Origin of the sequence: Variovorax sp. CCNWLW235, from assembly GCF_037204085.1 — a bacterium.
Lineage (GTDB): Bacteria > Pseudomonadota > Gammaproteobacteria > Burkholderiales > Burkholderiaceae_C > Variovorax.
This window is the reverse complement of record NZ_JBBCBW010000029.1, coordinates 1-57,039: the sequence shown is the minus strand read 5'-3', so window position 1 is coordinate 57,039 and position 57,039 is coordinate 1. Positions and strand designations below refer to the sequence as shown.

Genomic DNA, 57,039 nt, shown 5'->3' with positions numbered 1-57,039 from the left:
AGGGCGGCAGGAGCTGGTGGCGCAGTTCATCTACGTGAAGGTGCTGCGGCTCGATGCCGACCCCGACGAGGCCGATGAGCGCGCGAGCCACAGCGCGCCCTCCAGCGCGTTTGCGCTGTGCGCGTATTTCAGGCGCTACCTCATCGACTGCACGCGCGCGAGCTCGTTCCGCCGCAAGCTCTCCATTGGCGACCAGGTCACCGAGGCGCAGCTCGAAGACGCCATCGGCAGCAGCGATGACCACGAGGGCTGCCTTGCGGAGCACGGGCTGAGCGCCGGCGCGGTGCAGCAGGCCGCGCGCGCGTTCATTGCCGAGCTACCCGAGCCTGAGCGCATCCTGCTGTGCGAAGGTTTCGGCAAGGAGGCCGAGGGCGGCTTGTCGGGCATTGCCTCGCGCCATGCCATTGCCTCTTATCACTACCGTGCGGGCCGGCTGGGCCTGGTGCACAAGCGCGAGGGGCTCACGGCGGACTACGCCAAGACCCGCCTCGGCGGCTGGATCCAGCAGACGCTGGGTATTGCCATCGAGCCCGACAACATGGCCGCGATCCTGCAGGTTTTCAAAATCCTCGGTGCTGAAGCGTCTTATGCCTGAAGACATAGCCATTCAGGAACAGACCGCCATGAACACCGAACTCTGGCCCCCTCTCAGCGTGATCCGAAGTGCGTTCCAGGTCGGGGGCGCCGCGCCCGCGGCGTCCGATGCCGGGGGCCCCCAGGCCGGCATGGCCGTCGTGGCCATGCCGGGAACGGCACCACCCCGCGCCGCGCAAGGCACCGCGGCTGCGCCCCCGCGTGCCGTGCTCGACCTTCTGCTTCCGCTGACCGAATTGGCCCGGCGCCGCGAGGCTGTTGCCCAGCGTGCCTTCTCGGCACGCTGGGCGCCGGGCCGCCTTCTGAGCGTGGTGCACGAAGGGCGTCTGCTCGGCGTGCTGCTCGACCGCTGCATCCACGGCAATCTCTGGCAGGGCTGGATGGCCGCGGGAGAGGCGGACTGGGCCGGCGCGTACGACGTGCTGCTCGAGCCCGACGACGAGCCTTTCGAGCCCGCCTTCGGACTGGTGCAGGCCTGGAATGTGCTCACGCTCGAACCCAGCCCGCAGCTCTGCGCGCGCGTTCTCGGCGAAGTCTCGGCCACGCGGCTGGCTGCGATTCGCGCGGTGCACGACGAGTGGGCCGCGCAAGCGCCGCTGGCCATTGCGCCCGAGCCCGGGCACATCGCATTGCGCACCGTGGGAGGCGTTTTCTCGGTGCTCTCGGGAACGCCGCTGGGCATGGAAGACCCGCGTGCCGACTACCAGGCGCTTTATCGCGATGCTGCGTTGCAGCTGAGCACGGCGCTGCAGCCGGCTTCGCACAGCGGGAGCGCATCGGACGCGGCACCGGGCACATCGCGCGCCAAGCCGCAGCCAAGGCCCGAAGGCGGCTGGTGGGGCAGCATCCGCCGCTGGTTCGGTGCCGAGGGCTGGGTGCGCCCAGCCTTCGCAGTGCTCGCGCTGGTTGTGGTGGTGCAGAACGTGGGCCTGCCCGGCGGGCGCGACGCCGCGGACGACGACGTGCGCTTCCGCAGCGTGCCCACCGTGCCGGAGGCCGCGCCAGCAGCGAACCTGGTCGTGCGCTGGAAGGACGGCGTGCGCATCGACGAGGCCGACCGGCTCTTGCAGGCGGCACGGGCCGAGGTGGTCGGCGGGCCGGGCGCGAACGGCGTTTGGCGGCTGCGCGCGGCCGATCCGGTCGGGGGCCTCGCGGTGCTCGCGGCATCGCCGCTGGTTGAGTCGGCCGGGCCGGTTTCGGAGCGGCCATGACATCGGCCGGCATGCTGTCTTGTTCCCTCTCCCGCTTGCGGGAGAGGGGCAGGGTGAGGGCAGGTGCCTTCGCCAAAGCATCGTCCTCTGTATCGCCGTCGGCCCTCACCCCAACCCTCTCCCCAAGGGGAGAGGGAGCAACACAGCGGCGCTTCCTGCAAACGTTGCTGATGGCGTGGCTGCTTGCCTGCAGCAGCTTTTCGTTCGCCACCCAGCGCGCCCTGCTCGTCGGCGTCTCCGAACTCGTCAACCAGCCGCAGGCGCTGTGGCTCCAGGCGCCGCGCAACGACGTGATGCTCATGCGGCAGACCCTGATGAAGCAGGGCTTTGCGCCCGCCGATGTCACGGTGCTGGCCGACGGTGTTGCGGGCGCCTCGCTGCCCGAAGCAGAGCGCATCAACGAGGCGTTGGCCCGGCTGCTCGAGCAGTCCCGTTCGGGTGATTTCGTGATGCTCTATTTTTCAGGGCACGGCACGCGGGTGCGCGACAGCACCAAGCGCTACCAGGAGCCCGATGGCCTGGCGGAAAACTTTCTGGCGCGCGACGCCCGCGGCACGGACGCGTCAGGCGGCAGCTTGCCGGGCGGCCTGCGCGATGTCGACTTCGACCGCTGGATCCGCGCCTTCCTTGGCAAGAACGTGTTCGTGTGGTCGGTGTTCGATACCTGCTCCGCGGCCTCGATGACGCGCAGCAGCGCGGCACAGCCGCTGGAAGACGCCGGCCCCGCGGACGATGAAGTGCGCTTTCGCGGCGTGCGTGCCGGCCAGCTTGCCGCGAGCGGGCCCTCTGCGGCACCGCAGCCGATGCAGGCGCTGCCCGAGGCTGCGGCCGGCGTGCCCCGCGCGCGCTATGTGGCCTTCTTCGCGTCGGAGAGCCACCAGGTCACGCCCGAACTGCGCTTGCCGCGCAAGGCCCGCAACGCGCGGCCCCAGGGCTTGCTGACGTGGGCCGTGGCCGAGGCGTTGCAGCAGAAGCCCGCGACCTGGCGCGACCTGTTCAACGGCGTGCTGGACCTGTACCCGCCGGTGATCGAAGAGCTCGAATCGCGCTTTCCCGCGCGCGAGTTGCCGTCGCCTGTGGCGGAGGGCAACATCGACCTGCCGATCTTCGCCAATGCCTCGGCCCCTCTTTCGACACGGCCCGTGTGGCGTGCCGAACGCGCGGGCGGCAGCCTCACGCTCAAGGCCGGCCTGCTCGACGGATTGGAGCCGGGGCAGGAGCTGCGCATCGTCGCCACCCTGGCCGACGGCCTCCAGCGCACGGCACAGGGCAGGCTGGCGCAGGCCGATCTCGGCAGCGCGCGGCTGGCGGTCCCCCCGGCCTTGGCCGAACTCGCGCAGGCCACTTCATGGAGCGTGACACCGATGGGCGAGCCGGCCTTGGCGACGCTGCGGGTGCGCAGCGATTCCGCGCTGCCCGGCGGGATCAGCCTCGACTACCCCGCCTCCATTCGCACGGCGGGCGAGGCGCAAGCCGATGTGCGCTGGGTCGACCTTGGCGCGGCGGGCGGCCGGCTGGAGTTGCTGTCTCCCGCATTTGCTGCGGCTGCGGAGGCGGGTTCTGCGCCGTCCGGCATCGTGGTGCGAGACATGGCCGAAGCCCGCGCGCGGCTCCAGGCACTGGCGCAGCTCAAGTGGATGTCGCGTCTTGCCGATCTGGCAAAGGACGGGCGGCTCGACGGTTTCGACGCCGTGCTCGAGGTGCGCGACGACAGCCGCGTGCTGCGCAGCGCGAACGTGCGCGACACCGCCGGCGGCGCCTTGCAGCTGCGGCCGGGAGAGCGTGCCGAGCTCATGGTTCGCAACGGCAGCGGCCAATCGATCGATCTGGTGGTGGTCGGTGTCGATGCGCAGGGCGTCCTGCGGCCCGTCTATCCCGAAGACCTGGGCGAAGCCAATCGCTTCGAACGCGGCACGCGCGAGTCGCCTGCCTCCAAAAGATTTGCGCTGCCGTGGCTCAAGCCCGGGCGGCCGGCCAGGCTGCTGGTGCTGGCAGCGCCGGCCCAGGCCCGCAGTGCACCGCGCCTGTTCGGCGCCGGCACCGCCGAAGCCACGACCCACACCGCGGAACTGCGGGTGCGCGGCCAGCTCACGCCCGAGCGCGAGCGGCAGGTGTACGGCGCCATGCTGCGCTGGACGAACCTCGCCGCGCCCTGAACGGGCCCCTCCGCACACGTCCATCCGCCCACATCCACCGAATCACACATCACCGAGAAGGAGAAGCCCATGTCCATGACTTCCAACGGAGTCCCCGATCCCGACGACGCACTGCGCATGCTCGATCTTGCGCTGGGAGGAGCGAGCGGCTGCGATCTTGTGATGCTGATCGAACACTCGGGCACTCCCATCGAAGGCGAGCTGGCGCGCCAGTTCGAAGACGGCAAGCCGCGACTGGAAATTGCCGGCTATTTCTGGGGCGGGCATCAGCACTCCCAATCCGGCCGCGCTGCCGCGGCACGCGCGTTGTCGAACTTCATCGTCGTTCGCCGCACCGATGCGGCCACGGCCTCCATCGCGAGCCTGCTGCGAGTCAATGCCGAAGCCGGCAAGGTGATCGTGAGCGTCTACAAGTCGGGCGGCGACGTCAAGTCGACCGAGGCCCAGGCGATGCTGGAGTTCACCATGGAGAAGGTGCGGGTGACCAGCCACATGCTGCTCACCAACAGCGTGCTGGGCGTGCCGACGGAAATCATCAGCTTCGCATTCAGGCGCTTCAGCATCCGCTCGGCACCGCAAAAAGAGGCGGGCGCGCGCGGCGCGGTGCGCGAGTGCGTCTTCGAATCCGCCGAGTGATCGAAACCAACCGGGGCCCCACACCATGACCGCATCCGAACTGCTGAAGGCCGCCGATCCGGTGGCCGCGCTCAAGGCACTGAGCGACGAAGTGCGTGCCAAGCCGTCCGACAGCAAGCACCGCGTCTTCATGGCGCAGCTGCTCTGCGTGCTGGGCCAGTGGGAGCGCGCCCTCAACCAGCTCACCGTGGCAGCCGAGCTCGACGCGCTGGCCGTGCCGATGAAGCAGGTGTATGGCGAGGCCGTGCGCTGCGAGGGCCTGCGCGCCGAAGTGTTCGCGGGCAAGCGCACGCCCATGGTGTTCGGCCAGCCGGACGAATGGCTGGCGCTGCTGATCGAATCGCTGCTGCGCCAGGGCCGCGGCGAAGACGGCATGGCAGAAGACCTGCGACAGCGCGCCTTCGACGCCGCGCCGGCCATCGGCGGCACCATCGACGGGGCACCGTTCGAGTGGCTGGCCGATGCCGACATGCGCCTCGGCCCGGTGCTCGAAGCTTTCGTCAATGGCAAGTACTACTGGATTCCCTATGTGCGGCTTGCGCACATCAAGATCGAGCCGCCCGAAGACCTGCGCGATTGCGTCTGGATGCCCGCCCACCTGCAGTTCGAAAACGGCGGCGAGACGCTTGCGCTGATTCCCACGCGCTACGAGGGCAGCGAGAACAGCGCGGACGGCGAACTGCAGCTCGCCCGCAAGACCGAGTGGCGCGAACTGCGTCCCGAGGTGTGGATCGGCAGCGGCCAGCGCGTGCTGGGCAGCGACGCCGGCGAGTACGCGCTGATGGACGTGCGCGAGATCCTGTTCACGCCGGCCACCACCGCCGCCGCGGAGGCCGGCACGCCTGCCGAGGACGGCGCCGATGGCTGAACTCACCGCGCAGGAGCGGCTGCAGCCGTCGCTGCTCGACCGGCTAGTCGACCATGCGCCCGACGAGAAGCGCGAGAGCGACGACAAGCGCACGCTCACCAAGCAGGCGCTGCGCCAGGCAGTGCTGCGCGACCTCGGCTGGCTTTTCAATGCCACCAGCTACGGCCTTGCCATGGACGACAAGCGCTTTCCCAATGCGGCGCGCTCCGTCATCAATTACGGATTGCCTATGCTGTCTGGCCAGTACACCTCGTCGGTGCAGCGTGTCAGCATGGAGCAGGCTTTGAAGAACGCAATCCTGCAGTTCGAGCCACGCATCCTGTCCCGCACTCTCGAAGTTGAACTCGTCATGGAAGGCTCGGCATTGGACTCTCACAACAGCATTGGCCTGCAGATCCGCGGCATGCTGTGGGCGCAGCCCGTGCCGCTCGAGTTCCTGATGCGCAGCCGCGTCGACCTGGAAGAAGGCCGCATAGAGATCGTGGACATGGCGCAATCCCAGAGGTAAGTCCGCCATGGACCCCAGGTTGCTGAGCCTGTATGAACAGGAACTGCGCTACTTCCGCGAAAGCTCTTCGGAGTTTGCGCGCGCCTTTCCGAAGATTGCGCACCGCCTGGGCATCGAAGGCCAGGAGGTCGCCGATCCGTACGTCGAGCGGCTGATCGAGGCCACCGCATTCCTCTCGGCACGCGTGGGGCTGAAGCTCGATGCCGAATACCCGCGCTTCACGGGCCATCTGCTCGACATCGTCTATCCGCACTTCCTGGCGCCCACGCCGGCCATGGCCATTGTGTCGGTGGTGCCGGACGCCGACGACGCCAAGCTTGCCACCGGTCCGACGCTGCCGCGCGGCAGCGGGCTGCGCGCACGGCAGGCGGTGGGGCAGAACACGCATTGCGAATTCCGCACGGCCAGCGCGCTGCGCGTCTGGCCCATCGAGATCCTGCGGGCTCAGTACTTCACCTATGCACCGGACCTGCCGCTGAATGCGCACCCGCAGTCGCGCGCGATTCGCGGCGGGTTGCGCATTGCGCTGCGCGCGACGGCAGGGCTGAACTTCAGCCAGATTGCCATGGACGAGCTGCTGCTGCACTTCGGCGGCGCCGAAGACGTGGCGTGGCAACTGCACGAATGCGCGCTGGGCCAGCCCGTGGGCGTGCTGGTGCGGCCGATGGCGCCCGGCGGCGCAATGCAGGGCGCGATGAAGACGCTGCCCGGCAGCGCCATCCAGCCGGTGGGCTTCGAGGAAGACGAGGCGCTGCTGCCGGTCACGGCCACCGGCTTCTCGGGCTTCAGGCTGCTGCAGGAGTACTTCGCGTTTCCGCAGCGATTCCAGTTCGCCCGCATCGGCGGCCTGCAGCCGCTGCTGGCGGACATGGCCGTGGCGGAGCTCGAGATCGTGCTGCTCTTCTCGCGCGGCGATGCGGCGCTCGAAAAACTGGTGAGTGCGGACAACGTGCAGCTGCATTGCGTGCCGGTGGCCAACCTCTTCAGCAAGCGGCTCGACCGCGTACCCGTGTCGGAAGGCGTGAGCCAGTTCCACCTGGTGCCCGACCGCACGCGCCCGCAGGATTTTGAAGTGCACACGGTGACAGAGGTCACCGGACACGGCGCACCCGGCACGGCGGAAGTGGCCGCCGAGCAGTCGTTTCGCCCGTTCTATTCGGCCTTTCATGGCAGCCGCCATGCGCACCCGGCCTACTACACCACCACGCGCGAGCCGCGCATGCTCTCGGTGCGCCAGCGCACCGAGGGGCACCGCAGCAGCCATATCGGCTCCGAGGTGTACATGCAGATCGTCGATCCGCAGCAGGCGCCGTATTCGACCGCGCTGCGCCAGCTGGCGGTGACGGCGCTGTGCACCAACCGCGACTTGCCGCTCCTGATGCCGCTGGGCCGTGACAACGATTTCGATTGCATCGACTCTTTTCCGGCGCAGCGCGTGCGCATGGTGCGCGGGCCTTCGCGGCCGGTGTCGCCGGTGGTCAGCCAGGGCCTCGGTTGGCGCGTGGTCGACCACCTGGCGCTCAACTACCTGTCGCTCTCGGACAGCACGCCCGAGCAGGGCGCCGCCGCATTGCGCGAAACCTTGATGCTCTACGCCGCGCACGCGGATGAAATGCGCCAGGGCCAGGTGCGCGGCCTGTTGTCGGTGAAGAGCAAGCCCGTGGCACGCAGGCTGCCGCTGCCCGGACCGATCGCATTCGGCCGCGGTCTCGAAGTGACGCTCGAAGTCGACAAGGATGCGTTCCACGGCCACAGCGTCTTTCTTTTTGGCGCCGTGATGGCGCGCTACCTGGCGCGCCACGTGGAGGTCAACCACTTCGTCGAGGCCGTGCTGCGTATTGCGGGCAAGGGCGAAATCATGCGCTGGAGGCCGCTGTGCGGGACACGCCAGATCCTGTGAGCGTCGCTCGCGGGGAGCCGGTCGGCACGCGCGTGGACAACGCGCTGCGCGAGTGGTCGGCCGAGCCGTGGGCCTTCGACTACTTTGCGGTGCTGCGCCGGCTGGAATCGATTGCAGCGACCACGCCGCGCTGGGGCCGCGCACTGTTGCCGAACGCGGAGCCGGTGCGCGTGGGACAGGAGCCTTCGCTCTCGTTTGCGCCCGCCAGCTTCAGCCGCTTCGAGCCCGCCACCGCCTATTCACCGCCGCGCCTGCGCCAGCATTTCTTCAGCTACATCGGCCCCAACGGCCCGCTGCCGGTGCACCTGAGCGACTTCATTCGCGAGCGAAGCATCAACCAGGGCGACCCCACGTGGCTGGCTTTCCTGGACAGCTTCTCGCATCGCTTCTCGCTGCACTTCTACCGGGCCTGGGCGCAGTCGCGGCCGGCCGTGGCGCTCGACCGGCCAGGCGAAGACAGGTTCAGGCTGCAGGTCGGTGCGCTGGTCGGCATCGGCGCGCCGGGGCGCATCGGGCGCGACGAGGTGCACGACGACGCGCGCCTGCATTTTTCGGGTTGGCTCGCGCGGCGCGTGCACAACGCCGAAGGTGTGGAATCGGTGCTGTGCAGCTACTTCGGCGTGCCGTTCAAGCTGGAGCGCTGGGTCGGCCACTGGATGAGCCTGCCCGCCGGCGAGCTGACGCGGCTCGGCCAGGGCGAGACCTCGCGTTCGATGGGCATGGGCGCCATGCTCGGCACGCGCGCGTGGGACCGGCAGCACCGCGTGCGGCTGCACGTGGGCCCGCTCACGCTCGACCAGTACCGCATGTTCCTTCCCATCGGCGATGCGCAGCCCGTGCTGCAGCGCTGGATGCAGCAGCTGCTCGGCGACGAGCTCGAGTGGGACGCGCAGCTTGCGCTGCAAGGCGCGCAGGTGCCGCCCACGCGCCTGGGCCAGGCAAAAGGGAATGCGCCGCGCCTCGGATGGATTGCGTGGCTCGGCCAAAGGCCGCGCGCGCGCGACGCGGCCGACGTGCGCATCGCAAGCCAGCCGGCCGGCGCGAACCGGCGGCCGCACGCGCTTCCATTTCAATAAACCCATCTTCATTCGTCTTGAAGAGATACGGAGTCCTCCATGAGTGAAATCAGCCGCACTGCCCTTTTCGGCAAGCTCAACTCGCTGGCCTACAAAGCCATCGAAGGCGCCACGGTGTTCTGCAAGATGCGGGGCAATCCGTATGTGGAGCTGGAGCACTGGTTCGCCCAGCTGTTGCAGGCACAGGACTCCGACCTGCACCGCGTGATCCAGCACTACGGGCTCGACGTGTCGGTGATTGCCAAGGACCTGACGGCCGCGCTCGACCGCCTGCCGCGCGGAGCCACTGCCATCAGCGACTTTTCTCCCCACATCGAGAACGCCATCGAGCGAGCCTGGACCTACGCCACGCTGCAGTTCGGCGAGGCGCAGGTGCGCACCGGCTACATCCTGGTGGGCATGCTCAAGACGCAGAGCCTGCGCAACCCGCTCTTCGGCTTGTCGAAGCAGTTCGAGAAGATCAAGGTCGAAGACCTGGCCGACAACTTCGTGAAGATCTGCGACCCATCGCCCGAATCGCAGATGCGCGCGCAGGACGGCACCGGCATGGGCAGCGGCGCACCGGGCGAAGACTCGGGCGCGATGGCGCCCGCTGCCATGGGCAAGGGCGATGCCCTCAAGAAATTTGCTGTCGACCTGACCGACAAGGCAAAAAAGGGAGAGATGGACCCGGTGACCGGGCGCGACGAAGAGATCCGGCAGATCGTCGACATCCTGATGCGCCGCCGCCAGAACAACCCGCTGCTCACCGGCGAGGCCGGCGTCGGCAAGACCGCGGTGGTCGAAGGCTTTGCGCAGCGCCTTGCGCGCGGCGACGTGCCCCCGCAGCTGAAGGACGTGAAGCTGCTCACGCTCGACATCGGCCTGTTGCAGGCCGGTGCGAGCATGAAGGGCGAGTTCGAGCAACGCCTGCGTCAGGTGATCGACGAGGTGCAGAGCTCGCCCACTCCCATCATTCTTTTCATCGACGAGATCCACACGCTGGTGGGCGCGGGCGGCGCAGCCGGCACCGGCGACGCGGCCAACCTGCTGAAGCCGGCGCTGGCGCGCGGCAACCTGCGCACCATCGGCGCCACCACGTGGGCCGAGTACAAGAAATACATCGAGAAAGACCCGGCGCTCACGCGGCGCTTTCAGGTGGTGCAGGTGCCCGAGCCCGACGAGGTGAAGGCCATCCTGATGCTGCGCGGCGTGGCCAGCGTGCTCGAAAAGCATCACCGCGTGCAGCTGCTCGACGAGGCCATCGAGGCGGCCGTGAAGCTGTCGCATCGCTACATTCCCGCGCGCCAGCTGCCCGACAAGGCCGTGAGCCTGCTCGATACCGCCTGCGCCCGCGTGGCCGTGTCGCAGCACGCCACGCCGCCCGAGGTGGAAGACTGCATGCGCCGCATCGAGGGGCTGACGGTCGAGCAGGAGATCATCGGCCGCGAGGAAGCCATCGGCATCGACGTGGCCAAGCGCTCGGCGCAGGTGGAGGCGCTGCTGGTCGAATCCAAGCTGCAGCTCGAGGGGCTGAATGCGCGTTGGCAGGAAGAAAAAGGGCTGGTCGATCGGCTGCTGGAGTTGCGCAGCAAATTGCGTGCGGGCAACAAGCCGGTGGATGCTGCGTCCGCCGAGCGCGATGCGAAAGCCGACGTGCCCCCACCCCAGTCCTCCCCCAGCGGGGGAGGGAGCGAAGACCGGGCTGCGCTGCTTGAAGAACTGCATGCGCTGCAGGCAAAGATTCATGCGGTGCAGGGCGAGTCGCCGCTCATCCTGCCTTCTGTCGACGAGCAGGCCGTGGCCTCGGTGGTCGCCGACTGGACCGGCATTCCCGTCGGCCGCATGGTCAAGAACGAAGTCGAGGCGGTGCTGAAGCTTGCGGACACGCTCAACCAGCGCGTCATCGGCCAGAAGCACGGCCTAGAAATGATCGCGCGGCGCATTCAAACGTCTCGCGCGCGGCTCGACAACCCGCAAAAACCGATCGGCGTGTTCATGCTGTGCGGCACCTCGGGCGTCGGCAAGACCGAGACCGCGCTGGCGCTGGCCGAGGCGCTCTACGGCGGCGAGCAGAACATCATCACCATCAACATGAGCGAGTTCCAGGAGGCGCACACCGTTTCCACGCTCAAGGGCGCGCCGCCCGGCTACGTGGGCTATGGCGAGGGCGGCATCCTGACCGAGGCGGTGCGCCGCCGTCCCTACAGCGTGGTGCTGCTCGACGAAGTGGAAAAAGCCCACCCCGACGTGCACGAGATCTTCTTCCAGGTCTTCGACAAGGGCTGGATGGAAGACGGCGAGGGCCGCATGATCGATTTCAAGAACACGATCATCCTGCTCACCACCAACGCCGGCAGCGAGCTCGTGATGAGCATGTGCCGCGATCCCGAGTTGCTGCCCGATTCGAACGCGCTGGCCGATGCGCTGAAGGCACCACTGATGAAGGTGTTCCCGCCTGCATTGCTGGGCCGCATCGTCACCATCCCTTATTACCCGCTGTCGCCCGAGATGATGAAGAAGATCGTGCGGCTGCAGCTGGGCCGCATCAAGAAGCGCGTGGAGACCAACCACGGCGTGCCCTTCGAGTACAGCGAAGCCGTGGTCGAGCAGGTGGTCGCGCGCTGCCAGGACCCGGAGTCGGGCGGCCGCGTGATCGACGCGATCCTGACCAACACGGTGCTGCCGACGATCTCTGTCGAGTACCTGCAGCGGCTGGCGTCCGGCGGCGAGATCCGCCGTGTGGCGCTGGATGTGAAAGACGCTGATTTCACCTACGCCTTCGACTAGTGCCCAGCAGCGCCCGACGCCACGCCTGAAGAGAACACAACACATGTCGCATGATTTCCGCATCGAGAGCGAGTCGCCCGCCAAGGACGACCTCATGTTCTGGTCCATTGCCGGCCACGAGGCGCTGGCAAGGGCCTCGACCTACGAGCTCACGGTGCTTTCGGAGAATGCCTTCATCGACGCCAAGGACATCCTCGGCCATGCCTTCGACGTGGTGATCGATTTCTCCGATGCCGACGGGGCCACGCACGAGCGCCATTGCCAGGGACATGCGGTGCGCTTTACCCGTGGGCAACAGTTGGGGCGCTACTTTCGCTACCAGATACGGCTGCGTTCGTGGTTCTGGCTGCTGACCAAGCGCACCAACTCGCGCATCCTGCAGGACAAGCCGGTGCTCGGGATCCTGGATGCGGTGTTCGAGGACAGCCCGATCAAGCGCTTCAAGAAGACGCGCACCGACAACGTGGTGGGCACGCATCCGGCCCGCCGCTATTGCGTGCAGTTCCAGGAGAGCGACTACAACTATCTCTCGCGCCTCCTGGAGGCCGAAGGCATCTACTACTGGTTCGATGCCCACGATGCGCCCGGCACGATGCACCTGTCCGACGCGAGCGGCATTGCCCACGAGAAGCTTGCAGTAGAGGCCAAGCTGCGCTTTGCATCTCCGGACGTGAGCGAGGCGCGCTTCAACGAGATCAGCGAATGGATCGATGTGCGCCGCTTCGACAGTGGCAAGTACGCCTCGCGCGACGTCGACTACAAGGCGATCAAGAAGCCGCTGAGCGTGGAGGTGGACGTGCAGGAAAAGCACGAGCTCTCCGACCTCGAGGTGTTCGAATACCCGGGCAACTATTTCACCGGCGACGAGGTGGACGCCGCAGTCAAGGTGCACCTGGAGGAGTTCGACGGGCGCCGCGAGCGGCACTGGGGCCTTACCTCCTGGCCCGACGTTGCAGCAGGGCGAAGCTTCGACTTCGAGGGCGACCGAGGCGGCCTGCGCGACGGCGAGTACGTCATCGGCGGCTGCGTGTTCGTGGCCAGCCATCGGGGCTACGAAGGCGCCAGTGACGACGCAGAGTCGCAATCGGCCGCGGCGCTGCTGTCCGAGGCGATCCTCGACGACGCCGTCAATGCCGACGTGATGACCGCCTTCACGGAGCTCCTGGAGCGGCAACCGTCGCTGCGAACCGGGGCACGGGGTGCCAGCGCCTTCCTGATTACCGCGCTGCCGGTCGAGCGCACGTTCCGCCCGCCCCGGCTGACGCCGCGCGTGACGATGCCGGGCCCGCAGAGCGCCATCGTCTGCGGCCCCGAAGGCGAGGAGCTCCATGTGGACGAGGGCCGCGTGATGGTCCACTTCCATTGGGACCGCTACAACGACGGAGACGGCAAGGCCACCTGCTGGATACGCTGCTCGCAACCCTGGGCCGGCAAAGGCTGGGGCGGCTACTTCACGCCGCGCATCGGGCAAGAGGTGATCGTCGAGTTCATGAACGGCGACCCGGACCGGCCCGTCATTACCGGCCGCGTCTACAACGACGACCAGCCCATTCCGTACAAGTCGCCCACGCAGAGCGGATTCAAGACGCGCTCCACGCCGGGCGGTGGCCCCGGGAACTACAACGAGATCATGTTCGAGGACAAGAAGGGGCACGAGCTCCTGAACATCCACGCCGAAAAGAACATGGCGACCACGGTGGAGAACGACGATTCCGGCCACGTGATGCGCGACCAGAGCCTGACCGTCGATCGCCACCGCACGATCATGGTGAAGGGCAAGGAAGAGCACACGGTCATGAAGACGCAGATGAACCACGTGGTTCAGGCGCAGACCAACAAGTTCGACGCCGACACCTTCACCACCACGCTGGGCAACCAGACCGTCGGCACCAAGGGAAAGCAGGACACGGTGGTGAACGGCGCCGTCACTTCGCACACCAACAGCACCTACACCCTGACCACCGTAGGCGCGTTCTCGCAGACCTCGGCATCGATGACGGTCAATTCGGTGGGCGCGGTTGCGCTGACCTCGGGCGCGAACATCGCAATAAGTTCAGTGGGCGAGCTGAAGCTGGCGACCAACGCGGATCGCGTGGACGCGAGCGTCGGCGCGCACAGCATCTTCGCCAACTCGATCAAGGCGGTGTCGAATTCGAACCTCGAGATGTTCGCCGTGGGCAACATCAACGCTACGTCGAACGGCTCCAACACCACCGTGCTGGGGCCCAACTCCAGCGGCTATATCGGCGTCAACAGCGAAGCCAACATGGGCATGGCGCGCTCGACCTTCATGGGGCTGTCGATCGACACGATGATGGGCCTGAGCATGGCTTCGTGCCTGGCGCTGCAAATGGAGACGGCGGCGGCGCTCAAGCTCGGCTTTGCAGGTGTGGACCTGAGCATCTCCCCTGTCGACGTGGAGCAGCGCGCGGCCAAGGTCATCATGCCCGGCGGCGGTGCGGGCGCGGGAGCCGGCGGGGCGTTTGCCATGGGCGCGTCCATCGGCGCTGCAATCGGTGCGGTCGCCTACTCGATCGCGGCCGCCTACACCGACATCAAGGCCACCAACCAGCAGTACACGGACGCAGCGGCCGCGCTCGAAGAAGCCGCAACGCAGGCGAAGAACCTCGGGCTGCACGGCATGGCATCGCGCCTCAACGCCGCCAAGGGAATCGCCGAAGCGCGCAGGGACAACGGCTGGGCCAACCCCGACAACATTCGCCTGCATTCGGCGCCGGCCGACAAGGCGGCGCAGTACACGAACGACAAGCAGCTGGGCGCGCCACCCGATGCAGTTGCGGACAGCGGCTCGAAGATAGCCGCGGGCTCGTCGAAGATGCCCACCGCGGCGCCCCAGCCGGCCGCCTCGAAGGGCCTGCCCACGCCGCCGGCCTCGGCCGACTGAGCGCCGCTTCGCACACCGCGCCCAGGACACCACCCGTTCTTCATGCAGATACTCAAGCCCCATGTCGCCGCACTGAGCTTTCGGCCGATCGAGTACCGGTCCAAGGCCGGCCTGTGCGTCAGCACGATGCTGTTCGCACCGATGTCGCCGGAGGACGGCGGCCTGCTGCGCGAGCAGTCGATGTGGGACTGCATCACCAAGCTGATGGCGCTGCCCCTGGTCGACGAAGGCATTGCCAAGCTCACGCCCGAATACCTGGTGGTCGGCCGCGTGCATGCGGGCGAGGCCGGTTCGCGCGGCGCCGTGGCGCGTGTGCGGCTAGGTAGTGCAGGCAAGGCCGTGATGGCCTTCTCGCCGCGCTACTGGGACGGCGCGCGCGTGGTGCAGTCGGAGGTCTACCAGCCGGTGGCGCTGGACTGGGCCAATGCGTACGGCGGCCCTGCGGTGGCCGACAACCCGCTGGGCATGGGCGCCGCGGCGGTCGGCGGCGTGCATTGGCTGCCGCCGCTGGAGCTGGCCGGTTCGCGTATCACCGCACCGGGCGACGTGGTGCAGCCCGCGGGATTCGGTGCGCTCGAGATGATGCATCCGCAGCGCGCCGCATTGCGCGGCACCTACGACGAGAACTACCTCAAGCAGCATGCGCCGGGTTTCCCTCCTGACGTGGACTGGCGGCACTTCAACATGGCGCCACGGGACCAGTGGCTGGACGCCCCGCTGCGAGGCGACGAGGCCTTTGCGCTCGAGAACCTGCACCCGACCAAGCCGCTGCTGCAGGGCCACCTGCCGGGCCTGCGGGCGCGCGTGTTCGCCAACTACCGGCTGCCGCCCGAGCAGGTGGCGCCAGGGGGGGAGTCGCACAAGTTCAAGGAAGTGCCGATGCGGCTCACCACCGTGTGGTTCTTTCCTGAAGTGGAGCGCATGCTGCTGATCTGGCACGGCTTGGCCGAAGTGGCGGAGTACGACGGCAGCGACATCGATCATTTGATGACTGCCGTCGAGCGTCTGGGCCAGCCGCGCGGCGACGCCCACTATGCCGACGTGCTGGCCCGGCGCACAGACCCGGTGCAAGGCGGCATCGAAAGCCTGAACGATGCCGACCTGGTGCCGGAGGACATCGACACCATCGACCCCGGGTTCGAGAAGACCGCCGAGATCTACAGGATGGACGGCCTCCAGGCCGATGCGCAGTTTCGGCGCGCGGAGATCGACGTGGCCCTTGCGCGCGAGAAGGCCGTCGCCTTCGGCAAAGACCCGGACGCGCTGGGCCTGAAGCCGCCGGTGCGCGAGAAGCCGCCGACCCTGGCCGAGTTGCCCGCCTACGTCAAGGCCAGCCAGAAGGAAGCCGAGGTGCAGCAGATCGCCGCCGCGCAAGACATGCTGGCGCAGCTGGAGAAGCTGCTCGCCCTGGGCGACGCAGACAGAAAGCGCTTGGCCGAACTGGCCCACCGGGGCCCGCCGCTCTACACCGCCGAGAAGCACCTGGCCGAACTCAAGGCCCAGTTCGGCAAACTGCCGATGCCCGAACCCCAGTTGCTGGAAAAGCTGCGCGATCGCCAAGGCGCCGAGCGGCTGGGCTATTTGCAATCGGCCCACATGCAGCCGCCGGCGTTCGCGCTCCGGGGAGAGGAGGGGGCCCGGCGCCGGCAAGAAGTGCAGTGGTTGGCCGAGAAAGGCCATCGCACGCTGCCGTGGATCGATCTCACGGGGGTCGACTTGTCGGGGCTCGACCTGCACGGATTCGATTTTTCAGGCGCATGGTTGGAGAGCGCCAACCTCGGCAAGGCCAACATATCTGGCTGCAAGTTTGCCGGCGCGGTGCTGGCGCATGCCGACATGCAGGGCTGCATGGCCATCGAGACCGACTTCACCGGCGCCAACCTGGGCCGCGCGCGGCTCGACGGCGCTGTGTTCGACCGCTCGAACCTGGGCGGCGCCATGCTGATGCACACGCCGCTCGCCGGTACGCAGATGCGGCGCACCAACCTTGCCGGCGCCAACCTGCTCGAAACAGAGTGGGGCGTTGCCGACTGGAGCGGCGCCCAGCTTGCAGGAAATGTCTTCTACAAGCTCGCGTTGCAGGGGCTCGACCTGCGCGAGGCCGACCTCAGCGGTGCCAATTTCATCGAGTGCGATCTGCGCGGCGTGGACCTTTCCGGCGCGCTGCTGCAGTCGACCACCTTCGTTACCTGTCAGCTGCAGGGCGCACGCATGGTTGCCGCCCGTGCCAAGGGAGCGGTGTTCGTGAAGAACACGGTGCTCGACGGGCTGGACGCGAGCAGCGCCGACCTGTCGAACGCGAACCTCGGCGAATGCAGCGCCATCGGCCTTCGCGCACCCAAGGCGCTGCTCGACGGCGCCAACCTCGGCATGGCCGACCTGCAAGGTGCCGACCTACGGCTGGCCTCGGCCAAGGGCGCACTTTTTCGCAAGACCCGCTTCAGCCGCGCACGGCTGGCCGGCGCCAATTTTCACGACGCGGTCTTCAGCTACGCCAACCTGATCGGCGCGGACTTCCGGCGCGCCAACCTCTTCGGCACCGATCTCACGCGGGTGGCGCTGAGCGGGGACACGCAGTTCGACGGCGCATTGCTCACACGCAGCCGCACCTGGCCGCGCCTGAACGCCGAGCAGCAGGCCGTTGCCGCGGCGCGCGACGCCGCGAGCCGTTCAGCGGGCAGTTCCACAGGAGATGCGGCATGAAGGTAAGCGCCGAACTCCTTTCGCTGGGCGCCGGCCTGGGCGAAGCTTTCGAGGGGCAGGACTTCAGCGGCGGCCACTACGCCAAGACGTTCCTGGGCGGCGGCATCTTCACGCAGTGCCGCTGGGGCGGCGCCGACCTGCGCGAGGCCGATGTGCGCGAGACGGTGTTCGACCAGTGCGACATGGGCGGTGCGCTGTTCGCAGGCGCCAACCTGCGCCATGCGGTGTTCAACTGCTGCAAGCTCGACCACGCGGACTTTCGCAGTGCCAATCTGCACACCACCACCTTCAGCGAATGCGACCTCACGCATGCGCAGTTCGGCGAGGCATCGATGGCAATGGCGAGGTTTCATGCTTGCGCGCTCGACCATGCCGGCATGCAAGGCGCGAACCTCGAGTCCGCGGTTTTCTCGCAATCGAAGCTGGTCGACGTCAACGCCGACCACTCGCAGTGGATGCACACGGTAGTGACCGGCTGCGACCTCAGCCTGATGACTTGGGTGGGCGCGCCGATGACTCGCGTGGTGTTCTCGAAATCGAGCCTGGAGAACATGCGCTTCGACGGCGGCAACTACGAGTCATGCCAGTTTGCCGATGCAGACCTGAGCGGCAGCAGCTTTGCGGGTGCGAAGCTGCGGCAATGCAACTTCCAGGGCAGCACCTTGAACGGCTGCGACTTCAGCAACGCACAGGCGCCGCAAGCCATCTTCTGCGCCGCCAAGGGCGAGGGTGCACGCTTCACCAAGGCGCAATTGCGCCAGGCGCTTTTCACCGAGGCCGCGTTGCCGGGTGCTCACTTCGGCGCCGCGCAACTGCACCAGTGCCACTTCGCAGAGGCCAAGCTGGCGCGCGCGGTGTTCGCGGGCGCCGATTGCACCTATGCCGATTTCCGGCATGCCGACCTGCAAGGCGCCGACCTGCGCGATACCGAGTTGTTCCGCGCCGTCTTTCATCGCGCGCAGCTGCAGGACGCGCAAGCCACCGACAGAAGCCGCGCCCTCGGGACGGACCCCGATCTGGCACGCGCGGAGCAGTGGGCAGTTGCCTGAAGCACCGAGCGAAAACGCCATTCATCCATGAGGCCATCATGACCGCCACAGTTACCGAACGCCGCACCAAGGCACTTCGCAAGCCGAACAAGCAAGCCGAGGCGCCGACACCGGCGCGAACCGGCTGGCACCGGGCCATCGTGCTTTCCGGGCCCGGGTCCGCGCAGGGGCTGCGCCTGCGCATCGACCGAGAGGGTGTGCAGGAGGTCAGCGCGCGCCAAGCCTTCAGCTGCATGGTGGCGGTGCAGGCCGATGACGTCGTTGCGGCGCTGCTGGACGACCGGCGGCAATGCTGGGTGATGGCGGTGCTCGAGCGCAGCGGCGCGCAGGACATGGTGCTGCAAAGCCAGGGCAAGCTCGAACTGAGCGCGTCCACCATCAGCGCCAACGCACAGGAGGTGCTGCACATGGCCGCACCGCAGGTGCGCCTGAGTTGCGAGCAGGCCGACGCGATGGGCGAGCGCCTCAATCTGGTGGGCGGCACGGTCAAGGCGATTGGGGCCGCGCTGTCGACGCTGTTCGACCGCGTGCACCACCACAGCAAGCAATACATGCGCAGCACCGACGGGCTGGACCGCACCCAGGCCGGGCACATGGAGCTGCAGGCGCGTCAGCTGTTGCAGATCCATGGCGAGCACACGCTCGTCGAGGGCGAGCAGCTGGTCAAGGCGCGGGGCGCGCAGATTCACTTCGGCTAGGAGTCCGACATGTTCGCCAACTGCCAGATGATGGGCACCGACATGGGCTTTCCCGACGTGTGCCTCACGCCCACGCCCGCGGGGCCGGTGCCCATTCCGTACCCCAACATCGCCATGGGGCCGATGGCCATTCCGAACTGCCCCACGATTCTTTTCATGTGCATGCCTGCGCACAACCTGGGAACCACCATTCCCATGACCAACGGCGACAACACGGGCGTGAACATGGGGGTGGCCTCGGGCACGGTCATGGGTCCGTCGCGGCACGTGACCGGCGCGTTCACCGTGCTGCTCAACGGCATGCCGGCCACGCGCATGACCAGCGTGTCGCTGCAAAACAGCACCAACTGCCCCGGTGTGCGGCTCGTGCCGAGCCAGGCGCTGGTGCTTCTGCTGGCGCCCTAGGCGCACGGCCCGCCGGAAGAACGGCGGCGAGGTTCGGGAGGGGGTACGTAAAAAGGGATGGAAGCATGACCGATCACACGTTCAGCATCCAGGGCGACTCGCCCATCGTCGACAAGCTCATGTTCTGGCGCATCGTGGGCCATGAGGTGCTGGCGCGCCCGTCGGCCTATGAGCTCACCGTGCTGACCGACAACGAAAGCATCGAGCCCGCGGACGTGCTGGGCCGCGCTTTCGATGTGGCGATCGAGTTCGAAGATGCCGATGGCGGCACGCACAAGCGGCATTGCCATGGGCATGCCGTGCGCTTCACGCGCGCCGGGCGCAGCGGGCGCTTCATCGAATACCGCATCAGCCTGCGCTCATGGTTCTGGCTGCTGAGCAAGCGCGTCAACGCGCGCATCCTGCAGAACAAGCCGGTGCTGGATGTGATCGACGCCGTGCTGGACGACAGCCCGGTCGGTAGCCTGAAGAAGATCAAGTCGGCCGGCGTGGTCGGGCCCCATGCGCCCCACGGCTACTGCGTGCAATACCGTGAGAGCGACTACCAGTTCCTGTCGCGCCTGCTGGAAGAAGAGGGCATCTATTACTGGTTCGACGCGCACGACGCGCCCGGCACGCTGCACTTGTCGGACACCAGCACGCTGGCCCACGAGAAGCTGCCCGCCGCCGATACGCTGCACCATGCGGAGCGCGATGCATCGGAAGGGCGCGCCAACGAGATCACGCGGTGGATCAGCTCGCGGCAGTTCGAATCGGGCAAGTTCGCATCGCGCGACCGGGACTTCAAGGTCATCAGCAAGCAGCTGTTTGCGGACAAGGGCGACCCCGACACGCATGAGCTGTCCGACCTGGAGGTGTTCGAGTTTCCGGGCGGCTATGCCTCGGGCGACGACACCGACAACCTGGCGCAGTTGCGGCTGGACGAGCTCATCGCCCGTCGGCAGCGCCACTGGGCACTGACCGGCTGGCCCGACGTGACTGCGGGGCGCAGCTTTGCGTTCAAGGGAGACCCCGAGGGCAAGCACGACGGTGACTACCTGATCGCGGCCTGCACTTTTGTTGCCAGCCACCCGGGCTACGAAGGCGCGGACATTGCCGAGAGCCCGCGCCCGATCGACGCCGTGCTGCACGACGCGCTGGCCGACGACCCCGTCAACACCGGGCTGGGCGAACTGCTGGGCGACCTGATGGCCGAGACACCGGCATTGCGCAGCGGCCAGCGCGCGAGCAGCAGCTTTCTGCTGACGGTGGTTCCGCTGAACACGCCGTGGCGGCCGCCGCGCCTCACACCGCGCGTCACCATGCCCGGGCCCCAGAGCGCCATCGTCACGGGCCGCAGCGGTGAGCAGATCTGGACCGAGGAACACGGGCGCGTGAAGGTGCAGTTTCACTGGGACCGCTACGGCAAGAACGACGAGAACAGCTCATGCTGGGTGCGGTCAGCATTCCGCGCATCGGCCAGGAAGTGGTCGTCGACTTTCTGGACGGCGACCCTGACCAGCCCATCATCGTCGGGCGCTTCTACAACGGCGAATCGATGGCGCCCTTCGGCCTTCCGGCCGGCGCCGTGGTGAGCGGCATCAAGTCGAACACGCACAAGGGCAAGGGCTACAACGAGCTGTCGATGGACGACACCGCGGGCAAGGAGAAGGTGACCATCCACGGCCAGTACGACATGAACACCACGGTGGAGCACGACCAGACCACCACCGTGCACAACAACCGCACCGATGCGGTGGATGTCGACGATTCGGAAACCGTGGGCAGCAACCAGACCCAGAGCATCGGGGCCAACCAGACGATTTCAGTCGGCGCGAACCGCGAAGAGTCGGTGGGTGGCACCGAAACCATCACCATCGGCGGCCACCGGACCGAAACCGTGAACGGCGGCGAGACCGTGACCATCAACGGCGGGCGCAGCCATACCGTGAACGGCGTGCAGACCACCACCATTTCGGTGGCCGAGATGCATACGGTAGGGGCCGGGCGCATGCACAGCGTGGGCGCGGGGGAGGCCATTACCGTGGGCGGTGTGCAGGCCGTGACGGTGGGTGGTGCGCAGATCGTGAGTGTGGGCGGCCTGCAGAAGGTGAGCGTGGGTGCGCTGCAGTCCATCACCGTGGGTGGTCCGCACAAGCTCTCGGCCGCGGTGATCTCCGAGACATCGAAGGGGCCGATCAAGATCAAGGCCGGCGCCATCTGCATGGTCGAGGCACCCACCATCATGCTCAAGGCCGGCGGTAGCAAGATCGTCATGAACGCCAGCGGCATCACCATCAAGGGCGCCAAGATCACCATCAAGGCCGACGGCAGCGCATCGTTCAAGGCCGGCGGCTCGATCAAGATCAAGGGCTCCAACCTGGGGGAGGACTGAGCCGTGGAAGACCACACCGATCTCCAGAGCGCGCGCAGCCTGCTGCACAGCGTGGCCGCCTGGTCGAAGCTGTCGGGCCAGGGCGTGGCGCTGGCCGCCTTTGCCGGCTTCGATGCCGAGGGGCGATTTCTTGTCACGCTGGGCGGGGGCATGGCGCCGGTGCAGGCGCTGTCGACCGTCGGCCTCGCGTCCGGCGATGCCGGCGCGGCTGTCGTCGTGGCCTTCGAGAGGGGCGAGGTGCGGCACCCGGTCATCGTCGGGCGCTTGCAGCCGCTGCACACCGAAGCACCACCGGCGGCCGATGCCGCGCGCGTGGCCGCCAGCGTAGACGGCGAGCGCGTGGTGCTGCAGGCGCGCGAGCGCATCGAGCTGCGCTGTGGCGATGCCAGCATCGTGCTCACGCGCGCGGGCAAGGTGCTGATCAACGGCAACTACGTGCTCTCGCGGTCGCGCGGCGCCAACCGCGTGAAGGGTGCCTACGTGGGCATCAACTGAAAAGGCATGCGCCATGTGGCAGCTGGACAACCGCACGCCCTACGCCGCCGAACGCACCTGGGTGCGCGACCGCGACGGCGCGGAGATCTGGCTCGTGGCGGTGAAGTGCAGCTTCGACATTTCACCCGATGGCGAGACCAGCGTCGCGGCCGAGCAACCGCCCGTTGCGCAGGCGCCCGTCTTCGTGGACGAAGCCGCGCCCCAGCCGAGCCTGCTTTACGAGATGGACCTGGTGCGCACCAAGCTGACGACCGACGTGGTGCTGATCGGCCACGCGCATGCGCCAGGCGGCGTGCCCGTGACGCAGCTCGACGTGGGCCTGCGCGTCGGCCCCATCGCCAAGCGCCTGCGCGTGACCGGCGACCGCGTGTGGCTCGGCGGTGCGCCGTCGGAGCCCGAGCCTTTCAGCGTCATGCCGTTGGTGTGGGAGCGCGCGTATGGCGGCGTGGACCCGTGGACGCGCGATGCACCATTGCCGCAGTTCGACGTGCGCAACCCCGTGGGCACCGGCTTTGTGACGGAGGCTGCGCATGCCGAAGGCGTGCGGCTGCCGAACATCGAGTACCCGGACCAGTGCGTTCGGGCGTGCAGCGACAGGCCTGAGCCCGCGGGCTTCGGGCCGCTGTGCAACCACTGGCAGCCGCGCGCGGGGTTTGCGGGGACGTATGACGAAGCGTGGCAGCGGGATCGGTTGCCGTTGCTGCCGGTGGACTTTGATGATCGGCACTACCAGTGCGCGCCCGGGGATCAGCAGGCGCCGCAGTTTCTGGTGGGCGACGAGCCGGTGTTGATGGTGCATCTGGCGCCGCAGCCCGAGATCCGATTGACGCTGCCGCGCGTGCTGCTCGGCCTCGAAACCTTTTTCTCCGACGGCACGCAGGTGCTGCATGAGCGGCCGCAACTGCACACGGTCATCCTCGAGCCGGCGGCGATGCGTGTTTCGCTGGTCTGGCACAGCGCGCTGCCTTGCCATCCCAAGGTTCACAAGCTTCTGAAGACGCGCATCGTCGAGAAGCGGCTGCTGCGCCTGGGCGAGACGGCGCCCGAGCAGGCGGTGGAGGCCTGAGCATGGCCGGCAACGCGTTGCAGATCGTCGGGCTTGGCGCCAGCACGCCGATAGGGCGCAATGCATGGGCCAGCGCTGCGGCGGCGCGCGCCGGCGTGTGCGGCTTCTCCGAGCATCCGTACATGGTCGACACGGCCGGTGAGCCGATGCGTATTGCGCGCGCACCCTGGCTCGACGTGGGACTCGACGGTAGCGCGCGCCTGGGCGCGCTGCTGCTGCCGGCCATCGAGGAGGCGCTGGCACCGTTGACGGAGCTTGCTGGAAACCTGTCTCTGCGCATCGGCCTTGCACTGGGGCTGCCACCCCCGCGCCCTGGGCAGCCTGATGCATTGGCCGATGACCTGCTGGAGGCCATCCGGGAACGCATGGGAAACCGGTTCGTCCGCATCGCCCGCTTCGAGGTCGGCCACGCGGCGGGCCACATGGCCATGGCAGCCGCCGAGGCTGGCTGCGCGCGTGATGCCTTCGATGCGTGCGTGGTGGCGGGCACCGACTCGTACCTCGCACCCGAGACGCTCGAATGGGTCGAAGCCTGCGATCAACTCCACGGCGGCGGCCCGCTGAACAACGCCTGGGGCTTTATCCCCGGCGAGGCTGCTGGCGCGGTGCTGCTTGGCACGCCGCGACTGGCGCAGTTGTGCGGCATCGCGCCGCTGGCTGAGTTGGTGTCGGTCGGCATCGGCATGGAGTCCAGGCTCATCAAGACCGATGAGGTGTGCGTCGGCGAGGGCCTGACACAGGCCTTCCGTGCGGCGCTGCAGGGCCTGGCGCCTGGCGAGCAGGTGCACAACGTGTACTGCGATCTCAACGGCGAGCCCTACCGCGCCGACGAGTTCGGCTTTGCCACGCTGCGCACCGGGGAGCGCTTTCGTGCAGCGTCGGACTTTGTCGCGCCGGCCGATTGCTGGGGCGACGTGGGTGCGGCGGGCTCGCTGCTGCACGTCGCGTTGGCTGTCATTGCATGTCGCAAGCGCTACGCCAACGGGCCGCTGTCGATGGTGTGGGGCAGTTCCGAGTCCGGCGAGCGCGGGGCGGTGCTGGTGCGCTGCGCTGAACCGCTGCGAGGCTGAGCCATGCCACTCACCATCCGGGTCAACGGCACCAGTCTCACGCTGGTGCACAAGTTCAGCATCGGCATCAGCACCGCGACCATTCCCGACGTGTGCAAGACGCCGAGCCCCGGCGGGCCCGTGCCGGTCCCCTACCCGAACATCGCCAACTCGATCACGCTGTCGAGCGGCACCACCACCGTCAAGGGCGACAAGGCGATGGCCGCGAACAAAGGTTCGAAGTTCGCTATTTCCAACGGCGACAACGCGGGCGTGGCGGGAGGAGTGAAGTCCAGCACTTTCATGAAGGAGGCGACCTGGATCCTTTACTCCTTCGACGTGAAGATGGACGGGAAGAACGCGGCCCGGCTCACGGACAAGATGTTCCATAACTCGAAGAACGCGGCGAACCTGGGCGGGGTGGCGCAGCAGCCGCTGATCGATGAAGTTGGTCAAACCATGGCTGACAAGCTCTGCGATGCGGCTTGCAAGGCAATGGAAAAGAAGAAGAAGAAAGATGCCAAGGCCAAGAACAAAGCCAAAAAGAGCAAGAAGAAGCAGAAACCGTCAACAAGAAAATTCCAGAACGAGATGCGCAATCTGCTGGATCCCAAGAAAGGCGGGCAACGAGGAAGTCAGCCGGGGCTGATCACCGAGGCTTCACAAGACCTTGTGGGGGGGGACTTCATCGGGAAGTGGGGTGCGGCAACCGGCACGGGTGCGGGATGCGCCAGATGGGACATCGTGCTGCTCGGTGTAAAGAAGGTATCCAAGAAGCTGGTGGAAAAAGGAAAGGTAGTCCTGAAGGACGTATTCAAGATCATCGAGGTCAAGTTTCCGGGGGACAGCCCGACAGACAATCAAACGAAGATGCTCAAGATGTCACCCAAGACAAAGAAGAAGGTCTTTGAATTGAGACCTGCGGACCACTGCATCTGTTCCTGAAAGGTCGAAAACCATGGAATGGCACCGATTCACTCTAGCGAAGGGCGACCAAGTACTGGCCTTGCCGTGCGTCGAGATCGTCGCATTTGTCAACGGCCTGCCGGACAACGGCGGCGCAGGTTTTGCCAAATTCTTGAATGACTTCGCCCGCAACTTCGGCGGACAGCTGCGCTTCTATCGCACTGGGGACATGAAGCGCTTTCGCGCCTTTGACGTGCAAGCGCTCGAGGGGCCGGCGCATTGGTTTGCCGATCCGCGCCTGCTGGCCGGCAACATGCTCAGCTTCCGTGCGCACAGCGGCGAGGCCGCTCGTGATGTGCGTCCGCCGGCCTTGGACATGACATTGGCCGGCGTCTTCGAGCCGCCGCGCTTCATACTTCGGATGATCTTGCCGGTGGAGTGGGGTGATGAGCCGCAGCAACTGCTCAGCCTGGCGCAGGCCGCCTTGGCAGAACTGCCGCTTGGCAGCGGTTACTGCGGATACTCCCTCGTCTGGGAAGAGACGGATACAGCGCTTGAGGAGAAGGTTCTCGCCTGGGCGGGGCCGTTGCATCGTCGTCACCCGGGCCTTGGCTATGGCGACGCTGTCTGCTTGTCGAATGCGGTCGATCGAGGCGTGGTGGCGGTCAACTGGCTCACGTTCCTCGGGGCTGAATTGGTGGCTGCCCTGGGCGGACCCGATGCGTTGGCGAGCAATGCGCCCGCAGAGGTGTCGGTGCTTTCGCTCGGCCAGGGCGGCGCGATCCTTCGCGCGGGTGACGCACCGAAACTGGGTGACGTGAACCGCGAGGATTTGTTGCCGGCCTACCATGCCGTGGGTCGGCTTGTCGGGCCCGTGCGGGCGACCGACGAAGCTCTGGATGAGCTGCTGATTGATGCCATGTCCGAAGAGGATGCGCATGACTGGCTTCGACGTTTCTTCGTCTGAGCGCTACAACGGCCTGGTTCTACTTCAGGCCGCGCTGGAGCGCGGTCCCGAGGGAGCGGTCGAGCTCGTGGAGCGGCGCATTCGCGTCTTTCTCGATGCGGTCGACGCGGGGTTCTTCTTTCCAGGGAGGCGGCTTCCTTCGGCGCCGGTCGAGCTCCGAGCCGTCGGCACGTCGGTGCAGGCGCAGCTGCAGGTCGAGGATCTCCCTGTCACGGCCCTGGATGTGTTGGGTGGCATGCTGACGGACTGCCGTCAACACGAAGTCCTTTTCCACGCGGCGCGTGCCGTGCTGGGCCAGCGCGAGCTTGACCTGCTCCGCGAGAGGGGCGTGCGCCCGGCAGCTCCGGAGGAGCCGCCATTCGAAGTCGAGTTCCCGGAGGACATGGGCGGCAACTACGCATTACTGGTGGAGATCGAATTTGCACAGCCGGTGCCGCCCGAAGCCCGGCAAGGCCTGCTCGAAACCCTTGCGCTGTGGGACGCGTTGACGCTTGCCTATCCCAACGACCCCGACGAGGAGGTGGAAGTCAGCGGCGCGCAGGCCATGTTCAACGATCCGCGCACGATTCACTATCACGAATGGATTTGGGACAAAGCCGACGCCGAGGCGTGGGATCTCATCGTCAATCTCTGCTGCGCCTGGCACGAGAAGCTGCCCATCGTGCGGTTGCATTTCGAGTAGGAGCTGGTTCCGTGGACGCCGAAACGCTGTCTTCCGTTGTCGCCGAGCACGCAGACGAAGCCTCCTTCCTCTGGCTCCAGCGCGCGAGCGCGGTCCGCGCGCCCAACTATTCGCCCCAGCAATTCGCCGACCTCGACGAACGCCTCGCCGCCCACATCGACGGCCTGCGCGTTGCCGGCGAGGATGGCTGGCAGCATGCACTCGCGCTTACTGACAACGAAGGCCCGGAAGATTTCTTCGTCGCTGCCGTGCTCGCCATCGAATCAGTCGATAGCCGCTTCGACGATCTGGTCGAGCGCGCCAAGGACCTGCCCGAAGTGGTGCCCGGCTTGATCTCCGCCATCGGCTGGACGGAGCCGGATCGTCTCGGCGGGCGCGTAAAGACTCTGCTCGAAGACGCCTCCCCGCTGCGGCAAAAGCTCGGCGTTGCGGCCTGTGCGCTGCATCGGCGCGATCCGGGGGCATTGCTCGGGCAACTGCTCGCGGATGCGCCCGACAGCGTGCGCATCCGCGCACTGCGGGCGGCCGGCGAGCTGGGCCGTGCCGACCTGTTGCCGCAGGTGCAGTCGCTGCTCGGTGAAGTCAAGCCAGAGCTGCGCTTCTGGGCCGCATGGGCGGCAGTGCTGCTGGGCGACCGGGCGCAGGCGCTCGATGCGCTTGCGGCCTTTGCGCTGAAGAGCGGGCCGCGCCAGCCGCGCGCCTTTCAGCTGGCGCTGCAGGCCGTGGATGTGGTGCCGGGCCACGCGTTGCTGCTGGACAGCGGCGCATTGCCCGAGGTGCAGCGCTTGCGCATCATCGGTTCGGGCTTCATCGGCGACGCGCGCTATGTGCCCTGGCTCATCGAGCAGATGGCGCAGCCGGCCACGGCGCGCATTGCGGCCGAAGCGTTCGTCACCATCACCGGCGTGGATTTCAACCTGGAGCAGATGGAAACCATGCCGCCCGATGGCTTCGAAGACGGGCCGACCGACGATCCCGACGACGAGAACGTCGAGCTCCCCGAAGACATTGCCCTGCCCTGGCCGGACATCGACAAGGTTCGCGCTTGGTGGGGGAAGAACGGCGCGCGCTTCGCACCCGGGGTGCGGCTCTTCATGGGGCAGCCGGTTTCCGTTGAAGGTTGCACGAACGTGCTGCGCGAAGGCTTCCAGCGGCAGCGCGTGTCGGCCGCGCTGCACCTGTGCCTGCAGGAGCCGCGCGCGCCGTTGTTCGCCACCAGTGCGCCCGCCTGGCGGCAGCGGCGCTGGCTCGAAAGCGTGGCGTGAAACGCCACTGCAATAAAGGCATACCTCTTACGGCGAGATTGCCAAGCGGCCCCCCGGAATGAATACTCCTTCTGAGTTTTTGGGCTCGTGCTTGCGCGAGCCATGTTCGGGCGCAGCCCCGGGGGCCGATTCATGATTCATATCGCTGTCATCACCCGGCAAGGCGCCCCGGCGGGGCAGGCCATTGCCGCCGATTTCGGCCCCAACGGGGGCACCATCGGACGTGCGGACACCAACACGCTGGTGCTCGACGACCCGGACCGCACGGTGTCGCGCGTGCATGCGCAGGTGCTGTGCCGCGACGGCCAGTATTTCGTGATCGACCGGGGCAGCAATCCGATGCAGTGCAACGGCGTGCCGCTGGGCTCCGGCAAGGAAGCCCCGCTTACCGACGGCACGCAGCTCGTGGTGGGCAGCTTCGAGCTTCGTGTGCGCGCGATGGCCGGCGCGGCTGCTCCTTCGCTGGCCGTGCCCAACACGGTAATGAAAGCGCCGGTGCACGCATCGGCTGCAGCGGCATTGAGCGACGATCCTTTTGCCGACCTGCTGGCGGGCCTTGCGCCGCCGGCACCGGCGGCCGCGGCCAAGGCATCGGCGCCCGCGGCTGCCGAGTCTGCCGATTCGTTGTTGTTTGCCGATCCGATGCAGAACGGATCGCGCAATGCACAGGCTGCGCAGATCGACCCGTTCGCCAATCTGCTGGGGTCCACGCCTTCTTCGGCGGCGCCTGCGGGCGGCCTTGGCGCGCTCGACGATTTTTCCGACCTGGGCGCCCCGCCCGCGAGCGGCAAGGCCGCGGGCATCGACGAACTGTTCGGCGGCATGGGCGGTGGGGGCGGCATCGGCGGCGATCCGCTCTCGCTGTCGCCGTTGGCGGACCCGCTGCTGCAGCCCAACACCGCGTCCGATGCCGATCCGCTGGCGGCGCTGCAGCGTGCCGCGCCGGCCACACCGGTGCCGCGCGCCGACCATTTGCCCATCGATCAGTTCGGCTTCACCCCGCCGAAGGCGATCGATGCGCCGCGGCCGCAGCTGCCGCAGTTCGACGACATCACGGGCCAGCCGATCCGCATCAGCGGACCGGAAGTTTCTTCTCTCGGCGGACCGATCGATACGCCCGAGCTGCTGGCAGCGCCCCCGCCACCTCCGGCGCCTCGGCCGCCATCGGCGCGACCACAGCCGCAGCCCACGCCGGCGCCGGTCGCCAGGGCGGCACCCGCAATGCAGCGCACCGCTTCCGACGACGAACTGCTCGCGGCCTTTCTGCGGGGCCTCGGCAGCACGCACCAGGCGCCGGAGATGCTCACGCCGGGCCTGATGGAGCGCATCGGCACGATTCTTCGCGGCGCCACCGAGGGCACGCTGCAGCTGCTGCTCACGCGCCAGGAGTTCAAGCGCGAGGTGCGCGCCGAGGTCACGATGATCGCGTCGCAGGCCAACAATCCGCTCAAGTTTTCGCCCACCGTCGATGTCGCGCTGGCCCACCTGCTCGGGCCCGGCGTGCGCGGCTTCATGCCGCCGGAGGCTGCCATGCGCGATGCCTTCAACGACCTGCGTGCGCACCAGTTCGGCGTGATGGTGGGCATGCGCGCGGCGCTTGCGCATGTCATTGCGCGCTTCGAGCCCGACGAGCTCGAGAAGAAGATCAGTGCCAGGTCGGCGCTCGACGCACTCTTCAGCGCCAACCGCAAGGCCAAGCTCTGGGACCAGTTCGTGGCGCTGTATGGCGGCATCGCGAGCGAAGCCGAGGACGATTTCCACAACCTCTTCGGCAAGGCCTTTCTCGAGGCCTACGAAGAACAGATGGCGCGCCTGAAGTCCGACGCCTGAACGTCGCCCTCAAGCACAACTGCAACAGCATCAGCAAACGCGAGGCATCCGCTTGGAAATCGAAATCGTCACGCTGTCCAGACAGGGCGGCCGCAGCTACAACGAGGACGTGCACGGCCACTGGCATGACGAGCGCTATGTCGCCTGCCTGGTGGCCGATGGCGCCGGCGGGCACGGCGGCGGCGATGTGGCGGCGGCCACCGTGCGCAGCAGCGCGCTGGGCGGCTTCTCGGCCGCGCCGAGCCTGGACGAAGCAAGCCTGCGCGCGCTGGTCGAGCAGGCCAACCGCGACGTGGTGGCGCGCCAGGCGGAAGGCGGCAAGCTCGCGGGCATGCGCTCGACCATCGTGTTTGCGGCCATCGACCTGGAGAGCGAGGCGCTGGCCTGGGTGCACAGCGGCGACAGCCGGGCCTACCTGTTTCGCGGCGGCGCCATCGTGGCGCGAACCACCGACCACAGCCTGGTGCAGCAGATGGTGGCGGGCGGCATGCTCGACGAGGAAGGCGCGCGCCTGCATCCGCAGCGCAACATGCTGCTGTCCGCGCTGGGTTCGATCGAGGAGGCGCCGGACATCACGGTGTCCGACCGCATGCGCCTGCTGCCCGGCGACGTGCTGCTGCTGTGCAGCGACGGCGTGTGGGAGCCGCTGGGCGACGAGTGCCTGGTCGACACGCTGCATGCCTCGCGCACACCCAGCCAGTGGACCGAGCTGATCGACGCGAAGGTGAGGGCCAACGCCAAGCCGGGCCACGACAACTACACGGCGCTCACGCTGTGGGTGATCGGGGACGAGGGCGACGATGTGACGCGGCTGCTGCCGGAGAACGTTGCGGCTGGCGATTCCTGAGCCTCTTCTTCGGTCCCGGGCAAGGGAAAAAGGGCCCGAAGCTCTCGTCCATTCGGACGATCGCTTCGGGCCCTTGTCGCTTCGGCCGCAGCCGCTGTTCAGGGCGGCACGGCCGGGGCTCTGTTTAGGCGTATTTGTTCGCCGTCTTCTTCACCCGCTTCAGCGCGCTGCGCAGCAGCGTCGGCATGTCTTCGCGGTTGGGCAGGTTGGTGTAGTTGTCGATGCCCTGCTCCTTGCAGCAGTTGGCGCAGCCGTTGTTGAGCAGGTCGAGCGCGTAGCGGGTCTTGCTGACCGTGCTGGACGAGCCGGGCTCCCGGAACGGATCGAAGATGCCGTCCGGCAGTACTTTTTGTCCGCGCGCGATCAACTGCGTCTGGAAGTGCGTGATGTGCTTCTGCGTGACCGGCCCGTAGTAGCCGTCCACGGCTATCACCTCGGTCTGGCCCGGAGGCGGGTCCATCTCGTGGTTGAAGCCGAGCAGCTCGTAGTAGAAGATCTTGAACAGCGCCTGCACCAGCATCACGTCTTCACGTGTGTTGGAACCGATCCGGCCGGCCGACCAGTCGATGTTGTAGGTGGTGCGCAGCGCGCCGCTGCGGCCGATGAGTGGGGTGCTGAATGCCATTGCATTGCTCCGGTGAGGACGCGTGGAAACCGCATCGGGCACTGGCGCGCCCGATGCCGTGCCCTGCGGGTCCGTCGTCCGTCAGCGGGTCTCGGTGGTTGCGACGTTCCAGCCGAACTTGACTTCGCCGCCGCCCGCGCCCTTGTCGTCCTGGGCCTTGTAGGCGAACTCGATGTCCTTGAACGAGCAGGACACCTGTTCCTGCACGTCGCCGCCCTGCGCGCCGCCGGGGCCCACCAGCGAGACGAAGACTTCCTTGAGCGTGACCTTGAGGTACTCCTGCTGGCCTTCGCCCGACTTGCGGCAGGTCAGGATCATGTCCTTGAAATGCTTGCCGCTCACGCAGTTCTTGGCCAGCACCGGGGAGGCCTTGTCGTAGGTGTGCGTGAAGTGGAACTCGCCCGGCGTGGCCTTGCCCTTGCCCGAACCGCCGCCGGAGCCTGCGCCCGAGGCATTGCTCACGTTCCAGGTCCACGACGAGATCTCGATCTCGTCCTTGTGGTCCTTGTGGGACGACTCGCCCTTGACGCCGTCGAGCTTGATGTGAAAGTCAGAAGACATGTTCCTACTCCTTGGGGCCCGGTTTGCATTCGGGCGGTTGATGATCGAGATGAAGACGATGGCTGCCGGCAAGTCGCCTTTGGGAGAGATGCGCGGCAGCTACTGAGAGAACGAAACGGAATCGGGAATTTCAATAAATTTCAAAGCACTTTTCAGCCGGCTCCCTTGGCCGTGGGCAGCTTGGAGACCAGCCGCAGCGAGACGGTGAGACCCTCGAGCTGGTAGTGCGGGCGCAGGAAGAACTTGGAGGTGTAGTAGCCCGGGTTGCCCTCGACCTCTTCCACCACCACTTCGGCGGCCGCCAGCGGCTTTTGCGACTTCGTGATCTCCGACGAATTGGCCGGATCGCCGTCGACGTAGTTCATGATCCATTTGTTGAGCCAGCGCTGCATGTCCTCGCGCTCCTTGAAGCTGCCGACCTTGTCGCGCACGATGCACTTGAGGTAGTGCGCAAAGCGGTTGCAGGCAAAGAGATAGGGCAGGCGGGCCGCCAGGTTGGCATTGGCCGTAGCGTCCGGGTCGTCGTATTCCGCGGGCTTGTTCAGCGACTGCGCGCCGATGAAGGCCGCAAAGTCGGAGTTCTTGCGGTGGATCATCGACAGCAGCCCGGCCTTGGAGAGCTCGGCCTCGCGCCGGTCGCTGATCGCGATCTCGGTGGGGCACTTCTGGTCCACGCCGCCGTCGTCGCTCGGGAAGGTGTGCAGCGGCAGGTTTTCCACCGCACCGCCCGACTCGATGCCGCGGATGCGCGAGCCCCAGCCATAGAGCTTGTACGAGCGGTTGATGTTGGTCGCCATTGCATAGGCCGCGTTGGCCCAGGCGTACTTGCTGTGGTCGGCTCCGGCGGTGTCTTCCTCGAAGTCGAACTCCTCCACCGGATTGGTGTTGGCGCCATAGGGCGTGCGTGCCAGGAAGCGCGGCATGCACAGGCCCAGGTACTTGGAGTCGTCCGACTCGCGCAGGCTGCGCCAGCCGGCGTATTCGGGCGTGAGAAAGATCTTGGTCAGGTCGCGCGGGTTGGCGAGCTCTTGCCACGATTCCATCTGCATCAGGTTCGGGCTCGCGCCGGTGATGAAGGGCGCATGCGCGGAGGCGGCGATCTTGGCCATCTCGCCGAGCAGTTCCACATCCGGCGGGCTCTGGTCGAAGTGGTAGTCGCCGACGATGGCGCCGAAAGGCTCGCCGCCGAACTGGCCGTACTCCTGTTCATAGATCTTCTTGAACATCGGGCTCTGGTCCCACGCGGCGCCCTTGAACTTCTTCAGGTTCTTGGCCAGCTCCTGCTTGGAGATGTCCATGACGCGGATCTTGAGGTTCTCGTCCGTCTCGGTGTTGTTCACCATGTAGTGCAGGCCGCGCCATGCGCTCTCGAGCTTCTGGTACTCGGGGTGGTGAATGACCTTGTTGACCTGTTCGGTGAGCTTGGCGTCGATCGCGGCGATCATGGCCTGGATCGACTTGGTCACGTCCTTGCCGATCACGGTGCTGTTGCTCAGTGCCTGCTGCGCGAGTGTGAGCACCGCGGCTTCGACGGCGCTCTTGGCTTCGTCGCTGCGCGGCTTGAATTCCTTTTGCAGCAGCGACGAGAAGTCGCTCCCCGCGTAGGCAACGTCTTTCAGTGCGCTCTGTTGTTCGAGTGCGTCGGCCATGGTGTTTCTCCTCGGAATCCGGTGTGTCTGTCGAAAGGGGTCAGGCGGCGGGCGCGCTGTCGTCGGGCTTCTTGCTGGCGGCCAGCGTCTGCAGCAGCGCAGGGTCCTCGAGCACCTTGGCGAGCAGCTCTTCCGCGCCGCCCTTGCCGTCCATGTACGTCACGAGGTTCGACAGCTGCGTGCGTGCCTCGAGCAGCTTGTTGAGCGCACCGACCTTGCGGGCGACGGCGGCGGGGGAGAAGTCCTCCATGTTCTCGAAGGTGAGCTCGACCTTCAGGTCGCCTTCGCCCGTCAGCGAGTTCTCCACGGCGAAGGCGGCGCGCGGCTTCATGGCCTTCATGCGCGAGTCGAAGTTGTCGACGTCGAACTCCAGGAACTTGCGATCGGCCACCGAAGCGAGCGGATCGGCCGGCTTGCCGGACAGGTCGGCCAGCACGCCCATGACGAACGGCAGCTGGATCTTCTTTTCGGCGCCGTAGAGTTCCACGTCGTACTCGATCTGCACGCGTGGCGCCCGGTTGCGGGCGATGAATTTCTGACTGCTCTTGGCCATGGCGATGCTCCTTGCGGGAATGAATGGGATGGGTCGGTGAACTGAAGGGGAGAGGGCAGGCCTATTCGGACGGGCGCTTGCCCGTCACGTTTTCGATGGTGTCCATCGCGTTGGGGGCGAGGTTGGCCATGATCTCGAGGAAGCTCACGCCAATGAGCTTCTTGGCGCGATCGATCAGGAGCGGCGCCGGATTGCCGGGTTCCGCCTGCTCCAGGTAGCGGATCACGCGGTCGAGCATCTGCAGCGCGTCCTGGCGGCTCTGGATCTCGCCGCGCATGGCCGCGGGGCGGGCCGCACCGGCGGCGGCATTCAGCAGCGCCGTGCCTTCGTCCGCTGCAGGCGCGCCGCCCGCCTCCGCCACGCCGGAAGCGGCGCCGCAGGCCTTGGCCAGCACACGGCCGATGGTGCGCAATGCGCCGAGGTTGACGGCGTCGGAGCGGCCGGTCCGATCGAGCAGCAGCGCTTGCAGCTTCTCGACCAGCGCAGGCACTTCCATCGCGGCCTGCAGCCGCTCGGGCTGGTGCGCCTGGAGCGCCTCCAGGCCGCCCTGGATCTGCGACATCGAGTAGGTGGGTTCGCCGCCGACGGCATTCAGCGCGCCGTGCGCAATGGCGATGTCGCGCACGCGGATCTGCCCCACGCCGGGCGCCATGCCCACCTGCGCGTCGTACAGGTCGCGCAGCACCATGTTCTCGTCCCACAGCGGTGCCAGTGCATTGAGCCGCATGGTGGGGTCGTTGTCGTCGTCGGCATCGAGCGTTGGATGTATGCCGTCCCAGAAGCGGTCGAAGAGGCCGGTGAGCAATTGAAGGCCTGCATTGAAGCCGGGCACGCCTTGCAGCCGTGTGGCCGCGCGCAAGAGCAGCACGGCGGCGCGCACATCCTTGCTGCGGCGCAGGATGGCGTCGGCCTGCTCGGCCACGTCGCGCCACTCGGGCTCCACCGCAGGAATGACGGTGTCGCCGAACTGCTGCTCGGGCTTGCGCTCTGAAGCCGCGGCCAGCGCGGTAAAGGCCGCGTCGTACTCCAGATCGTCACCGCACGGCGATGCCTCGCCGATGGGCGTGAGCAGGGCTTCGACAAGTTCGTTGGTCAGCATGTTGCCTGTTCGAGTTGGCTGGTGATAATCAAAGATGCAGCAGAACCGGTCAATGCAACGAAGGGAATAGCATGCGCACGCTGGGTACACGCCATTCGTCCTATGGACGCTCTTTCGCTGCGGTCTCGCGGCGCCTTGCACTGGCCTCCGGACTGGTGTTTACGGGTGTGCTGCTCGCAGGCTGCGCACCCAAGCCCGTGGTCACGACGGTGTCGATCACGCTGGTTGCAGGTGCCGATGCCAACCCCGATGCGCGCGGCCGCGCTTCGCCGCTCACGGTGCGCGTGTATGCGTTGAAGTCGCCCGGCCCGTTCGAAGGCGCCGACTTCTTCTCGCTGTTCGAAAAAGACCAGGCCACGCTGGGCGCAGAGCTCGTGCAGCGCGAAGAAATGCTGCTGCGCCCCGGCGAGACCCGCAAGCTCGATCTCACCCTGCCGCCCGATGCCAAGGCCATCGGCGTGATGGCGGCGTTCCGTGACCTGGACCGTGCGCGCTGGCGCGAGGTGCGCCCCGTGCAAACCGGCAAGGCCCAGGCCATGACGGTGACCTTCGGCGCCCGCCAGATCCGCGTCGAGAGCAAGTAGCCGTTTCATGGCGGCGTGCTCCCGTTCGACGGGCGCCCAGGCCTCACCAGCGGCTGGTCGGCAGGCAGGAAGCGCCCGAACAGGTCGGCCGTGAATGCGCCGCCGGCCGCGCCCGATGCGGCGGCCGTGAAATAGAGGCCGCGCCACCGCGGCCCGCGCGAACCGCGGCCATGGCTTTCGAACAAGGCATCGGCAACCTGGCGAAGCGCGGGTTGCAGCGCACGCATCGCCTCGATGAACTCATGGATCGCGAGCCGGCCCGATGCACCCGGCTGCTCTCGCAGCAGCGCCATGCGCAGCGCATGCAGTTGCTGCGCCATGGGGTCGAACACGGCATCGAGCCGCGCGGCGGCGGTGTCGTTGGCGGCGAGCGGTTCGGCCAGCCGGTGGCCAACGGCTTGCGCCAGCACCTCGGGCGGCAACGCGCCGCGCAGCGTGGCATAGCCCGCCAGTCGTTCAAGCCCGGTCACGACAAGATAGACGGGCAACTGCAGGCGCAGGGTGTCGCCGGCCTCGTCGAGCAGGCGCCGCATCCTGGCTGCCAGCGGTTTCACGCTCACTGTGTCCGTGGGCAGCAGCTCGCTTGCCGCAAAGCACACCACCAGGCCGTTGAGCGGCAAGCGCTCGCGCCGCTCGGCCAGCGCCAGCAGCGCCTGTAGCCAGAGGCCGCGCGTGTGCGGCTCGTTGGCCTTGTCGCTCACGGCCGCCGGATGAAGCTCGATGGCGGCCATCGAACCCGTCAGCCACCAGCGCCAGTAGGGTTCGCCGAAGGGCTCGCTGTCCGGTAGCGCAAGGCGTTCGGCGCCTGCGGCCGCCAGCAGCCCCGGCAGGTTGGCCGCCGCGTCGCCCAGGAAGAGAAACCAGGGCACTGGCGCGTCGCGTGGCCGCGGGGGCTGGCGAAGGGCCTGCCGGGCGCGGGACATGGCTTCCTTGAGGGCCGGGACGGCGGCTTCGTCGGCCTCGGCGGCCCAGGGGCCGAGCGCGTCGATGCGCCGCCGCAGTGCACGCCGGCGCGCGCCGCGGCCCGCATCGCGAACCATGCCGTACAGCAGCGCGAAGCCCACCAGGCAGAGCACAAGCAGGAGCCAGAAGAGATGCATGGGCGAAAGAACGGCGGTCATGGCGATGGCGTCGCGGTTCTTCGCTGCGCTTCAGCGCGGGACGGTTTCCAGGAACACGAAGTCGGCCACCAGCCGTTGGCTTCCCTTGCCGGCCGCAAGCGCTTCGCGCAGCCGCAGCAGATAGGCCGACGCGAGCTCGAAGGGCGGCCGGTCGGCAATTGCGGCGAGCGGCACGGGCGACGAGACCGCCGTGACCAGCACGCGGCCGAACGGCGGGCCCACGAGCCAGCTCGAGGGGATGTCGCGGCCCAGCTCGAGCTTTTCGCCCGCGCGCAGCCGCGTGGCCGACTGGCCGGCGTTGAGATGCATGACGGAACCGTCGGCGGTGTAGTAGTCGATCCACAGGTAGCTGTCGTGGCCCGGTGCCGACACCTGCACGCGCACGTTGTCGCCTTCGCGCAGCTCGCCGTTGGTGGCGGTGGGAACGTCCATTGCCAGTCCCAGGGCCTTCTCTCGGTTGCGCAGCTGGTAGGGCTTGAGGATTGCGAACACCTCGCAATGCGGCCACGCGCGCAGTTCGATGTCGAAGGTGGGCGAGCCTGCGCCGGGTATTGCGGCCACTTCGCGCTCGACCCGGTCCAGGTCCGCGGGCAGCGAGACGAAGCCGCTCACGCGCAGGCTCCCGTCTTTGCGGGCGGTGGCGGCGAGATCGGCGCATGCATAGCTTTGCAGGTGCTGCTCGATGCGCCCGGCCAAGGGCAACTCGGCGGTCGAGGGGCCGGCGAGCCACTGCCACCACAGAAGGTAGAGCAGGGGCAGCAGCAGTGTGAGCGAAGCCGTGGCGCGCAGCAGCGCACGGTCGCGGCGCCGCGCGTCGTAGGGGCCGGGCGGGTTGGGCGCGCGATAGGGCTGGGGCGTGATGCGGTCTTGCACCAGGCTGCCGAGCGCCAGCGGCTGGAGCCGCAATTGCCGGCTGTGCAGCTCCTTCAGCTTGCCGAGCTCGCCCTGGTCGCCATTCTCGAAGTAGTACTGGCCCTTGAAGCCGTGCACCAGCGCATGCCAGTAGACCTCGCGCACTTCGTCGTCCTGCGCGGTCAGTGCTGAGAGGTGGTGGAAGAACTCGCTGGCGGCGTTGTTCGAGTTGAAGAGCTGCACCTGGAGCGGCGTGGCGCCTATCCCGGCGCCTACCCCGGCGCCGGGATGGCGCGCCAGGATCTCGTCGATCCAGGCCACCATGGCAAAAGCCGCGGATTCGACCTGCCCCGCGGGCGTGCCCGATGCGCCGGCCGCGGCGCGCGCTTCGTCGAGCAGGCGGCGGGCCTGTTGCTGTGCAGCATCATGGGAGAGCGAGGCGGTGCCGCCGGCAGTCGATGCCGCAATGGATGCTTCAAGGGCGAGGCCGAACGAGATGAAGGCCGAAAAACTGTCGAGCAGGCGGGCCATGAACCGTGCCCCGCTCACTGCGCCTGCGTCGTGAAGGATGCCTTGCACCGGCGTCTGCAGCAATGGCGCATGCCTATGTCCCCGGTTCCTTCGAATGGGCATTCATTCTTCCAAACGAGGCGCGGCGGGCGCCATATCGCTTGGGGTCTATGCCGTTCGTGGGTAGATGCGGTATTGCTGTGCGGGGCAATCGCCGGTATCTTCGGCTTCGGCTGAATTCAACGCACGCTGGGATACTGGGACACGCCATGAAAATTCTGATCGCCGACGACCACCGGCTCGTCATCGAGGCGGTCAAGGCCAAGTTGTCGGAGCTCGAGCCCGGCATTGAATTCGTCCTGGCCATGAGCGTCGACGAATTGCTTGCCGGCGCCAACGATGAACTCGATCTGGCCCTGATCGATCTCAACATGCCCGGCGCTGACGGCCAGGCCCACATCGACGAGATCCGCCGCCGCCATCCGGCTGTGCCGGTGATCGTGCTGTCCGGCTACGAAGACCCCGCCATCATGCGAAGCGCGCTCGAGCGCGGCGTGCTCGGCTTCATTCCCAAGGCCTATTCGCCAGAGGTGATGCTGTCGGCCGTGCGGCTGGTGCTGGCCGGCGGCGTGTATGTGCCGCCGATGATGCTGACGGCGTTGCCGCCGGGCATCGTGGCCGGCGTGGCGCCCACGCAGAACGGCGCCGGGGGCGCTGCGGGTGCGTCGTCGGCAACGCTGGAGCACCTGCGCAGCGTGCTCACCGAGCGGCAGGTCGAGGTGCTGCAGCTGCTGTCGCAGGGCAAGCCCAACAAGCTCATCGGCCGGAGCCTGGGCATCAGCGAGGGCACGGTCAAGATTCACCTTGCCGCCATCTTTCGCGCGCTCAATGTGCGCAACCGCACCGAAGCGGTGGTGGCCGCGCAGGCCCTGACCGAAGCGCAAGCCTGAGTCTGCTTGCGCCGGCCGCAACGGCCGTGGTCAGGAGCAGCTGAGCTTCATTGCCTCGATTCGTCCGCCAAAGCCCAGCTTGCGCATGAGGCCGCCTTCGCGGCTGTTGGCCGGGAAGTTGACGGTGCGGTCCCTGAACATCGCGTGCTCATACACCTGCAGCGTTGCACGCGGGCCGACGCTCACGCTGTCGATGTCGCGCTTGAGCTGCCTTGCAGTGCCCCGGTCCATGCTCTGGACCTCGGCGGGGCCCACCAGCGTGAGCATGTCGCCCTGGAAGTTGCGCCCCGTATAGAACTGCGCCCAGCAGCCCGAAGCCAGCGCAGGGTCTTCAATGCGCACCGGCACCAGCAGGACGGTCGGGTCGGGCCGGTTCTCGGCAGAAGCAGTCGACGGAGGCGTCGAGGTGTTGGCGCAGGCACCGAGCGCAACAACGCCGGCAATCATCAGGTAGCGGAGGTTCTTCATGGGATTGGATTTCAGATGGAGAGCGAAGAAAGCAGGCTACCTGCCTCACCAGGCCCTGGCGTAGGAGCAGGCGCCAATCTCCCGTCGCCCTTGCTCGAAGCCTCGATGGACCAGGGTACCCGCTGCTGATGAGCAATCTCCGTGAATGACTGCGCCCCGGATGCGCGCATTTCCTACGCGCAGGCGGGCTGCGGCTATCCAGTCTGAAGCACGTTCATCAACGTTTTCATGAAGTGAAGAAAGCCATGGCCACGAGCAGCATCCTGGGAGGCGACTATCCGCCGGCGGAACCGAAGGGAACGGACGTCGACAGCCTTGGGCCCAGCGACACTAGCGACAGCGGAAGCGACGTGCGCACCTCGCGCGAGCGTTCCGCCATTCCCGAAGATGCCGCCGAAGGCGCGGTTCCGGTAGCGCATGAAAGCAGCAGCGACGCCGAAGGAACCGGCGAGCGCGCATCGGCCGATGCGCCGCCGGTGGAGCCCGACGCGGACATCCTGCCGGACCGCGTGGGCATCGTTCCTGGCAGCGCGGCCGACGTGGCCGCGTCCAATGGCCAGGAAGATGCCGGCATGCCGGACGAACTGGCCGACGAGGCGGGGGAGCCCGAGGACGACGAAGACGGCGAAGACAGGGCCGCCTGAAGCGGGTTGGTTGGATACGGTCATGACCATGCACCCCCAACTCGATTGCGCGCTCCAAAGTCTCCAGCAGCTTGCCTACGCCCGCATTGCGCGCGAGTTCGCCCGCGCCTGGCAGGCAAGGGCGAATGCCCCCGATGGGTCCGAAGCACTCCTGGACGAGGCGCACCGCCGCGTGCTGCACTGCGAACAGGCGCTGGCCCAGTTGCGCGTCGTCATCGACGACCCGCGCCAGATTGCGGAGATCAAGGTTGCGCGGGCGCTGTACCTGCGCATGCTGCTGGAAAGCGCCCCCACGCGGCTGCAATCCTGGAGCGATTGCGAGAGCCTCGACGACATGCCGAAGTCCCACCTGTTCGAATGGATTTCCTATGACTTCGAGCGGCTCGAACTGGCGGAACTCGAAGGCTCCATGACCGAAGAGGAAGCCGCCTCGTACACCCAGGCGATCGACACGGCGGCCAGGGTGCGCGACTGAACGCAGCGGGTATTCAACCCCTCCCCAGCACGATCGCACCGTCCTGGATGTAGCGGTCGAACTCGATCTTCGGTATGGCCGCCGTCAGCGACTGGCCGTTCTCGGTCCACGTGATGACGACGCTGTCGTCCGCCATCAGGATCTGGCAGTTGCCCTCCGGAATCTTCAGTTGCGGGCCATCGCCCGCGCGAAATTCCATGGGGCCGACGACGCGTGCATCGATCTGGGTAGTGGAAGTCATGTGTGGCTCGCTGTTCATCTTCATCTATTGGGGCGCGGGCCGCGCATGCCGCTTGTCGCTGCCGCGCTGCTCCTTGGAAGGGTCGCCGTCGCGAGAAGGCGCAATGCCCCCCGGCGTGGCGGTCGAGGGCGGACGCGAGGTTTGCGTGCGTGCGGCGGCGGGCCCCTTGTCCGAGCCCAGCGGGCCCTGGTCGATGGAGCCGCGAGGCTGGTCTGCCGGGCGCGCACCCTGCGGTTCGGCTGAATCGCTGATGGGGGGCGCACGTGTTCCCTTCGGGTTGCCGGTAGGCTGCGCGCCCGCTGCCGCCACTGAGAGCAGCAATGCAGCGGCAAGACCGTACTTCCGCAAAGGGCGAGGCGCGGAGCGCGATACATCGTTGGCCATGAATTGGATCCTCGAAAACTGAAGCCTCTTTTTTCTCGCGCAACACCACCCTGCGCTTGTAGGCAGGAACACCGTCCTTGCGCCGGTTGTGTGCCTGCCCGCCCGATCACCCGATTGCCGGGCGCTTGCGCCGAAGACGCGCCGCTTTCCTACGCACGGCGGCGCCGGCGCGTCGCACGGTGAAGTTTTCGAAAGGACACAGCGTGAGCACACCCACAACCACGGACCGGCCCGCCGCACCGGATGGGGCGGCGAATGAAGCGGCGAACTCGGCCGCATACCGCAAGCCCACACCCGCCGAGAAAAGCATGAAGCGCGAAGCCAAAACGCCCGCCGAGAACGGCGATCCTGTCGGCCCCAACAACGGCCCCGCAATCACAGGCGAGCGCAAGCCGCCGACGCCTGGCGATGCAGGCGTGGGCGAAACCGACAACCACGGGAGTTCGCCCTACAGCCAGCCTGGCCGGCCCGAAAAACCGTTCCGTGAAGAGTGAACCGAAGCGGCATCGATGCCCCGAAGAACCCCTACAGGGGACGTCGGGCGAAGCCGACACGGATCCCGATCCGCGCGAACACCATTTGCATTGGGCCAGCGCAATGCGGCCGCCTTCGGGCATGCATGCGCGGCAATTTTCAAACCCGCCTCTTCACGAGGCAAACGAAGGAGTCATTTCATGGCCAACTACACGAACACTGCTGAAACCGCGAACAGCGAAGACGTTGTCGAGGTGCTGAACGATCTGCTCGAGAACACGCGCGACGGTGAATACGGATTCCGGGCCTGCGCGGAAGAAGTGGAGTCTCCGCAACTCAAGCAGGTGTTCCAGAACCGCTCGGCGGAATGCGCCAAGGCGGCCGGCGACCTGGTTCAGCTCATCAGGCGCTTCGGCGGCTCGCCCGACGATGGCGGCACCGTGAGCGGTGCCATGCATCGCGGCTGGGTGCATGTGAAGGGCTCGGTCGGCGCGAACAGCGCGCTCTCGATGCTGGAGGAATGCGAGCGCGGTGAAGACGCCGCCGTGGCGCGCTATCGCAAGGCGCTGAAGGAAGACCTGCCGGCCGATGTGCGCGCAATCATCCAGCAGCAGGCCGAAGGCGCCCAGCGCAACCACGACCAGATCAAGCAGTTGCGCGACCAGATGCGCGCCAGCAAGTAAGTAAGCAAGAAAAGCAGGGCGCCTGCGCTGGGCTGCTTTCAGAAGCGCCAGTGCAGGTCTGCCTTCACGCTGTTGTTTCGCATGCCGTCGCCTCGTTGCCCCGCATAGGACAGCCCGAGCGTCAGCGAAGGCTGCAGCTTCACGTCCAGTCCGGCCTCTGCCACCAGCGCATTCCGCGCGAGCGGCACGCCGGTAACCGTGAACGCGGGGCCGGCGGCGAAGGCCATGCGGGCCGCTGGAGTCACGTCGCCGAAGGCGTGCTGCCAACCCAACATGCCGCGTGCGGTCACTTCGACTCCACCCAGTTCGAAGCTGCCGCCTGCGCGCAGGCCGATCGTCGAGAAGGTGGTGCTCGAGTGATCGCTTCTGCCGAGCAGCGCTGCTGAGCCGCCGCGCTCGGCCAAGTCGTCGGTTCGCACGCGCACGTGTGCAAGCCCCGTGAACGGTTCCAGATCGACGCCCCCTGCCTGCAACTGCCAGCCCAGTTCGCCGAAGGCTTGCGCCGTGTCGGCGTGATAGTCGGCGCGTGCGGCATCTGCGAAACCTGTGAACGCGATGGTGCGCTGCGTCTCGATGTCGTGGCGCGCATAGCCAAGGCCCGTGCGCAACGCGAGTGCGCCCCATCGGGTTCCGCCGTAAAGCCCGAACTGGTAGCTGTCGACGGAAGCGCTGGCGCTTCGCTCGGCGGCTTGGGTGCGGCTGCGGCTGGCGCCGCCCATCAGGCCCAGGCGCCAGTCGCCGACGCGGCGATCGGCACCTATGAGCACGCCGCTCGAACTGCGGTCCGCGCGCGCCGCATTGCCGTTGCCGTCAGCGTGGCCGTTGCTGTCGTACGCGCGGGCCCACACGCCGTCGCCGGCGGCGTTTTCGCGAGCGTGCAAGCCGCTGGCCGCAGAGGCCGCGCCGCCTTCTTGCCGCAGTCGCGCAAGGCCTGCGTCGCGGAGAAACCGGCTGTCATCTGCAAGGGTGGTGCGCAGCGTTGCGTGGATTTCACCGGACAGGCTGTCGAATGCGCTGCGGGCTGTGGCCGCGTCGGCCTTCAGCACTGCGCCATACACGGGTCCTGTGCCCAGTTGCTCGATGGCTTGCCCAACGCTGCGCTGGTTGGCGGATATGCCGACCTGCGGAAACCTGACATCGTTGCGCTCGAGCATGAGCGTGACCTGCTGCGCGTCGTAGCTGAGCGACGGTGTCAGGAAGGCGAAGTTCGACGAGAGCGCGCCGAATGTGCCCAGGATGCCGCCTTCTGCACGCAAGATGGTGTAGCGGGTAACCGGCGCCCAGTCGCCGTTGGCCGCGAGCACCGTGGCGGACGCGCCGCCCAGCGTGGCGCTCCCCGTCACGTCGATGCGGTCGCTGTGCCCCGCGGCATCGATCTCGATCTGGTAGGCCGAGCCGGGTTGAAACACCAGATTACCGTTGACGCGCAGGGTGCCGATGGAGTTGCCCGGCGCCGCCGTTGCGCCGGCAGCAAGCGTGGTGCTGCCCACATTGCCGATGCCCTTGAGCATTGCGCCGCTGCCGATGACCATCTGCGCACCCAGCGTTCCGTTGACCGAGAAGGCGCCGCCGTCCACAGTGAAGGTGCCGGTGTAGGCTGAACCGTCGCCGGCGTAGGTGACCAGGCCCGCGCCGACCTTTCTTGTGCTGCCGTTGCCGGAAAGCGCATTGCTGAAAGCGATGTCCGAGGCCTCGTCGATCACCAATGCGCCACGATTCACGATTGCTCCGCTGCCGAAGCTGCGGGCACCGCCCACCAGCGTGCCCGCATCAATGGTCGTGCCGCCGCCATAGGTATTGGCTGCCGAAAGGCGCAGCGTGCCCGCGCCGGTTTTCGTGAGGCTGCCGCTGCCGGAGACGCTGTTGGCGAACATCGCATCGCTGGCCTGGTCGATCACCAATGCCGCCCGGTTGACGATGGCGCCGGTGCCAAAGCTGTTTGCGCCGCCAACCAGCGTGCCGGCCTCGATGGTGGTTCCGCCCGCATAGGCGTGCGCGCCTGTCAGCGTCAGCGTGCCGCTGCCCGCCTTGCGGAGCGATCCGTTACCACTCAGCGTTCCTGCAAAGCTGCCTGCCGTGTCCTGCACGAAGGCGACCGTGGAGTTGTTGGCGACGATGTCGCCGCGCAGGCTGGTGGTGGTTCCCTGCAAGGTGCCGCCGCTTACCAGGGTGCCGCCGGTGTAGCTGTTTGCGCCGCTCAGCACCAGGGTGCCCGCGTCGGTCTTCTCCAGCTGCGCGGAGCCGGTGAGGCTGTTGGCAATGGTGGCGGTGTAGCCGGCGCTGGCCGCGCTGCCGTCGCCCACGCGGACGATGGCGTGCGCGCCGCTCAGCGCGATTGCATCGCCCTCGAGCCGATAGCCGTTGCTCGCGAACTGCATGCCGGTGACGGCGATAGCGCCTTGGGCTTTGCTCACCGTGACAGTACCGGGCGCGGCCTGGAAGATGGCGAACCCGGGTGTCGGCGTGATGCTGGCGTTGAGGCTGCCGTCGGCCGTGGTCCAGTTGGCGGAGGTGGCTGTCCAGGTGCCGCTGCCGCCATTGACCACGTTGTTGTTGGCCGTGCCTGCCGCATCGCCGTCCCAGAAAACCAGAGGCTGCCCGGCAACGTTCACCAGGTTGACTTGTCCGGCCACGGCGGTTTGCAGGCCCAGCACGCTGCTTGCAGGCGCGCTGCCAATGTCGAGCCCGTGGTCGATCAGAGGGCCGGTGTAGTCGAAGAGCCGGTACACGCCCGCGCCGAAGCCTCCGATGTCGTGCACGTCGAGCGTGCCGTCCAGTGTCAGTGCATTGGTCTTGAAGAGGCCGGCCGTGCCGGGCGCGCCCAGCGTCACATCCACGGTTGCGCCGCTGTCGAGGGTGAGCGCACCCATGGTCAGCGTAGAGCCCCCGGTGCCGCTCAGCGTGCCGCCCGAAGCCACGTTGACGGCGCCCGAGATGGCGCCGGTGCCTCTAAGCGCGCCGCCATTGCCCACTTGCACCGCATTTGTCGTGAGAGCGTGGTCCACGCGCAGCGTGCCTGCGTCGATGGCCACCGTGCCGGCCGACAGCGCCTGGGTGGTGGAGGCCGTGCCATTGACATCGAGCGTAAGTCCGTTGGTCATGGTGACCGCGCCGAGCGCCAGGTTGCTGCTGTTGCTTACCTGGGCAGTTGCGCCGATGAGGGAGACAACACCCTGAAAGTCGTTGCCCGGGTTCGAAAGCGTGATCGCACCCGCGCCTGCATTGATCGAGGCATTGCCCGCGACGGTGATCGAACCTGTCTGGCTGACGGTGCCTCCATTGCTCACGGCAGCCAGCGTGCCGTTGACGACGCCGCTGCCCAGGCTCAATGCACCGTTGCTGGTGATGGTGAGATCGCTCGTGGCCACTGTTCCGAGCGCCAGGGCGTTGCTGTCTCTGATCTGCGTGGAACCTCCGCTCACGTGGACGGTGCCGCCGAAGTCGTTGCCCGCATCGGTCAGCGTGATCGGAGAGCTGGAACTGTCCAAGATGCTCTGGCCGGTGACGGTGAGCGCTTCGCTTTGGGTGATTGCGCCGGCGGTGCGTGCATTCAGGCTGCCGGACACCGTGCCCTGCAAGCTGAGCGCGCCGCTGCTGGTCAGGGCCACGTTGGCGGCGTTTACCGTGACCGCACCGCCGAAGGTGTTTGCGGCGTTCGTGAGCGTCAGGTCATATCCGCTCATCTCGAATTTGCTGGTGCCGCCGACCGACAGCGGGCCTGCCTGCGTCAGTTCGACGGCGTTGTGCAGGACCAGATTGCCCGACACGTCCAGCGTGTTCAGCGCCTTGATCCAGTTGCTGCCGCTTGAAAAGGTCGCGTTGCCGGAAATGGAACCCTCCAACGCGCGGGCAGTGTATGTGCCTGTCTGTTCGACATCGTTGTCGACGAAGAACGTGACCACGCCGTTGCCGCCCGCATTGACGCTCCCGCTGCCCGAAACGGCAATTTCGCCGGCCCCACTGGCGATGAAATAGACCGATCCATCGTCGCCGTTTATGGACGAGGTATCGATGACGCCGTCGTTTGTAATGAGACTGTTGTATAGGCCTGGTTCCGCATACGCCCGCAGGCTGACGCGGCCGCCTGGCGCGCGCAGAATGCCGGTACCGGTGTTCCTCACGGCCTCCGCGCCGAGCTGCACTTGCAGTGCGCGGGTTACGGCAACATTGAACTCATTGGCTCCCTGGAAGAGCAATGCCTTGTCGGCGGCCGCCAGGTCGATGCCGCCCGCGGAGTTGATCTCACCGCTGTTGAAAACGCCGCCGCCCAGCAGGGCCACCGAGCTCGCAGTCGCAGTGATGGTGCCGCTGTTGGCAACCCTTCCCGACGATCCGGCTACCGTTTCCAGCTCATAGGCGCCGTTCATGAAACGGCTGGAAGGCATGACCAGTGAGGTGGCCAACAGCCCGCCGACGTACGCGATCGCTGTGTCGCTAAAGGTGAGCCCCGCCCGGTTCTGCAGAAATACCTGGCCGTTGGCCTCCAACGTACCCCCGAGCCAGCTTGGAACGCCCGAGTTGATGCTGTTGAGCACGGTTGCTTGGGTGTCCGGCTGGCTGAAGATGACGTAGGCCCCTGATCCCAGATTGAAGGATCCCCAATCGATTGCCGTCCGGCTCGACGTCGCATCGACCCACACTGCCGCCGGATCCGACGAGTCGATTACGCCGGTGCCACCTGTGATGGTTCCGCCCCCAGGCACCTGCGCGCTCGCGACTTGCGCCAGCGCCAAGCCCATTGCCGCGACCAGCGTGCGCAGGGGCCATGCCATTCGGCTCCGGCTTGCGTCACCGAACGAGGCTGTTCTATGGCGTCCATGCGCGGTTTCACTGACGGCCTGCCACATGCCTGTGCAGCAGTTGAAGACAACGCGGTAGATCCGGTTCATCGGCGGGTTCCTCTCCAGCAGGCGCGCGAGTGCCCCGAAAGGCTGCGCGTAAGTTGAACTGTTGCCCCGCTGATCAGGGGGCGATGTCCAGCCAGAGCAGAACGCCCGATGGGTGAACGGCCGATATGTTACCTTTTATGAATCCTGCAACTTTATGCTTCAGAGTGGGCCCGACGGCCGAACCCGAATGCCCCGGGGCTCGGTAAAGTGATGGCCAGTTCTCCAGCTCTTACTTATCCGTTTTGAACTCTATTGGCCTCGACCACACCCGCTTCGATGCCGCGATCGTCGATCTCGATGGCACCATGGTCGACACGCTCGGCGATTTCGCTGTGTCGCTGAACCACATGCTCGCCGACCTTTCGCTGCCGCCGGTGCCACCGGCCGCTGTCGAAAAAATGGTGGGCAAGGGTTCGGAGCATCTGATTCTTTCCGCGCTCGCGCACGTGATGGCGTCCGGCGGCGATGCGGCTTCGGCGGCCGGCGCGGATGCGCTGCGCGCGCGGGCCGAAGAGCTTTTCGATCGCGCCTGGGAGCGCTACCAGCACCATTACCTGACCATCAACGGGCAGCACTCGGCGGTGTACCCCGGCGTGCCCGAGGGGTTGAAGGCGCTGCGCGCGCGCGGGCTGCGCCTGGCGTGCCTCACCAACAAACCCACCTCGTTCGCCAAGCCGTTGCTGGCGGCGAAGGGGCTCGACGGATTCTTCGAATTCGCATTTGGCGGCGATGCTTTCGCGCGCAAGAAGCCGGACCCGCTGCCGCTGCTGAAGACCTGCGAGGCGCTGGGCACCGATCCCGCGCGCACGCTGATGATCGGCGATTCGAGCAACGACGCCAGGGCCGCACGTGCCGCCGGATGCCCGGTGGTGCTGGTGACCTACGGCTACAACCACGGCGAACCGGTGCGCGGCGTGGATGCCGATGGCTTCCTGGATTCGCTGGCCGAGCTGGGCCGCGCGACAGTCTGAAAAACGCGCGGCGCGTGCGGCCCGGTTGGCGGGCTACTGTTTTCCGAGCAGCGCGTCCTTCAGCTTCCAGTCGGCGGGTGCCGGGCCGAGCCAGATGCGCAGCAGCGCATTGAAGAAAGCCGGCTCCTTCACCGGGTCGGGCTGCGGCACGCCGCGCACGGTCACCAGCGTGCCGGTGCCGGGCAGCCAGTCGATGGTGAAGGTGTCGCCGGCCTTGAGCTGCTTCTGGTCGGCAAACATCTGGCCCATGCGCAGCAGCCCCGGAATGAGGTTGACCATGTCGCTCTTGGGCGTGTTTTCTTCCACGCCCTTGGTGAAGAACTTGCCGAGTTCGTTGGCCTCGATGTCGCGCAGCATGGTGATGGCCACGCGCTTGGGCCCAGGTGCCGCCAGCGCCTCTTCGGGCGTGGAGACTTTCTTGCCCACGTAGAAGCCGGCGGTGTACACCTTGAAGACAGCCTTGTAGCGCACGCCCGCGCCGTTGAGCTGCAGGGTGCTGCCGCGCAGGGCAAGGGTGTCGTCCAGCTTCACGCCGGCCACGTCGATCTGCGCGGCCGAGGCGCAAGTGGCGATTGCAGCGGCGCAGGCAAGCACGGCAAAGCGGGAGAGCGGCAGGAATGGAAGCGAAGCAGCGGGCACGTAATCTCCTCGGTTTGCGAACGGTCGTTCGAATGTATCTTTTCGTTTTACTCCTGGTTCTCCGGAGGAACCCTGAAGGCGGCCATTGCGCGCATGGCGTTTTCGTGGGCTAAACTCCACGCTCCATGTTCGTTCATCACATCATTCAAACAGGTCAAGGCAGCCGGGGAGCCTGGCCCTGGCGTAGCCATACATCGCTGACTGTTTGATTGCACGGCGCACGCCGTGCGCCCGCGGTACCGGATCGCTGCAGACGCCGGACCACCCGTGAATGACCTTGCCACCGGCCAAGAAGCGCCGCGAGGCAACTGGAGAACGAATCCGTGATCACCGAACTTGAATTCAAGAGCCTCAGCGCCCAGGGCTACAACCGTATTCCGCTGATGGCCGAGGCTTTTGCCGACCTCGAGACCCCTCTTTCCCTCTATCTCAAGCTGGCCCATTCGCAGGGCGGCGGCAAGCACAGCTTTTTGCTCGAATCGGTGGTGGGGGGCGAGCGCTTCGGGCGCTACAGCTTCATCGGCCTGCCTGCACGCACGCTGCTGCGTGCCAGCGGTTTTGGCGCGGAGGCCGTGACCGAGGTGGTGACCGACGGTCAGGTGGTCGAAACCGCCGCGGGCAATCCGCTGGATTTCATCGCCGAATACCAGAAGCGCTTCAAGGTGGCGCTGCGGCCGGGGCTTCCGCGTTTTTGCGGCGGTCTTGCGGGCTACTTCGGCTACGACACGGTGCGCCACATCGAGCGCAAGCTCGAAAAAAGCTGCCCGCCCGATGCGCTGGGCTGCCCCGACATCCTGCTGCTGCAGTGCGAGGAACTGGCCGTCATCGACAACCTCTCGGGCAAGCTGTACTTGATCGTCTATGCCGATCCGAAGCAGCCTGAGGCCTACGCGGTAGGCAAGCGCCGCCTGCGCGAACTGAAGGAAAAGCTCAAGTACTCGGTGAGCGCGCCCATCGTGAAGCCCACGCAGCCGCATCCGCCCGAGCGCAGCTTTGCCAAGGCGGACTATCTTGCTGCGGTGGAACGCGCCAAGGACATGATTGCCGCCGGCGACTTCATGCAGGTGCAGGTGGGCCAGCGCATCAGCAAGCGGTACACCGAATCGCCGCTGTCGCTGTACCGCGCGCTGCGTTCGCTGAATCCGTCGCCGTACATGTATTACTACCACCTGGGCGACTTCCACGTGGTGGGCGCTTCGCCCGAGATCCTGGTGCGCCAGGAGAACGCAGGCGAGGGCGAGCAGAAGATCACCATCCGCCCGCTGGCCGGCACGCGCCCGCGCGGTGCTTCGCTGGAACTCGACAAGGCTGCCGAGGAAGAGCTCATCAACGACCCGAAGGAACGTGCCGAGCACGTGATGCTGATCGACCTTGCGCGCAACGACATCGGCCGCATTGCCAAGACCGGCACCGTGAAGGTGACCGAGGCCTTCGCGGTGGAGCGCTACAGCCACGTGATGCACATCGTGAGCAATGTCGAAGGCACGCTGAAAGACGGCATGACCGCCATCGACGTGCTCAAGGCCACGTTCCCGGCGGGCACGCTGACGGGCGCACCCAAGGTGCATGCGATGGAACTCATCGACCAGCTCGAGCCCACCAAGCGCGGCCTCTACGGCGGCGCCTGCGGCTACATCAGCTACGCGGGCGACATGGATGTGGCCATTGCCATCCGCACCGGCATCGTGAAGGACCAGATGCTGCACGTGCAGGCCGCGGCCGGCGTGGTGGCGGATTCGGTGCCTGAGCTGGAGTGGAAAGAAACGGAGGCCAAGGCGCGCGCATTGCTGCGCGCTGCCGAACTGGTCGAGGAGGGGTTGGAATGAGCAATGTGCCTGACATCCAGAACGATTTTTCGCACGAGATCATCGGCGCCGCAGTCGAGGTGCAGCGCGTGCTCGGCACGGGGCTCGACGAAGGGGCGTACGCCGCCGCGCTGGCCATCGAACTTGCCGAGCGCGAGATCGGCTTTGCGCAGGGCGTGGCGCTTTCGGCCAGCTACAAGGGCCGCTCGCTCGGCGAGGTGTACCGCGCAGGCTTCGTGGTCGAGCAATCGGTCATCGTGGAGCTCAAGGCGGTCGACGTGCTGACCGACCTGCATCGCGCGCAGGTGCTTGCCGCGCTGCGTCTCTCGGGGCTCAAACTGGGCCTTCTGATCAACTTCAACGTGTTCCCCGTCGTCAAGGGCGTGCACCGGATTGTGAGCAAGCCATGAAACTGCTGATGATCGACAACTACGATTCGTTCACCTACAACATCGTCCAGTACTTTGGCGAGCTGGGTGCGGATGTTCAGGTGCACCGCAACGACGAGATCACGGTGGCGCAGATCGGCGAGCTGATCGCTTCTGGCGTGACTCGGCTGGTCGTGTCGCCGGGACCGTGTTCGCCAGCGGAAGCGGGCGTGTCGGTGGCAGCCATCGAGGCTTTCGCAGGCAAGCTGCCGATTCTTGGCGTGTGCCTCGGCCACCAAGCCATTGGCGCAGCCTTCGGCGGCAAGATCATTCGCGCGCAGCAGCTCATGCACGGCAAGACCAGCGAGATCACGACCACGCAAGAAGGCGTGTTTGCAGGGCTGCCCGAGAAGTTCATCGTCAACCGGTACCACTCGCTTTCCATCGAGCGCGAGAGCTGCCCGAAGGAATTGGCGATTACCGCGTGGACCGATGACGGGGAGATCATGGGCGTGCGGCACACCGGGTTTGCGCATGACGTGCGCATCGAAGGCGTGCAGTTCCACCCTGAATCGATTCTTACTGAGCACGGCCACGCGATGCTCAAGAACTTTTTGGATTGACCGCCATGACCGACCGCTCCTCCATCGTCGACCTGCGCAGCGACACCGTCACGCAACCCACCCCGGCGATGCGCGAGGCCATGATGGCGGCGCCGCTCGGCGACGATGTTTTCGGCACCGATCCGAGCATGAATGCGCTGCAGGAAAAGATCGCGGCGCTGCTGGGCTTCGAAGCGGCGCTGTTCGTGCCGACCGGCACGCAGAGCAACCTGTGCGCCATTCTTTCGCACTGCGGGCGCGGCGACGAGTACATCGTCGGCCAGCAGGCGCACTGCTACCGCTGGGAAGGCGGCGGGGCCGCGGTGTTCGGCAGCGTGCAGCCGCAGCCGCTCGACCATGCGCCCGACGGCACGCTGCCGCTTGCGCAGATCGAGGCGGCCATCAAGCCCGACGACGCGCACTTTGCGCGTACGCGGCTGCTGGCGCTGGAGAACACGCTGGGCGGCAAGCTGCTGCCCTTCGACTACGTTCAAGCCGCGACCGATCTGGCCAAGAGCAAGGGGTTGCAGCGGCATTTGGACGGTGCGCGTCTCTTCAATGCCGCGACGGCGCAGGCTGCGCTGAACAAGCGCAGCGACATCCGTGCAGAAGCCCGCCGCATTGCGCAATGCTTCGACAGCGTGTCGGTCTGCTTCAGCAAGGGCCTGGGCGCGCCGATCGGCTCGGCGCTGGTGGGGTCGCGCGAGTTCATTGCGCGGGCGCACCGCATCCGCAAGATGGCGGGCGGCGGCATGCGGCAGGCAGGCCTGCTTGCGGCTGCGGCATCGCACGCGCTCGACCACCACATCGACCGGCTGGCCGATGACCACGCGCTCGCGCAACGGCTGGCACAGGGGCTTGAAGGCATCGAAGGCCTGAAGGTCGAGGCGCCGCACACCAACATCGTGTTTGTCGACCTGACGGGTGCAGCGCAGGCGCGCTCTTCGGAACTGATCGCGCATCTGAACCAGCAGGGCATTCTTGCGACGGGGCTCTATCGGCTGCGCTTCGTGACGCACCTCGACGTGGATGCGGCGGGCGTGGATCGCGCCGTTGCCGCTATCCGCGGCTTCTTCAGCGCCTGATATCAGGGAAACAAGGAGCCCGCGATGCCCGACCTTCCGCATCTGCTCGCTTTCATTGCCGCAGGCTGGCTGCTGAACCTGACGCCGGGACCGGACGTGCTCTACATCGTGACGAACTCGTTGCGCTCGGGCGTGCGTGCCGGCATTGTGGGCGGGTTCGGCGTTCTCACCGGCTGCTTCGTCCATATCTTCGCGGCGGCGGTCGGCGTCGGTACGCTGCTGGCCACCTCGGCGGCCGCCTTTACGGTGCTCAAGTACGTGGGCGCGGCTTACCTGCTGTACCTTGGCGTGCGCATGGTGCTGTCGCGTGCCAAGCCGCCCGCCGATATGCAAGCGGCTGCCGCGGGCTCCGCCGAGCGCGGGCTCAAGGAGATCTTTCTCGGCGGTTTCTGGACCAATGTGCTGAACCCCAAGGTGGCCTTGTTCTTCCTGGCGTTCGTGCCGCAGTTCATCGCACCCGACGCCGACAACAAGAGCCTCTACTTCGTCATGCTAGGCGTCCTGTTCAACCTGAACTCCATTCCCATCGTTGTGGCATGGGCCGCATTCGCGGGCTGGATGGCGCGCAGAAGCGCGGTGCAAAAAGGCATGCACTGGCTCGATCGCGCGGCAGGCGTGCTGTTCATCGGCTTCGGCCTCAAGCTTGCATTCACGGACGCGCCGGCCGGTCGCGCCGGCCACTGAAAAAACACCGAGGAGACTCACCATGATCACCCCCCAGGAAGCGCTGCAGCGCACCATCGAGCACCGCGAGGTGTTCCACGACGAGATGCTGCACATCGTGCGGCTCATCATGAGCGGCGAGTGCTCGCCGGTGATGATGGCGGCGCTGATCACGGGCCTGCGCGTCAAGAAGGAAACCATCGGCGAGATCACGGCCGCGGCGCAGGTGATGCGCGAGGTCTCCACCAAGGTGCCGGTGAAGGACACCACGCACCTGGTCGACATCGTCGGCACCGGTGGCGACGGCTCGCACACCTTCAATATTTCTACCTGCTCGATGTTCGTGGCGGCCGCGGCCGGCGCCAAGGTGAGCAAGCACGGCGGGCGCAGCGTGTCGAGCAAGTCGGGCAGCGCCGACGTGCTGGAATCGCTCGGCGTGAACATCAACCTGCAGCCGGAACAGATTGCGCGCTCCATCGAAGAGGTGGGCATCGGCTTCATGTTCGCGCCCAACCACCATCCGGCCATGAAGAACGTGGCGCCGGTGCGCAAGGAGCTCGGCATCAAGACGATCTTCAACATCCTGGGGCCGCTGACCAATCCGGCGGGCGCACCGAACATCCTGATGGGCGTGTTCCACCCCGACCTGGTGGGCATCCAGGTGCGCGCACTGCAGCGGCTGGGCACCGAACACGCCCTGGTTGTGTACGGACGCGACGGCATGGACGAGATTTCGCTGGGCGCTGCGACTATGGTCGGCGAACTCAAGGACGGCGAGATCCGCGAGTACGAACTGCACCCCGAAGACTTCGGCTTTGCCATGTCGAGCAACCGCACGCTGCGCGTGGAAACGCCCGAGCAGTCGAAGGCCATGCTGCTGGGGGTGCTCGACAATCAGGCCGGTCCGGCGCTCGACATCGTGCTGCTGAACGCAGGCGCGGCCTTGTATGCCGCCAATGTGGCCGATTCGATGGCCGCCGGCATCGAGCGCGCGCGCGAAGCCGTGGCTTCGGGTGCGGCGCGGAACAAGCTGGCCGAACTGGTCAAGGCTTCCACAACGGTTTGAACAACCGCTAAAGACGAAAACAGAACATGTCCGACATCCTCGACAAGATCATCGCGGTCAAGCGGCAGGAAATTGCTGCAGCGCAGAAAAGGAGCCCGCTCGAAGCCGTGCGCTTCGACGCCGAGAGCCGCGTGCTGACGCGCGATTTCGAAGGCGCCCTGCGCGCCAAGATCGCCGCCGGGCAGGCCGCGGTGATTGCCGAGGTCAAGAAGGCGAGCCCGAGCAAGGGCGTGCTGCGCGAAGACTTCATTCCGGCCGACATCGCACAGAGCTATGCGGAGGGTGACGGCGAAATCACCGCGGCTTGCCTTTCGGTGCTGACCGACAAGCAGTTTTTTCAGGGTGGCGTCGACTACCTCAAGCAGGCGCGCGCCTCTTGCGAGCTGCCGGTGCTGCGCAAGGATTTCATCGTCGATCCCTATCAGGTGTACGAATCGCGTGCGATGGGCGCCGACGCGATTCTCTTGATTGCGGCTTGCCTCGACGATGCGCAGATGAAGGACTACGAAGCCATTGCACGCGGGCTGGGCATGGCGGTGCTGGTCGAAGTGCACGACGCGGCCGAGCTCGACCGCGCGCTCAAGCTCAAGACGCCGCTCATCGGCGTGAACAACCGCAACCTGCGCAACTTCGAGGTCTCGATCCAGGCCACCATCGACCTGCTGCCGCGGCTGCCGGCCGATCGGCTGGCCGTCACCGAATCGGGCATTGCCACGCGCGAAGAAGTGGCCACCTTGCGTGCGGCCGGCGTGCATGCCTTCCTGGTCGGCGAGGCCTTCATGCGCGCCAAGGAGCCGGGCGAGGCACTCGCCGCACTTTTCAAATGAGCCGGCCCGATCAGCTGGCGAGCAGCGACCCTGCCGACTGGCCGGTGGCGCCGGGCTGGCAGCCGCTGGTCGATGGGTTCTTCGGCGGCGTCGTGGGGCAGAACCTGCTGGGTTTTCTGCGTGAGCGCCTCGACGCCGGTGCCGTGATTTTTCCGCCCCGGCCGCTGCGGGCGCTCGAACTGACGCCGCCCGACGACGTGCGCGTGGTGATCCTGGGCCAGGACCCGTACCACGGGCGTGGCCAGGCGGAAGGATTGGCCTTTTCGGTGGCCCCCGGCGTGGCGCTGCCGCCGTCGCTGCGCAACATCTTCAAGGAGCTTCAGCGCGACCTTGGAACGGCTCCGCCGCCGTTTCCTGACCCGGGTGGCAGCCTGGTGAAGTGGGCGACCCGCGGGGTGCTGCTGCTCAACACCTGCCTCACGGTGGAAGAGGGGCAGCCAGCCAGCCATTCAGGGCGCGGCTGGGAGGTGCTGACCGATGCAGTCATCCGGCATGTATCAGAGAGTGCAAAACCTGTTGTTTTTATGCTGTGGGGCTCGCATGCACAAAGCAAGCGCGCGTTGATCGACATCGACCGCCACAAGGTGTTGATGTCGAACCATCCCTCGCCCCTTTCCGCGATGCGCCCGCCCGTGCCCTTCATCGGCTGCGGGCATTTCGGCGAAGCGCGTGCCTGGAGGGAGGCGCACCAGCAGGGCGGCTGATTTCGCGGATAATTCCCGCCAGTTCGCCTCGTGTGTTTCCCGCGTCTTATTGGTGCTGGGGGTTCTGTGAAGTCACAAAACCGTGCTATATTTCGAGGTTCGCCGGAGAGGTGGCCGAGTGGTTAATGGCAGCAGACTGTAAATCTGCCCTCTTACGAGTACGCTGGTTCGAATCCAGCCCTCTCCACCAGCGATGAATTTGGTTTCTAAGAGCGATTGGATCTAGCGCTTTGGGTGCCTTTGAGTGCCCCCGATGCGGGAGTAGTTCAATGGTAGAACCCCAGCCTTCCAAGCTGATGACGCGGGTTCGATTCCCGTCTCCCGCTCCAGAGACCCGGTTCGACGCCGGAAGCGATTGGTTAGACAAAGCCCTTTTGGCTCAGTGGTAGAGCACTCCCTTGGTAAGGGAGAGGTCGCGGGTCCGATTCCCGCAAAGGGCACCAGTTTTTGGGGGTTGCAACGGCAGGTTTGCAATCCATCTGCATACGTTGAAATCGTTTTTTTCGGAGTCGAAAAATGGCAAAAGGTAAATTCACCCGCACCAAGCCGCACGTGAACGTGGGCACGATCGGTCACGTTGATCACGGC

The 57,039-nt window shown here is 66.6% G+C and carries 52 protein-coding genes, 3 tRNA genes and 1 pseudogene (1 of these 56 only partly in view); 44 read left to right on the top strand and 12 right to left on the bottom strand.

The genetic code is table 11. The features are described 5' to 3' along the window. From V9L21_RS23760 to V9L21_RS23640, 25 genes are all read left to right on the top strand, one after another. Window positions 1-595, top strand: the 3' portion of a protein-coding gene (locus tag V9L21_RS23760; protein WP_337315287.1) for a hypothetical protein. The gene continues 74 nt to the left of window position 1, outside the view; 595 of the gene's 669 nt are visible here — the last part of the coding sequence; its start codon lies beyond the left edge, outside the window; the stop codon is at window positions 593-595. Window positions 596-623: 28 nt separating this feature from the next. Next, window positions 624-1,805: a hypothetical protein gene (locus tag V9L21_RS23755; protein WP_337315286.1), complete on the top strand. Its 1,182-nt coding sequence runs from the start codon at window positions 624-626 to the stop codon at window positions 1,803-1,805. A gap of 170 nt (window positions 1,806-1,975) precedes the next feature. Then, a complete protein-coding gene (locus V9L21_RS23750) occupies window positions 1,976-3,961 on the top strand; it encodes a caspase family protein (protein ID WP_337315285.1) in 1,986 nt (661 codons plus the stop codon). A 69-nt stretch (window positions 3,962-4,030) separates the two neighbouring features. Beyond that, window positions 4,031-4,597: a type VI secretion system tube protein Hcp gene (locus tag V9L21_RS23745; protein ID WP_337315284.1), complete on the top strand. Its 567-nt coding sequence runs from the start codon at window positions 4,031-4,033 to the stop codon at window positions 4,595-4,597. A 25-nt stretch (window positions 4,598-4,622) separates the two neighbouring features. Then, window positions 4,623-5,465 (top strand): type VI secretion system accessory protein TagJ, encoded by an 843-nt coding sequence (locus V9L21_RS23740; protein WP_337315283.1) that lies wholly within the window; start codon window positions 4,623-4,625, stop codon window positions 5,463-5,465. After that, a complete protein-coding gene (tssE, locus tag V9L21_RS23735) occupies window positions 5,458-5,973 on the top strand; it encodes a type VI secretion system baseplate subunit TssE (RefSeq protein WP_157611784.1) in 516 nt (171 codons plus the stop codon). The genes V9L21_RS23740 and tssE overlap by 8 nt, the downstream gene beginning before the upstream one ends. 7 nt (window positions 5,974-5,980) lie before the next feature. Further along, window positions 5,981-7,873 carry a type VI secretion system baseplate subunit TssF gene (gene tssF / locus V9L21_RS23730; RefSeq protein ID WP_337315282.1) on the top strand — a complete coding sequence of 631 codons (1,893 nt, stop codon included), beginning with the start codon at window positions 5,981-5,983 and terminating at the stop codon, window positions 7,871-7,873. Beyond that, window positions 7,870-8,949, top strand: a complete 1,080-nt coding sequence (gene tssG / locus V9L21_RS23725) for a type VI secretion system baseplate subunit TssG (protein WP_337315281.1) — start codon at window positions 7,870-7,872, stop codon at window positions 8,947-8,949. The genes tssF and tssG overlap by 4 nt, the downstream gene beginning before the upstream one ends. 39 nt (window positions 8,950-8,988) lie before the next feature. Beyond that, window positions 8,989-11,718 carry a type VI secretion system ATPase TssH gene (gene tssH / locus V9L21_RS23720; RefSeq protein WP_337315280.1) on the top strand — a complete coding sequence of 910 codons (2,730 nt, stop codon included), beginning with the start codon at window positions 8,989-8,991 and terminating at the stop codon, window positions 11,716-11,718. Window positions 11,719-11,761: 43 nt separating this feature from the next. After that, complete coding sequence (locus V9L21_RS23715) at window positions 11,762-14,623, top strand: type VI secretion system Vgr family protein (RefSeq protein ID WP_337315279.1); 2,862 nt, start codon at window positions 11,762-11,764, stop codon at window positions 14,621-14,623. Window positions 14,624-14,665: 42 nt separating this feature from the next. Then, on the top strand, window positions 14,666-17,326 hold the full coding sequence (locus tag V9L21_RS23710) for a DUF2169 family type VI secretion system accessory protein (protein WP_337315278.1): 2,661 nt from the start codon (window positions 14,666-14,668) through the stop codon (window positions 17,324-17,326). Then, a complete protein-coding gene (locus V9L21_RS23705) occupies window positions 17,323-18,375 on the top strand; it encodes a pentapeptide repeat-containing protein (RefSeq protein ID WP_337315277.1) in 1,053 nt (350 codons plus the stop codon). Before V9L21_RS23710 ends, V9L21_RS23705 begins: the two co-directional genes overlap by 4 nt. 38 nt (window positions 18,376-18,413) lie before the next feature. Further along, window positions 18,414-19,073, top strand: coding sequence for a DUF3540 domain-containing protein (locus tag V9L21_RS23700; protein ID WP_337315276.1), 660 nt, complete (start codon window positions 18,414-18,416; stop codon window positions 19,071-19,073). Window positions 19,074-19,082: 9 nt separating this feature from the next. After that, complete coding sequence (locus tag V9L21_RS23695; RefSeq protein WP_337315275.1) at window positions 19,083-19,478, top strand: DUF4150 domain-containing protein; 396 nt, start codon at window positions 19,083-19,085, stop codon at window positions 19,476-19,478. Window positions 19,479-19,543: 65 nt separating this feature from the next. Beyond that, the gene (locus tag V9L21_RS23690; RefSeq protein WP_337315274.1) at window positions 19,544-21,052 is read left to right on the top strand and encodes a type VI secretion system Vgr family protein; all 1,509 of its coding nucleotides are present in this window, start codon (window positions 19,544-19,546) and stop codon (window positions 21,050-21,052) included. Further along, the gene (locus tag V9L21_RS23685) at window positions 20,944-21,852 is read left to right on the top strand and encodes a type VI secretion system Vgr family protein (protein ID WP_337315290.1); all 909 of its coding nucleotides are present in this window, start codon (window positions 20,944-20,946) and stop codon (window positions 21,850-21,852) included. The genes V9L21_RS23690 and V9L21_RS23685 overlap by 109 nt, the downstream gene beginning before the upstream one ends. A 3-nt stretch (window positions 21,853-21,855) precedes the next feature. Then, window positions 21,856-22,347, top strand: coding sequence for a DUF6484 domain-containing protein (locus V9L21_RS23680; RefSeq protein ID WP_337315273.1), 492 nt, complete (start codon window positions 21,856-21,858; stop codon window positions 22,345-22,347). A 13-nt stretch (window positions 22,348-22,360) separates the two neighbouring features. Next, a complete protein-coding gene (locus V9L21_RS23675) occupies window positions 22,361-23,413 on the top strand; it encodes a DUF2169 family type VI secretion system accessory protein (protein WP_337315272.1) in 1,053 nt (350 codons plus the stop codon). A 2-nt stretch (window positions 23,414-23,415) separates the two neighbouring features. Beyond that, window positions 23,416-24,483 carry a hypothetical protein gene (locus V9L21_RS23670; protein ID WP_337315271.1) on the top strand — a complete coding sequence of 356 codons (1,068 nt, stop codon included), beginning with the start codon at window positions 23,416-23,418 and terminating at the stop codon, window positions 24,481-24,483. A 3-nt stretch (window positions 24,484-24,486) separates the two neighbouring features. Further along, window positions 24,487-25,407: a DUF4150 domain-containing protein gene (locus V9L21_RS23665; protein ID WP_337315270.1), complete on the top strand. Its 921-nt coding sequence runs from the start codon at window positions 24,487-24,489 to the stop codon at window positions 25,405-25,407. 13 nt (window positions 25,408-25,420) lie between these two features. Then, complete coding sequence (locus tag V9L21_RS23660; protein WP_337315269.1) at window positions 25,421-26,335, top strand: type VI immunity family protein; 915 nt, start codon at window positions 25,421-25,423, stop codon at window positions 26,333-26,335. Beyond that, complete coding sequence (locus tag V9L21_RS23655) at window positions 26,307-27,017, top strand: hypothetical protein (RefSeq protein WP_337315268.1); 711 nt, start codon at window positions 26,307-26,309, stop codon at window positions 27,015-27,017. Before V9L21_RS23660 ends, V9L21_RS23655 begins: the two co-directional genes overlap by 29 nt. A gap of 11 nt (window positions 27,018-27,028) precedes the next feature. After that, on the top strand, window positions 27,029-28,282 hold the full coding sequence (locus V9L21_RS23650; protein WP_337315267.1) for a TIGR02270 family protein: 1,254 nt from the start codon (window positions 27,029-27,031) through the stop codon (window positions 28,280-28,282). A gap of 132 nt (window positions 28,283-28,414) precedes the next feature. Then, window positions 28,415-30,112: a type VI secretion system-associated FHA domain protein TagH gene (gene tagH, locus V9L21_RS23645; RefSeq protein ID WP_337315266.1), complete on the top strand. Its 1,698-nt coding sequence runs from the start codon at window positions 28,415-28,417 to the stop codon at window positions 30,110-30,112. A gap of 52 nt (window positions 30,113-30,164) precedes the next feature. Further along, complete coding sequence (locus tag V9L21_RS23640) at window positions 30,165-30,959, top strand: PP2C family protein-serine/threonine phosphatase (protein WP_337315265.1); 795 nt, start codon at window positions 30,165-30,167, stop codon at window positions 30,957-30,959. Window positions 30,960-31,083: 124 nt separating this feature from the next. Here the strand turns inward: V9L21_RS23640 and V9L21_RS23635 are convergent, their stop codons facing one another. The 5 genes from V9L21_RS23635 to tssA form a co-directional block, all read right to left on the bottom strand. Beyond that, complete coding sequence (locus V9L21_RS23635) at window positions 31,084-31,584, bottom strand: peptidoglycan-binding domain-containing protein (protein ID WP_337315264.1); 501 nt, start codon at window positions 31,582-31,584, stop codon at window positions 31,084-31,086. Between the two features lie 81 nt (window positions 31,585-31,665). Further along, window positions 31,666-32,145 (bottom strand): Hcp family type VI secretion system effector, encoded by a 480-nt coding sequence (locus V9L21_RS23630; protein ID WP_337315263.1) that lies wholly within the window; start codon window positions 32,143-32,145, stop codon window positions 31,666-31,668. A 152-nt stretch (window positions 32,146-32,297) separates the two neighbouring features. Beyond that, window positions 32,298-33,794, bottom strand: coding sequence for a type VI secretion system contractile sheath large subunit (gene tssC, locus V9L21_RS23625; RefSeq protein ID WP_157611804.1), 1,497 nt, complete (start codon window positions 33,792-33,794; stop codon window positions 32,298-32,300). 40 nt (window positions 33,795-33,834) lie between these two features. After that, window positions 33,835-34,347 carry a type VI secretion system contractile sheath small subunit gene (tssB, locus tag V9L21_RS23620; protein WP_337315262.1) on the bottom strand — a complete coding sequence of 171 codons (513 nt, stop codon included), beginning with the start codon at window positions 34,345-34,347 and terminating at the stop codon, window positions 33,835-33,837. Window positions 34,348-34,408: 61 nt separating this feature from the next. Then, on the bottom strand, window positions 34,409-35,446 hold the full coding sequence (tssA, locus tag V9L21_RS23615; protein ID WP_337315261.1) for a type VI secretion system protein TssA: 1,038 nt from the start codon (window positions 35,444-35,446) through the stop codon (window positions 34,409-34,411). Window positions 35,447-35,517: 71 nt separating this feature from the next. Here tssA and tssJ point away from each other — a divergent pair, with 71 nt between their 5' ends. After that, window positions 35,518-36,030 (top strand): type VI secretion system lipoprotein TssJ, encoded by a 513-nt coding sequence (gene tssJ / locus V9L21_RS23610; RefSeq protein WP_337315260.1) that lies wholly within the window; start codon window positions 35,518-35,520, stop codon window positions 36,028-36,030. Window positions 36,031-36,035: 5 nt separating this feature from the next. Here tssJ and V9L21_RS23605 read toward each other — a convergent pair whose 3' ends face one another. Then, complete coding sequence (locus tag V9L21_RS23605; RefSeq protein WP_337315259.1) at window positions 36,036-37,151, bottom strand: type VI secretion system protein; 1,116 nt, start codon at window positions 37,149-37,151, stop codon at window positions 36,036-36,038. 30 nt (window positions 37,152-37,181) lie between these two features. After that, the gene (locus V9L21_RS23600; RefSeq protein ID WP_337315258.1) at window positions 37,182-38,636 is read right to left on the bottom strand and encodes a DotU family type IV/VI secretion system protein; all 1,455 of its coding nucleotides are present in this window, start codon (window positions 38,634-38,636) and stop codon (window positions 37,182-37,184) included. Between the two features lie 146 nt (window positions 38,637-38,782). Between V9L21_RS23600 and V9L21_RS23595 the strand changes: the two genes are divergently transcribed. Further along, on the top strand, window positions 38,783-39,463 hold the full coding sequence (locus V9L21_RS23595) for a response regulator transcription factor (protein WP_337315257.1): 681 nt from the start codon (window positions 38,783-38,785) through the stop codon (window positions 39,461-39,463). Window positions 39,464-39,493: 30 nt separating this feature from the next. Here V9L21_RS23595 and V9L21_RS23590 read toward each other — a convergent pair whose 3' ends face one another. After that, window positions 39,494-39,931 carry a hypothetical protein gene (locus V9L21_RS23590; protein ID WP_337315256.1) on the bottom strand — a complete coding sequence of 146 codons (438 nt, stop codon included), beginning with the start codon at window positions 39,929-39,931 and terminating at the stop codon, window positions 39,494-39,496. A 245-nt stretch (window positions 39,932-40,176) separates the two neighbouring features. Between V9L21_RS23590 and V9L21_RS23585 the strand changes: the two genes are divergently transcribed. Then, window positions 40,177-40,575 (top strand): hypothetical protein, encoded by a 399-nt coding sequence (locus V9L21_RS23585; protein ID WP_337315255.1) that lies wholly within the window; start codon window positions 40,177-40,179, stop codon window positions 40,573-40,575. 22 nt (window positions 40,576-40,597) lie between these two features. Beyond that, window positions 40,598-41,050, top strand: coding sequence for a hypothetical protein (locus V9L21_RS23580; protein ID WP_337315254.1), 453 nt, complete (start codon window positions 40,598-40,600; stop codon window positions 41,048-41,050). 13 nt (window positions 41,051-41,063) lie between these two features. Here V9L21_RS23580 and V9L21_RS23575 read toward each other — a convergent pair whose 3' ends face one another. Both V9L21_RS23575 and V9L21_RS23570 read right to left on the bottom strand, forming a co-directional pair. Continuing rightward, window positions 41,064-41,291: a hypothetical protein gene (locus tag V9L21_RS23575; protein WP_157611813.1), complete on the bottom strand. Its 228-nt coding sequence runs from the start codon at window positions 41,289-41,291 to the stop codon at window positions 41,064-41,066. Between the two features lie 24 nt (window positions 41,292-41,315). Beyond that, window positions 41,316-41,675: a translation initiation factor IF-2 gene (locus tag V9L21_RS23570; protein WP_337315253.1), complete on the bottom strand. Its 360-nt coding sequence runs from the start codon at window positions 41,673-41,675 to the stop codon at window positions 41,316-41,318. A 203-nt stretch (window positions 41,676-41,878) separates the two neighbouring features. Here V9L21_RS23570 and V9L21_RS23565 point away from each other — a divergent pair, with 203 nt between their 5' ends. Together V9L21_RS23565 and V9L21_RS23560 are read left to right on the top strand one after the other, a co-directional pair. Further along, entirely contained in the window at window positions 41,879-42,169 is a 291-nt protein-coding gene (locus V9L21_RS23565) for a hypothetical protein (RefSeq protein ID WP_337315252.1), read from the top strand. A gap of 180 nt (window positions 42,170-42,349) precedes the next feature. Beyond that, on the top strand, window positions 42,350-42,832 hold the full coding sequence (locus tag V9L21_RS23560) for a ferritin-like domain-containing protein (RefSeq protein WP_157611815.1): 483 nt from the start codon (window positions 42,350-42,352) through the stop codon (window positions 42,830-42,832). Between the two features lie 38 nt (window positions 42,833-42,870). On the opposite strand, the gene V9L21_RS23555 is transcribed toward V9L21_RS23560, so the two are convergent. Continuing rightward, the gene (locus tag V9L21_RS23555; RefSeq protein ID WP_337315251.1) at window positions 42,871-47,721 is read right to left on the bottom strand and encodes an autotransporter domain-containing protein; all 4,851 of its coding nucleotides are present in this window, start codon (window positions 47,719-47,721) and stop codon (window positions 42,871-42,873) included. Between the two features lie 242 nt (window positions 47,722-47,963). On the opposite strand from V9L21_RS23555, the gene gph reads away from it, so the two are divergent. Beyond that, a complete protein-coding gene (gene gph / locus V9L21_RS23550) occupies window positions 47,964-48,692 on the top strand; it encodes a phosphoglycolate phosphatase (RefSeq protein ID WP_337315250.1) in 729 nt (242 codons plus the stop codon). Window positions 48,693-48,725: 33 nt separating this feature from the next. Here gph and V9L21_RS23545 read toward each other — a convergent pair whose 3' ends face one another. Beyond that, entirely contained in the window at window positions 48,726-49,331 is a 606-nt protein-coding gene (locus V9L21_RS23545) for a chalcone isomerase family protein (protein ID WP_337315249.1), read from the bottom strand. 323 nt (window positions 49,332-49,654) lie between these two features. Here V9L21_RS23545 and trpE point away from each other — a divergent pair, with 323 nt between their 5' ends. From trpE to V9L21_RS23485, 12 genes and pseudogenes are all read left to right on the top strand, one after another. Beyond that, entirely contained in the window at window positions 49,655-51,157 is a 1,503-nt protein-coding gene (gene trpE / locus V9L21_RS23540) for an anthranilate synthase component I (RefSeq protein WP_337315248.1), read from the top strand. After that, entirely contained in the window at window positions 51,154-51,546 is a 393-nt protein-coding gene (locus V9L21_RS23535) for a GxxExxY protein (RefSeq protein ID WP_337315247.1), read from the top strand. Before trpE ends, V9L21_RS23535 begins: the two co-directional genes overlap by 4 nt. After that, window positions 51,543-52,127: an aminodeoxychorismate/anthranilate synthase component II gene (locus V9L21_RS23530; RefSeq protein WP_309953065.1), complete on the top strand. Its 585-nt coding sequence runs from the start codon at window positions 51,543-51,545 to the stop codon at window positions 52,125-52,127. The genes V9L21_RS23535 and V9L21_RS23530 overlap by 4 nt, the downstream gene beginning before the upstream one ends. A gap of 5 nt (window positions 52,128-52,132) precedes the next feature. After that, window positions 52,133-53,191 (top strand): low-specificity L-threonine aldolase, encoded by a 1,059-nt coding sequence (gene ltaE / locus V9L21_RS23525; RefSeq protein WP_337315246.1) that lies wholly within the window; start codon window positions 52,133-52,135, stop codon window positions 53,189-53,191. Window positions 53,192-53,215: 24 nt separating this feature from the next. Next, complete coding sequence (locus V9L21_RS23520) at window positions 53,216-53,875, top strand: LysE family translocator (RefSeq protein ID WP_337315245.1); 660 nt, start codon at window positions 53,216-53,218, stop codon at window positions 53,873-53,875. A gap of 22 nt (window positions 53,876-53,897) precedes the next feature. Continuing rightward, window positions 53,898-54,920 carry an anthranilate phosphoribosyltransferase gene (trpD, locus tag V9L21_RS23515; RefSeq protein WP_126749445.1) on the top strand — a complete coding sequence of 341 codons (1,023 nt, stop codon included), beginning with the start codon at window positions 53,898-53,900 and terminating at the stop codon, window positions 54,918-54,920. Window positions 54,921-54,946: 26 nt separating this feature from the next. Beyond that, the gene (trpC, locus tag V9L21_RS23510) at window positions 54,947-55,747 is read left to right on the top strand and encodes an indole-3-glycerol phosphate synthase TrpC (RefSeq protein WP_337315244.1); all 801 of its coding nucleotides are present in this window, start codon (window positions 54,947-54,949) and stop codon (window positions 55,745-55,747) included. Further along, window positions 55,744-56,451: a uracil-DNA glycosylase gene (locus V9L21_RS23505; RefSeq protein ID WP_337315243.1), complete on the top strand. Its 708-nt coding sequence runs from the start codon at window positions 55,744-55,746 to the stop codon at window positions 56,449-56,451. Before trpC ends, V9L21_RS23505 begins: the two co-directional genes overlap by 4 nt. Before the next feature lie 104 nt (window positions 56,452-56,555). Next, window positions 56,556-56,641: transfer RNA gene (locus tag V9L21_RS23500), tRNA-Tyr, on the top strand. Window positions 56,642-56,706: 65 nt separating this feature from the next. Next, window positions 56,707-56,780, top strand: a tRNA-Gly gene (locus V9L21_RS23495). 39 nt (window positions 56,781-56,819) lie between these two features. Next, window positions 56,820-56,894: transfer RNA gene (locus tag V9L21_RS23490), tRNA-Thr, on the top strand. Window positions 56,895-56,967: 73 nt separating this feature from the next. Further along, window positions 56,968-57,039 (top strand): annotated as a pseudogene (locus V9L21_RS23485) (GTP-binding protein); the annotation flags it as partial.

Coding starts and splice junctions, on each gene's coding strand:
- V9L21_RS23755 (WP_337315286.1), top strand. CDS start 624: ATGAACACCGAACTCTGGCCCCCTCTCAGCGTGATCCGAAGTGCGTTC.
- V9L21_RS23750 (WP_337315285.1), top strand. CDS start 1,976: ATGGCGTGGCTGCTTGCCTGCAGCAGCTTTTCGTTCGCCACCCAGCGC.
- V9L21_RS23745 (WP_337315284.1), top strand. CDS start 4,031: ATGTCCATGACTTCCAACGGAGTCCCCGATCCCGACGACGCACTGCGC.
- V9L21_RS23740 (WP_337315283.1), top strand. CDS start 4,623: ATGACCGCATCCGAACTGCTGAAGGCCGCCGATCCGGTGGCCGCGCTC.
- tssE (WP_157611784.1), top strand. CDS start 5,458: ATGGCTGAACTCACCGCGCAGGAGCGGCTGCAGCCGTCGCTGCTCGAC.
- tssF (WP_337315282.1), top strand. CDS start 5,981: ATGGACCCCAGGTTGCTGAGCCTGTATGAACAGGAACTGCGCTACTTC.
- tssH (WP_337315280.1), top strand. CDS start 8,989: ATGAGTGAAATCAGCCGCACTGCCCTTTTCGGCAAGCTCAACTCGCTG.
- V9L21_RS23715 (WP_337315279.1), top strand. CDS start 11,762: ATGTCGCATGATTTCCGCATCGAGAGCGAGTCGCCCGCCAAGGACGAC.
- V9L21_RS23710 (WP_337315278.1), top strand. CDS start 14,666: ATGCAGATACTCAAGCCCCATGTCGCCGCACTGAGCTTTCGGCCGATC.
- V9L21_RS23705 (WP_337315277.1), top strand. CDS start 17,323: ATGAAGGTAAGCGCCGAACTCCTTTCGCTGGGCGCCGGCCTGGGCGAA.
- V9L21_RS23700 (WP_337315276.1), top strand. CDS start 18,414: ATGACCGCCACAGTTACCGAACGCCGCACCAAGGCACTTCGCAAGCCG.
- V9L21_RS23695 (WP_337315275.1), top strand. CDS start 19,083: ATGTTCGCCAACTGCCAGATGATGGGCACCGACATGGGCTTTCCCGAC.
- V9L21_RS23690 (WP_337315274.1), top strand. CDS start 19,544: ATGACCGATCACACGTTCAGCATCCAGGGCGACTCGCCCATCGTCGAC.
- V9L21_RS23675 (WP_337315272.1), top strand. CDS start 22,361: ATGTGGCAGCTGGACAACCGCACGCCCTACGCCGCCGAACGCACCTGG.
- V9L21_RS23670 (WP_337315271.1), top strand. CDS start 23,416: ATGGCCGGCAACGCGTTGCAGATCGTCGGGCTTGGCGCCAGCACGCCG.
- V9L21_RS23665 (WP_337315270.1), top strand. CDS start 24,487: ATGCCACTCACCATCCGGGTCAACGGCACCAGTCTCACGCTGGTGCAC.
- V9L21_RS23660 (WP_337315269.1), top strand. CDS start 25,421: ATGGAATGGCACCGATTCACTCTAGCGAAGGGCGACCAAGTACTGGCC.
- V9L21_RS23655 (WP_337315268.1), top strand. CDS start 26,307: ATGACTGGCTTCGACGTTTCTTCGTCTGAGCGCTACAACGGCCTGGTT.
- tagH (WP_337315266.1), top strand. CDS start 28,415: ATGATTCATATCGCTGTCATCACCCGGCAAGGCGCCCCGGCGGGGCAG.
- V9L21_RS23635 (WP_337315264.1), bottom strand. CDS start 31,584: ATGGCATTCAGCACCCCACTCATCGGCCGCAGCGGCGCGCTGCGCACC.
- V9L21_RS23630 (WP_337315263.1), bottom strand. CDS start 32,145: ATGTCTTCTGACTTTCACATCAAGCTCGACGGCGTCAAGGGCGAGTCG.
- tssC (WP_157611804.1), bottom strand. CDS start 33,794: ATGGCCGACGCACTCGAACAACAGAGCGCACTGAAAGACGTTGCCTAC.
- tssB (WP_337315262.1), bottom strand. CDS start 34,347: ATGGCCAAGAGCAGTCAGAAATTCATCGCCCGCAACCGGGCGCCACGC.
- tssA (WP_337315261.1), bottom strand. CDS start 35,446: ATGCTGACCAACGAACTTGTCGAAGCCCTGCTCACGCCCATCGGCGAG.
- tssJ (WP_337315260.1), top strand. CDS start 35,518: ATGCGCACGCTGGGTACACGCCATTCGTCCTATGGACGCTCTTTCGCT.
- V9L21_RS23605 (WP_337315259.1), bottom strand. CDS start 37,151: ATGACCGCCGTTCTTTCGCCCATGCATCTCTTCTGGCTCCTGCTTGTG.
- V9L21_RS23600 (WP_337315258.1), bottom strand. CDS start 38,636: ATGCCCATTCGAAGGAACCGGGGACATAGGCATGCGCCATTGCTGCAG.
- V9L21_RS23595 (WP_337315257.1), top strand. CDS start 38,783: ATGAAAATTCTGATCGCCGACGACCACCGGCTCGTCATCGAGGCGGTC.
- V9L21_RS23590 (WP_337315256.1), bottom strand. CDS start 39,931: ATGAAGAACCTCCGCTACCTGATGATTGCCGGCGTTGTTGCGCTCGGT.
- V9L21_RS23585 (WP_337315255.1), top strand. CDS start 40,177: ATGGCCACGAGCAGCATCCTGGGAGGCGACTATCCGCCGGCGGAACCG.
- V9L21_RS23580 (WP_337315254.1), top strand. CDS start 40,598: ATGACCATGCACCCCCAACTCGATTGCGCGCTCCAAAGTCTCCAGCAG.
- V9L21_RS23575 (WP_157611813.1), bottom strand. CDS start 41,291: ATGACTTCCACTACCCAGATCGATGCACGCGTCGTCGGCCCCATGGAA.
- V9L21_RS23570 (WP_337315253.1), bottom strand. CDS start 41,675: ATGGCCAACGATGTATCGCGCTCCGCGCCTCGCCCTTTGCGGAAGTAC.
- V9L21_RS23560 (WP_157611815.1), top strand. CDS start 42,350: ATGGCCAACTACACGAACACTGCTGAAACCGCGAACAGCGAAGACGTT.
- V9L21_RS23555 (WP_337315251.1), bottom strand. CDS start 47,721: ATGAACCGGATCTACCGCGTTGTCTTCAACTGCTGCACAGGCATGTGG.
- V9L21_RS23535 (WP_337315247.1), top strand. CDS start 51,154: ATGAGCAATGTGCCTGACATCCAGAACGATTTTTCGCACGAGATCATC.
- V9L21_RS23530 (WP_309953065.1), top strand. CDS start 51,543: ATGAAACTGCTGATGATCGACAACTACGATTCGTTCACCTACAACATC.
- ltaE (WP_337315246.1), top strand. CDS start 52,133: ATGACCGACCGCTCCTCCATCGTCGACCTGCGCAGCGACACCGTCACG.
- V9L21_RS23520 (WP_337315245.1), top strand. CDS start 53,216: ATGCCCGACCTTCCGCATCTGCTCGCTTTCATTGCCGCAGGCTGGCTG.
- trpD (WP_126749445.1), top strand. CDS start 53,898: ATGATCACCCCCCAGGAAGCGCTGCAGCGCACCATCGAGCACCGCGAG.
- trpC (WP_337315244.1), top strand. CDS start 54,947: ATGTCCGACATCCTCGACAAGATCATCGCGGTCAAGCGGCAGGAAATT.
- V9L21_RS23505 (WP_337315243.1), top strand. CDS start 55,744: ATGAGCCGGCCCGATCAGCTGGCGAGCAGCGACCCTGCCGACTGGCCG.